Source organism: Nonomuraea sp. NPDC050786 (assembly GCF_040654115.1).
Lineage (GTDB): Bacteria > Actinomycetota > Actinomycetes > Streptosporangiales > Streptosporangiaceae > Nonomuraea.
In genome coordinates, this window is the sequence record NZ_JBFAHJ010000015.1 from 1 (window position 1) to 56,658 (window position 56,658).

Annotated in this window: 52 protein-coding genes; 27 read left to right on the forward strand and 25 right to left on the reverse strand. The window is 70.7% G+C overall.

Annotation, left to right across the window (positions count from 1 at the left end; all coding sequences use genetic code 11):
• The first annotated feature begins 259 nt into the window (after nt 1-259).
• The 3 genes from AB0H84_RS25860 to AB0H84_RS25870 all read left to right on the forward strand — a co-directional run bounded on the left by AB0H84_RS25860 (nt 260) and on the right by AB0H84_RS25870 (nt 2,773).
• Nucleotides 260-1,156 (forward strand): RNA polymerase sigma-70 factor, encoded by an 897-nt coding sequence (locus AB0H84_RS25860; protein WP_357609059.1) that lies wholly within the window; start codon nt 260-262, stop codon nt 1,154-1,156.
• Nucleotides 1,157-1,247: 91 nt separating this feature from the next.
• Entirely contained in the window at nt 1,248-2,474 is a 1,227-nt protein-coding gene (locus AB0H84_RS25865) for a cytochrome P450 (protein ID WP_357609061.1), read from the forward strand.
• Between the two features lie 107 nt (nt 2,475-2,581).
• Nucleotides 2,582-2,773, forward strand: a complete 192-nt coding sequence (locus AB0H84_RS25870; RefSeq protein ID WP_357609064.1) for a hypothetical protein — start codon at nt 2,582-2,584, stop codon at nt 2,771-2,773.
• 19 nt (nt 2,774-2,792) lie between these two features.
• Here the strand turns inward: AB0H84_RS25870 and AB0H84_RS25875 are convergent, their stop codons facing one another.
• A complete protein-coding gene (locus AB0H84_RS25875; protein ID WP_357609067.1) occupies nt 2,793-3,425 on the reverse strand; it encodes a TetR family transcriptional regulator in 633 nt (210 codons plus the stop codon).
• Nucleotides 3,426-3,513: 88 nt separating this feature from the next.
• Here AB0H84_RS25875 and AB0H84_RS25880 point away from each other — a divergent pair, with 88 nt between their 5' ends.
• Nucleotides 3,514-5,196: an FAD-dependent oxidoreductase gene (locus AB0H84_RS25880; protein WP_357609070.1), complete on the forward strand. Its 1,683-nt coding sequence runs from the start codon at nt 3,514-3,516 to the stop codon at nt 5,194-5,196.
• Nucleotides 5,197-5,314: 118 nt separating this feature from the next.
• On the opposite strand, the gene AB0H84_RS25885 is transcribed toward AB0H84_RS25880, so the two are convergent.
• Nucleotides 5,315-6,397: an NAD(P)-dependent alcohol dehydrogenase gene (locus tag AB0H84_RS25885; protein ID WP_357609073.1), complete on the reverse strand. Its 1,083-nt coding sequence runs from the start codon at nt 6,395-6,397 to the stop codon at nt 5,315-5,317.
• An 86-nt stretch (nt 6,398-6,483) separates the two neighbouring features.
• On the opposite strand from AB0H84_RS25885, the gene AB0H84_RS25890 reads away from it, so the two are divergent.
• The 3 genes from AB0H84_RS25890 to AB0H84_RS25900 all read left to right on the forward strand — a co-directional run bounded on the left by AB0H84_RS25890 (nt 6,484) and on the right by AB0H84_RS25900 (nt 10,194).
• Complete coding sequence (locus AB0H84_RS25890; protein ID WP_357609076.1) at nt 6,484-7,287, forward strand: helix-turn-helix transcriptional regulator; 804 nt, start codon at nt 6,484-6,486, stop codon at nt 7,285-7,287.
• A 213-nt stretch (nt 7,288-7,500) separates the two neighbouring features.
• Entirely contained in the window at nt 7,501-8,547 is a 1,047-nt protein-coding gene (locus AB0H84_RS25895; RefSeq protein WP_357609079.1) for a sulfite oxidase, read from the forward strand.
• A gap of 144 nt (nt 8,548-8,691) precedes the next feature.
• A complete protein-coding gene (locus AB0H84_RS25900; RefSeq protein ID WP_357609082.1) occupies nt 8,692-10,194 on the forward strand; it encodes a wax ester/triacylglycerol synthase family O-acyltransferase in 1,503 nt (500 codons plus the stop codon).
• Here the strand turns inward: AB0H84_RS25900 and AB0H84_RS25905 are convergent.
• Complete coding sequence (locus AB0H84_RS25905; RefSeq protein ID WP_344993462.1) at nt 10,132-10,689, reverse strand: TetR/AcrR family transcriptional regulator; 558 nt, start codon at nt 10,687-10,689, stop codon at nt 10,132-10,134. The two genes, AB0H84_RS25900 and AB0H84_RS25905, sit on opposite strands and share 63 nt — an antisense overlap.
• A 115-nt stretch (nt 10,690-10,804) precedes the next feature.
• Here AB0H84_RS25905 and AB0H84_RS25910 point away from each other — a divergent pair, with 115 nt between their 5' ends.
• Entirely contained in the window at nt 10,805-11,734 is a 930-nt protein-coding gene (locus AB0H84_RS25910) for an aldo/keto reductase (protein ID WP_357609085.1), read from the forward strand.
• Nucleotides 11,735-11,864: 130 nt separating this feature from the next.
• Here AB0H84_RS25910 and AB0H84_RS25915 read toward each other — a convergent pair whose 3' ends face one another.
• Entirely contained in the window at nt 11,865-12,875 is a 1,011-nt protein-coding gene (locus AB0H84_RS25915) for a polyprenyl synthetase family protein (protein ID WP_357609088.1), read from the reverse strand.
• Nucleotides 12,876-12,999: 124 nt separating this feature from the next.
• Between AB0H84_RS25915 and AB0H84_RS25920 the strand changes: the two genes are divergently transcribed.
• The 7 genes from AB0H84_RS25920 (at nt 13,000) to AB0H84_RS25950 (ending at nt 20,485) form a co-directional block, all read left to right on the forward strand.
• The gene (locus AB0H84_RS25920) at nt 13,000-14,346 is read left to right on the forward strand and encodes a cytochrome P450 (protein WP_357609091.1); all 1,347 of its coding nucleotides are present in this window, start codon (nt 13,000-13,002) and stop codon (nt 14,344-14,346) included.
• Nucleotides 14,343-15,182 carry a terpene synthase family protein gene (locus tag AB0H84_RS25925; RefSeq protein ID WP_357609094.1) on the forward strand — a complete coding sequence of 280 codons (840 nt, stop codon included), beginning with the start codon at nt 14,343-14,345 and terminating at the stop codon, nt 15,180-15,182. Before AB0H84_RS25920 ends, AB0H84_RS25925 begins: the two co-directional genes overlap by 4 nt.
• Nucleotides 15,179-16,663, forward strand: coding sequence for a prenyltransferase/squalene oxidase repeat-containing protein (locus AB0H84_RS25930; protein ID WP_357609096.1), 1,485 nt, complete (start codon nt 15,179-15,181; stop codon nt 16,661-16,663). Before AB0H84_RS25925 ends, AB0H84_RS25930 begins: the two co-directional genes overlap by 4 nt.
• Nucleotides 16,664-16,808: 145 nt before the next feature.
• On the forward strand, nt 16,809-19,127 hold the full coding sequence (locus tag AB0H84_RS25935; protein WP_357609099.1) for a nitrate- and nitrite sensing domain-containing protein: 2,319 nt from the start codon (nt 16,809-16,811) through the stop codon (nt 19,125-19,127).
• A complete protein-coding gene (locus AB0H84_RS25940) occupies nt 19,124-19,543 on the forward strand; it encodes a roadblock/LC7 domain-containing protein (protein ID WP_357609102.1) in 420 nt (139 codons plus the stop codon). The genes AB0H84_RS25935 and AB0H84_RS25940 overlap by 4 nt, the downstream gene beginning before the upstream one ends.
• 32 nt (nt 19,544-19,575) lie before the next feature.
• Nucleotides 19,576-19,917, forward strand: coding sequence for a DUF742 domain-containing protein (locus tag AB0H84_RS25945; protein WP_357609105.1), 342 nt, complete (start codon nt 19,576-19,578; stop codon nt 19,915-19,917).
• Entirely contained in the window at nt 19,898-20,485 is a 588-nt protein-coding gene (locus AB0H84_RS25950) for an ATP/GTP-binding protein (RefSeq protein ID WP_357609108.1), read from the forward strand. Before AB0H84_RS25945 ends, AB0H84_RS25950 begins: the two co-directional genes overlap by 20 nt.
• A 369-nt stretch (nt 20,486-20,854) precedes the next feature.
• On the opposite strand, the gene AB0H84_RS25955 is transcribed toward AB0H84_RS25950, so the two are convergent.
• The gene (locus AB0H84_RS25955) at nt 20,855-21,703 is read right to left on the reverse strand and encodes an LLM class flavin-dependent oxidoreductase (RefSeq protein ID WP_357609111.1); all 849 of its coding nucleotides are present in this window, start codon (nt 21,701-21,703) and stop codon (nt 20,855-20,857) included.
• A 74-nt stretch (nt 21,704-21,777) separates the two neighbouring features.
• Between AB0H84_RS25955 and AB0H84_RS25960 the strand changes: the two genes are divergently transcribed.
• Nucleotides 21,778-22,242 (forward strand): MarR family winged helix-turn-helix transcriptional regulator, encoded by a 465-nt coding sequence (locus AB0H84_RS25960; protein WP_357609114.1) that lies wholly within the window; start codon nt 21,778-21,780, stop codon nt 22,240-22,242.
• Nucleotides 22,243-22,389: 147 nt separating this feature from the next.
• Here the strand turns inward: AB0H84_RS25960 and AB0H84_RS25965 are convergent, their stop codons facing one another.
• Complete coding sequence (locus AB0H84_RS25965; RefSeq protein ID WP_357609116.1) at nt 22,390-23,091, reverse strand: TetR/AcrR family transcriptional regulator; 702 nt, start codon at nt 23,089-23,091, stop codon at nt 22,390-22,392.
• Nucleotides 23,092-23,193: 102 nt separating this feature from the next.
• Between AB0H84_RS25965 and AB0H84_RS25970 the strand changes: the two genes are divergently transcribed.
• Nucleotides 23,194-24,612: an MFS transporter gene (locus AB0H84_RS25970; protein WP_357609118.1), complete on the forward strand. Its 1,419-nt coding sequence runs from the start codon at nt 23,194-23,196 to the stop codon at nt 24,610-24,612.
• Nucleotides 24,609-24,956, forward strand: coding sequence for a nuclear transport factor 2 family protein (locus tag AB0H84_RS25975; protein WP_357609121.1), 348 nt, complete (start codon nt 24,609-24,611; stop codon nt 24,954-24,956). The genes AB0H84_RS25970 and AB0H84_RS25975 overlap by 4 nt, the downstream gene beginning before the upstream one ends.
• 9 nt (nt 24,957-24,965) lie before the next feature.
• On the opposite strand, the gene AB0H84_RS25980 is transcribed toward AB0H84_RS25975, so the two are convergent.
• Nucleotides 24,966-25,856, reverse strand: coding sequence for an NAD(P)-dependent oxidoreductase (locus tag AB0H84_RS25980; RefSeq protein ID WP_357609124.1), 891 nt, complete (start codon nt 25,854-25,856; stop codon nt 24,966-24,968).
• A gap of 57 nt (nt 25,857-25,913) precedes the next feature.
• On the opposite strand from AB0H84_RS25980, the gene AB0H84_RS25985 reads away from it, so the two are divergent.
• Nucleotides 25,914-28,091, forward strand: a complete 2,178-nt coding sequence (locus AB0H84_RS25985) for a beta-galactosidase (protein WP_357609127.1) — start codon at nt 25,914-25,916, stop codon at nt 28,089-28,091.
• Here the strand turns inward: AB0H84_RS25985 and AB0H84_RS25990 are convergent.
• The 6 genes from AB0H84_RS25990 to AB0H84_RS26015 all read right to left on the reverse strand — a co-directional run bounded on the left by AB0H84_RS25990 (nt 28,064) and on the right by AB0H84_RS26015 (nt 35,699).
• A complete protein-coding gene (locus tag AB0H84_RS25990; RefSeq protein WP_357609129.1) occupies nt 28,064-28,363 on the reverse strand; it encodes a hypothetical protein in 300 nt (99 codons plus the stop codon). The genes AB0H84_RS25985 and AB0H84_RS25990 overlap by 28 nt on opposite strands.
• Nucleotides 28,364-28,412: 49 nt before the next feature.
• Nucleotides 28,413-30,974 (reverse strand): glycoside hydrolase family 38 C-terminal domain-containing protein, encoded by a 2,562-nt coding sequence (locus tag AB0H84_RS25995; RefSeq protein ID WP_357609131.1) that lies wholly within the window; start codon nt 30,972-30,974, stop codon nt 28,413-28,415.
• Nucleotides 30,959-31,732, reverse strand: a complete 774-nt coding sequence (locus AB0H84_RS26000) for an SIS domain-containing protein (protein ID WP_357609133.1) — start codon at nt 31,730-31,732, stop codon at nt 30,959-30,961. Before AB0H84_RS26000 ends, AB0H84_RS25995 begins: the two co-directional genes overlap by 16 nt.
• Nucleotides 31,725-32,696, reverse strand: a complete 972-nt coding sequence (locus AB0H84_RS26005; protein WP_357609136.1) for an ROK family protein — start codon at nt 32,694-32,696, stop codon at nt 31,725-31,727. The genes AB0H84_RS26000 and AB0H84_RS26005 overlap by 8 nt, the downstream gene beginning before the upstream one ends.
• A 109-nt stretch (nt 32,697-32,805) precedes the next feature.
• Nucleotides 32,806-33,846 carry a LacI family DNA-binding transcriptional regulator gene (locus AB0H84_RS26010; RefSeq protein ID WP_357609139.1) on the reverse strand — a complete coding sequence of 347 codons (1,041 nt, stop codon included), beginning with the start codon at nt 33,844-33,846 and terminating at the stop codon, nt 32,806-32,808.
• The gene (locus tag AB0H84_RS26015) at nt 33,843-35,699 is read right to left on the reverse strand and encodes an MBL fold metallo-hydrolase (RefSeq protein WP_357609140.1); all 1,857 of its coding nucleotides are present in this window, start codon (nt 35,697-35,699) and stop codon (nt 33,843-33,845) included. Before AB0H84_RS26015 ends, AB0H84_RS26010 begins: the two co-directional genes overlap by 4 nt.
• Before the next feature lie 32 nt (nt 35,700-35,731).
• On the opposite strand from AB0H84_RS26015, the gene AB0H84_RS26020 reads away from it, so the two are divergent.
• Nucleotides 35,732-36,313 (forward strand): glycoside hydrolase family 20 zincin-like fold domain-containing protein, encoded by a 582-nt coding sequence (locus AB0H84_RS26020; protein WP_357609143.1) that lies wholly within the window; start codon nt 35,732-35,734, stop codon nt 36,311-36,313.
• A 19-nt stretch (nt 36,314-36,332) separates the two neighbouring features.
• On the opposite strand, the gene AB0H84_RS26025 is transcribed toward AB0H84_RS26020, so the two are convergent.
• From AB0H84_RS26025 to AB0H84_RS26050, 6 genes are all read right to left on the reverse strand, one after another.
• Nucleotides 36,333-38,036 carry a hypothetical protein gene (locus AB0H84_RS26025; RefSeq protein WP_357609146.1) on the reverse strand — a complete coding sequence of 568 codons (1,704 nt, stop codon included), beginning with the start codon at nt 38,034-38,036 and terminating at the stop codon, nt 36,333-36,335.
• 30 nt (nt 38,037-38,066) lie between these two features.
• Entirely contained in the window at nt 38,067-38,894 is an 828-nt protein-coding gene (locus AB0H84_RS26030) for a carbohydrate ABC transporter permease (RefSeq protein WP_357609149.1), read from the reverse strand.
• Complete coding sequence (locus AB0H84_RS26035) at nt 38,891-39,823, reverse strand: sugar ABC transporter permease (protein WP_357609152.1); 933 nt, start codon at nt 39,821-39,823, stop codon at nt 38,891-38,893. The genes AB0H84_RS26030 and AB0H84_RS26035 overlap by 4 nt, the downstream gene beginning before the upstream one ends.
• Nucleotide 39,824: 1 nt before the next feature.
• Entirely contained in the window at nt 39,825-41,216 is a 1,392-nt protein-coding gene (locus AB0H84_RS26040) for a hypothetical protein (RefSeq protein ID WP_357609154.1), read from the reverse strand.
• 317 nt (nt 41,217-41,533) lie between these two features.
• The gene (locus AB0H84_RS26045) at nt 41,534-43,153 is read right to left on the reverse strand and encodes a cation acetate symporter (protein ID WP_357609592.1); all 1,620 of its coding nucleotides are present in this window, start codon (nt 43,151-43,153) and stop codon (nt 41,534-41,536) included.
• Between the two features lie 17 nt (nt 43,154-43,170).
• A complete protein-coding gene (locus AB0H84_RS26050) occupies nt 43,171-43,500 on the reverse strand; it encodes a DUF485 domain-containing protein (RefSeq protein ID WP_357609157.1) in 330 nt (109 codons plus the stop codon).
• Nucleotides 43,501-44,399: 899 nt separating this feature from the next.
• Here AB0H84_RS26050 and iscB point away from each other — a divergent pair.
• Nucleotides 44,400-45,746, forward strand: a complete 1,347-nt coding sequence (gene iscB, locus AB0H84_RS26055; RefSeq protein WP_357609160.1) for an RNA-guided endonuclease IscB — start codon at nt 44,400-44,402, stop codon at nt 45,744-45,746.
• Here iscB and AB0H84_RS26060 read toward each other — a convergent pair.
• Genes AB0H84_RS26060 through AB0H84_RS26075 form a run of 4 tightly spaced genes read right to left on the reverse strand, consistent with a single transcriptional unit; the run spans nt 45,736 to nt 49,892 of the window.
• A complete protein-coding gene (locus AB0H84_RS26060) occupies nt 45,736-46,560 on the reverse strand; it encodes a carbohydrate ABC transporter permease (protein ID WP_357609163.1) in 825 nt (274 codons plus the stop codon). The genes iscB and AB0H84_RS26060 overlap by 11 nt on opposite strands.
• Nucleotides 46,557-47,441 (reverse strand): sugar ABC transporter permease, encoded by an 885-nt coding sequence (locus tag AB0H84_RS26065; protein WP_357609166.1) that lies wholly within the window; start codon nt 47,439-47,441, stop codon nt 46,557-46,559. The genes AB0H84_RS26060 and AB0H84_RS26065 overlap by 4 nt, the downstream gene beginning before the upstream one ends.
• Entirely contained in the window at nt 47,438-48,694 is a 1,257-nt protein-coding gene (locus tag AB0H84_RS26070) for a sugar ABC transporter substrate-binding protein (RefSeq protein ID WP_357609169.1), read from the reverse strand. Before AB0H84_RS26070 ends, AB0H84_RS26065 begins: the two co-directional genes overlap by 4 nt.
• A 34-nt stretch (nt 48,695-48,728) precedes the next feature.
• Nucleotides 48,729-49,892, reverse strand: a complete 1,164-nt coding sequence (locus AB0H84_RS26075; RefSeq protein ID WP_357609171.1) for a PLP-dependent aspartate aminotransferase family protein — start codon at nt 49,890-49,892, stop codon at nt 48,729-48,731.
• 11 nt (nt 49,893-49,903) lie between these two features.
• Here AB0H84_RS26075 and AB0H84_RS26080 point away from each other — a divergent pair, with 11 nt between their 5' ends.
• A complete protein-coding gene (locus tag AB0H84_RS26080) occupies nt 49,904-50,929 on the forward strand; it encodes a LacI family DNA-binding transcriptional regulator (protein WP_357609174.1) in 1,026 nt (341 codons plus the stop codon).
• Nucleotides 50,930-50,947: 18 nt separating this feature from the next.
• Here AB0H84_RS26080 and AB0H84_RS26085 read toward each other — a convergent pair whose 3' ends face one another.
• Nucleotides 50,948-51,523 carry a TetR/AcrR family transcriptional regulator gene (locus AB0H84_RS26085; RefSeq protein WP_357609177.1) on the reverse strand — a complete coding sequence of 192 codons (576 nt, stop codon included), beginning with the start codon at nt 51,521-51,523 and terminating at the stop codon, nt 50,948-50,950.
• Entirely contained in the window at nt 51,524-53,029 is a 1,506-nt protein-coding gene (locus AB0H84_RS26090) for an MFS transporter (RefSeq protein ID WP_357609180.1), read from the reverse strand.
• 53 nt (nt 53,030-53,082) lie between these two features.
• Between AB0H84_RS26090 and AB0H84_RS26095 the strand changes: the two genes are divergently transcribed.
• Genes AB0H84_RS26095 through AB0H84_RS26115 form a run of 5 tightly spaced genes read left to right on the forward strand, consistent with a single transcriptional unit; the run spans nt 53,083 to nt 56,599 of the window.
• Entirely contained in the window at nt 53,083-53,790 is a 708-nt protein-coding gene (locus AB0H84_RS26095; RefSeq protein WP_357609183.1) for a DUF1838 family protein, read from the forward strand.
• Nucleotides 53,787-54,191, forward strand: a complete 405-nt coding sequence (locus AB0H84_RS26100; protein WP_357609186.1) for an HIT family protein — start codon at nt 53,787-53,789, stop codon at nt 54,189-54,191. The genes AB0H84_RS26095 and AB0H84_RS26100 overlap by 4 nt, the downstream gene beginning before the upstream one ends.
• Nucleotides 54,192-54,206: 15 nt before the next feature.
• Nucleotides 54,207-55,385: a histidine kinase gene (locus AB0H84_RS26105; protein WP_344993354.1), complete on the forward strand. Its 1,179-nt coding sequence runs from the start codon at nt 54,207-54,209 to the stop codon at nt 55,383-55,385.
• 33 nt (nt 55,386-55,418) lie between these two features.
• Complete coding sequence (locus AB0H84_RS26110; protein ID WP_357609188.1) at nt 55,419-56,171, forward strand: LytTR family DNA-binding domain-containing protein; 753 nt, start codon at nt 55,419-55,421, stop codon at nt 56,169-56,171.
• Entirely contained in the window at nt 56,171-56,599 is a 429-nt protein-coding gene (locus AB0H84_RS26115; RefSeq protein WP_357609190.1) for a hypothetical protein, read from the forward strand. The genes AB0H84_RS26110 and AB0H84_RS26115 overlap by 1 nt, the downstream gene beginning before the upstream one ends.
• The last annotated feature ends 59 nt before the right edge of the window (nt 56,600-56,658 follow it).

Here is a 56,658-nt window from a genome sequence, read left to right on the forward strand (position 1 = left end):
CGGATCCTGTTCGGCCTGGGCTTCTACCCGATGCTCCAGCAGGCGTACGCCGACCGGCTCAAGACCTGGGCCGACTGGCAGGACCTCTCGGCGGAAGCTCAGGGCAACCTCGATCAAGACGTTCGGTAACCCCGGTCCGCGCTTTCCGGCCCCTGGGCCGAAGTGCCTTTGATGCCGACCTCAAGCAGGGTGCCAGGTGAGCGCAGGCTTGAATGCCCTCGGCAACCAGGGCCGGCCACGAAAGAGAAGAAACCGAGATATGAGCGACCACGCCACCAACCCGGCGACCGAGACCTTCCTCGCCCACCGCAACCTGCTCTTCACCGTCGCGTACGAGATGCTCGGATCGGCGGCCGACGCCGAGGATGTCCTCCAGGAGACCTGGCTGCGATGGGTCAAGGCCGACGTGGAGCAGGTGCACGACCAGCGCGCCTACCTGATCCGGATCACCACCCGGCAGTCGCTCAACCGCTTGCGCAGCGTGAAGCTTCGCAGGGAGGCCTATGTCGGCCCCTGGCTGCCTGAGCCGCTGCTCACCGCGCCGGACGTGGCCGAGGATGTCGAGCTCGCCGAGAGCGTCTCGATGGCGTTGATGCTCGTCCTCGAGACGCTGTCGCCGACCGAGCGCGCCGTCTTCGTGCTCCACGAGGCCTTCGGCGTCGGCTACGACGAGATCGCGGCCGCCGTCGGCAAGAGCCCGGCGGCCGTCCGCCAGATCGCGTACCGCGCCCGCCGGCACGTCGATGCCCGTCGCCCTCGCGAGGCGGTCTCCGCCGACGAGATCCGGGCGGCTCTGGAGTCGTTCCGGCGCGCGCTCGAAGCCGGGGACCTACAGGGCCTGCTTGACGTGCTCGCCCCCGAGGTCGTCCTGGTGAGCGACGGCGGCGGCGTCAAGCAGGCCGCGCCTCGGCCGATCATCAGCGCCGACAAGGTGGCCCGCTTCATCGTCGGCGGCATCGGCAAGGCCGAGGTCACGCTCACCGGCCATCCCACCGCGGTCAACGGCAACCCGGCGCTCATCGTCCGCGTGGGCGACGAGATCGACGGCGTCATCGCGATCCGGGTCGAGGACGCCCGCATCACCGGGCTCTACTACGTCCGCAACCCGCAGAAGCTGACCCGCATCGGATCCGAGACCCCGCTCACCCTCAGATGAATGCCGGTGCCCGGTCAGCCGCCGCCGACCGGGCACCGCCTCGGCTTCACCCCCGAAGAGCCCCGAACCAACCTTTACTGGGAGGTCGTCCATGACGAAGAGCGTTGCCGGCGAACTCGCCGACCTGAAGCTGCCGGTCGAGCGGGGCTGCCCGTTCGCCCCGCCCGCCGCCTACGAGCGGCTGCGCGAGCGGGCGCCGATCAGCCGGGTCCGCCTGACCAGCGGCGGCGAAGCCTGGTGGGTGTCCGGGCATGAGGAGGGCCGTGCCGTCCTAGCGGACCGCCGTTTCTCCTCCGACCGGCGCAAGGACGGCTTCCCGCTCTTCAACGTCGATGCGGCGACCCTGCGGCAGCTCCGCAGCCAGCCGCCGCTGATGATCGGCATGGACGGCGCGGAGCACGCCGCGACCCGGCGTCCGGTGATCGGCGAGTTCACCGTGAGGCGGCTGGCCGCGCTGCGCCCGCGGATCCAGCAGATCGTCGACCACTTCATCGACGACCTGCTCGCCACCGACCGCCACCCCGTCGACCTGGTGCAGGCACTGTCCCTGCCGGTGCCGTCCCTGGTGATCAGCGAACTGCTCGGCGTCCCCTACACCGACCACGACTTCTTCCAGAGCCGCACCGCCGTGGCGGTACGCCGGACCTCGACGCCGGAGGACCGCCAGCGGGCCTTCGCCGAACTCCGCGCCTACATCGACGACCTGATCACCCGCAAGGAGTCCGAACCCGGCGACGACCTGTTCAGCCGGCAGATCGCCCGGCAGCGCCAGGAAGGCGCCCTCGACCACGAGGGCCTGGTGAGCCTGGCCTTCCTGCTGCTGACCGCCGGACACGAGACCACGGCGAACATGATCTCGCTCGGCGTGGTCGGGCTGCTCACCCATCCGGAGCAACTGGCCCTCATCACGGCCGACCCGGGCAGAACGCCCATGGCCGTGGAGGAACTGCTGCGCTACTTCACCATCGCCGACGCGGTCACCGCCCGGGTCGCCACCGAGGACGTCCAGATCGGCGAGGCGAGCATCAAGGCCGGCGAAGGCGTCATCGTCTCGATGCTGTCGGCCAACTGGGACCCGGCGGCGTTCAAGGACCCGGCCGAACTGGACGTCGAGCGCGGGGCCCGCCACCACCTCGCCTTCGGCTTCGGCCCGCACCAGTGCCTCGGCCAGAACCTGGCCCGGATGGAGCTGCAGATCGTCTTCGACACGCTGTTCCGCCGCATCCCCACCCTGCGGCTCGCCGTACCGGCCGACGACCTGCCGTTCAAGAACGACGCCGTCATCTACGGCGTTCACGAACTCCCGGTCACCTGGTGAGCGGAATGTGACGAGGATCAGAGCCGCCATCGGCGCCCGCGCCGATGGCGGCTCTGTCCGGCGCGTCCCGGCCGGGTCGGCCGGGTCGGCCGTCGCTCGGTGATCCGGTGCGCCTGGAGCTCGGTGATCCGGTGCGCCTGGAGCCGATGCGGCCCAACCCGGTCGATCCCCGAGGCGACCAGCGCGAACGACGGCATCATCCGCGCGATCACCCGCATCCTGGCCCCACCGCCGTGATCCGGCACAACGACACGACCGGCCGGCTCATCGCCCGCTCACTCACCGCCTACGGCCACTGACCCCGCAACACCCCTTGAATCAATCCGGGTCGAGTCCGAGGAGACGGGCGACGAGGGCGACCTGTTCGGCGTAGTGGCGGAGGAAGTCGGGCGAGCGGGGATCGACCCGGCACACGCCTTCGATGACGTGCGGAATCGAGGTGGTCGCCATCGCGGCGGCCATGAACATGACCATCAGGCAGGCCGGGTCCACTTCGGCAGGCAGACGGCCGGCCGCCTGCACGTCACTGATCTGGTCGACGGCCCTCTGCAGCCGCTCCGAACGGGGCGCGTGATCAGGGTCGCTCTCCGGACCGGCGTACTCCAGGCCGCCCCACGCCATCAGCCGGACCCCGTCCGGGTTGCTCAGCGCCTCCAGCGCGTACCGGCGGATCTGCTCGGGCAGCGGCGTGTCCGGCGTCACGAGCTCGCTCTCCCGCTGCCGCCACTCCTGCGACAGGGCCTGGTAGAGGCCCTCCTTGCCGTCGAAGTAGTACGAGATCAGCTGCTGGTTGACGCCCGCCCGGGCCGCGATGGCGGCGATCCGGCCGCCCGCGTACCCGTGCGCGGCGAACTCGGCCGCCGCCGCGTCCAGGATGAGCTTGCGGGTGCGCTCGGCGTCACGCTGCCGCTCCTGCGGCTTGGGTGACCGGCGCGGCTTCGACGTGGGCACGAGGCGATCATACAGCCATCTGACAGTCCCACCTGGCAAGATGCGCTAATCAAGTAAATGGTTGACACAGATAAGCGGACTGTTGATTATGAGGTTGCGCGACTACGACGACAGAGAGGCCGAGACGATGACCGGACCGTACGACCACAAGACCGCCGTCCTCATCGTGGGCGGAGGCATCACGGGCCTGTCCGCGGCGCTCTTCCTCGCGCGGTGGGGAGTCCGCTCGGTGCTGGTCGAGCGGCACCCGTCGACGGCGATCATGCCGCAGGCGCGGGCGTTCAACCCGCGGTCGATGGAGATCTACCGTGCCCTCGGCCTGGAGGAGGAGATCCTCCGGCACCAGTCGATCCTGGTCGACATGCCGGAGATGATCGGCGCGGACACGCTGACCGGCGAGGAGCGCTTCCGCGTCGACATGCTCGCCCAGGTCCGGCCGGGCGGCATCAGCCCGGCCGACTGGGCGTTGATCGACCAGGACGAGTTGGAGCGCGTCGTACGTCCGCACGCCGAGCGCGCCGGCGTGGACGTGCGCTTCGGCACCGAGCTGGTCTCCTTCGACGCCGACACCGAAGGTGTGACGGCCGTCGTGCGCGAGCTCGGCAGCGGGACCGAGTCCCGCGTCCGCGCCGGCTACCTCATCGCCGCGGACGGCAACCGCGCGGGCATCCGCGACCGGCTCGGCATCGGCGCGGACGGCCCCGGGGTCCTGGGCCATGCCGCGCACTTCATCTTCGACGCCGACCTCGACGACGCGCTGCGGGGACGCAGGTTCTCGCTCGCCTACTTCGACCAGCCGACGACGGGCACGGTCCTGGCGCCGTTGGGGCAGGTCGGGCGGTGGATGCTCGGGGTGCCGTGCCGGCCGCGGCAAGGCGAGAGCGTCGAGGACTTCTCCGAGCGGCGCTGCATCGAGCTGGTCCGCCGCGCGGTCGGCATCGCGGACCTCGATGTCACGTTGGTGCCGCCGGTGCCCGGCTGGAGCCGGAAGGTGATGGACGTCAGGATCGGCGCGTGGGTGACCCGGCGGTACCGGGCCGGCCGGGTGTTCTTCGCCGGCGACGCGGCCCACGTCTTTCCCCCGACGGGGTCCTTCGGCGCGAGCACCGGCATCGCGGACGCGCACAACCTGGCCTGGAAGCTCGCCGCCGTGCTCCACGGGCAGGCCGGACCGGCGCTGCTCGACACGTACGAGGCCGAGCGCCGCCCGGTCGCGCGCACCACGATGGAGACCGCGCTGCGCATCCTCGACGCCCGCCACCACGCCGAGGGCGAGGAGGCCACCAGGATCGACGAGGTGAGCATGGCTTTCGGTTACCGGTACCGCTCCACGGCCGTGCGCCCCGAGCCGGCCACTCCCGAGGACCCGGTGGAGGACCCGCGCACCCCCAGCGGCCGCCCCGGCCTGCGCGCACCCCATGTGTGGCTGGACCGCGCCGGGACGAAGGTGTCCACGTTGGACCTGTTCACCGGCGCCTTCACCCTGCTGGCCGGCGCCGAGGGCGCGGAGTGGGCCGAAGCGGCCAAGGCAGTGGCGGCCGCGCTCGACCTCGACCTCGACCTCCACCGCATCGGGGCGGCCGGGCTGCACGACCCGGACAAGCGATTCCCGGACGCCTACGGCATCACCGGCGCCGGGGCCGTCCTGGTCCGGCCGGACGGGTTCGTCGGCTGGCGCGCCCGCGAGCTCCTCCAGCAGCCGGAGCAGGAACTGCTGCGGGCGTTGACCCGGCTGCTCGGCCGGGACGCCGGTGCCGTCAGCCGTGGTTGACCCGGCTGCTCGGCCGGGACGCCGGTGCCGTCAGCCGTGGTTGACCCGGCTGCTCGGCCGGGACGCCGGTGCCGTCAGCCGTGGTTGACCCGGCTGCTCGGCCGGGATGCCGGCGCCGTCAGTCGTGAGTGATGACCACCTTGCCGAAGCCGCCGCCCGACTCCACGTAGCGGAAGGCGTCGAGAACGTCATCGAACGGGAACACCCGATCAAGCACCGGACGCAGCCGATGTGCCTCCATGGCGCGGGTCAGCTCGACGAAGTGCGTCCGGCTGCCCGTGGCGATGCGATGCAGCGCCGCACCCGCGCCGAACAGGATCGCCGGGTCGACGGGCCGGGCTCCGTCGGCGCCGGAGAGCCAGCGGCCCACGAAGGACACCTCGCCGCTGAGCGAAACGGACTTCAGCGACTGCTCCAGCGGCCCCGTCGAGTCGACGACGCGATCGACGCCCACGCCGCCGGTGAGGGCACGGACCGTCTCCCACCACTCCGGGACCTCCCGATAGTTGATCACATCATCCGCCCCGAGGGCCTTCAACCGGTCGGCCTTGGCGGCGCTGGACGTGGTCACGATCACCCGGGCGCCGGCCAGCTTGGCGAACTGCAGCACGAACAGCGACACGCCTCCCGACCCCAGGGTCAGCACGCTGTCGCCGGGGTGGAGCGCGCTGCCGATGGTCAGGGAGTTCCAGGCGGTCACCGCCGCCAGCGGCAGCGCCGCGGCCTCCTCGTACGACAGGTGCTCCGGCACGGGCACGACGCCGTCCTCGCCCAGCACGGCGTACTCCGTCAACATGCCGTCGACCATCGTCCCGAGCTGCGCGGCGTTCTCCGCTCTGAACGGACCGTCATGCCAGTGCGGAAAGACGGTGGCCGCCACCCGGTCGCCCGGCCGCACCCGGGTGACGTCCTCGCCGACGGCCACGACCTCCCCCGCTCCTTCACAGCCGGGCACCACGCCGGGCCTGATCGGCAGCGGATAGTTTCCGGCCAGCACCATCAGGTCACGGAAGCCGAGCGAGTTCGCGCGGACCCGCACGACGACCTGCCCGCGCCCCGGTACGGGCTCGTCGTGCTCCTGGACCCTCAGCCCGGCGAGGCCATGCCCCGGTTCAAAGTGATAGCTCTTCATCGAACAGCCTTTCATCGTCTCGTGATCATGCGGCGTCGGCGGGCCGGTCAGGCCCGCCACTCGTTCCACCACGAGATCGTGCGCGGTGGCCGTGGCGTCCGGCAATTCCCTCGAGGGAATCGCCGGGACGGCGGTGGACCCGATAGAACGGTCAGGTGAGCAGCAGCACGATCGAACGGAGCGGCGTCGGCGCCGAGCTGAGCCGCTGGCGCCGGGCGCGCCGGCTCAGCCAGCTCGAGCTGGCCACGCTGGCCGGCACGACCCAGCGTCATCTGAGCTTCATCGAGAGCGGTCGTTCCCAGCCGGGGCGGGCGGTGGTGATCCGGCTGGCCGAGTCGCTCGGCCTGACGCTGCGGGAGCGGAACGACCTGCTCGCGGCGGCCGGGTTCGCGCCGATGTTCACCGAGTCGGACCTGGACGAAGCCGCGCTACGCCCGGTCCGGGACGCCCTTGAGCAGATCCTGCTCGGGCATATGCCGTATCCGGCGCTGGTCATCGCGCCCTACGGGCGGGTGGTGGCGGCCAACGACGCCGTCGAGGTGTTCACGGAGGGCGCCTCACCCGAGCTGCTCGCACCGCCGGTCAACATGCTGCGGCTCATGCTCCATCCGGACGGCATGGGAGGCAGGGTGCGGAACCTGGACGAGTGGGGCCGCCACGTGATCGAGAACCTTCGTGCCAGGGCGCGGCGGAGCCCCGATCCGCGCCTGGACGCTTTCGTCGCCGAGCTGGCCGGATACGTCCCGCAGGCCCCGATCGGCCCGGGGCATCTCGGCTTCTCCGTGCCGATGCGGCTGGCGTCGGCGGACGGCGAGCTGCGCCTGATCACCACGCTGACCTCGTTCGCCACTGCGACCGACATCACGCTCGCCGAACTGCACCTGGAGGCGTTCCTGCCCGCCGATCAGGCGACCTCCGACCTCCTCCGGATCCGGGCCGAGCGACGCCACGCGAGCTGATCGGCGGTGGCCGGCTGCTGGGCTCGGGGCGCGGGCCCCGAGCTGGGGCCGGCGGGCCGGTTCCCGGTTCCCTCGGGCGGGTAAGGCCCGGGATGGCGAAATGGAACGTTCCCGTACTGGCCGGACAGAGTTCGGCAACGCGGGGCGCGCCGGGACAGCGTGAGGAGATTAAATGGTTTCCAGGTAGGAAATAGGTCGTACGAGGTGACTGCCATGAACCACATGACGGCGACGATCGTGAAGCCGCTGCCCGACCACCTGTTCAGGGTGCATGGCCCGAACGTGGAGATGCGATGGGAGGCCATGTCAGGAGAGGGGTACCACACCCCGATCGACCGGTTCTTCGTGCGCAACCACACCTTCACCCCCATCATCGACGTCACCACGTGGCGGCTGCGGGTGCACGGGGCGGGCGTTCGAGCTCCGCGGGAGTTCGGCTACGAGCAGCTGCGCGCCATGCCGGCGCGGACGTTCGACGTGGCGATCGAGTGCGCCGGCAACGGGCGGCGGTTCTACGGCACGCAGCAGAACGACCCCGCCCCGGGCACGCAGTGGGGACTGGGCGCGATCGGGGTCGCGCGCTGGCGCGGGGTGCCGTTGAAGTTCCTGCTCAAGGAGGTCGGGCTGCTGCCCGGAGCGGTCGACGTCCTGGCCACGGGGCTCGACGCGCCGTTCGAGGAGTACGGGCACGTACGCAGGCCGCTGCCGATCGACAAGGCCATGGACGACGTCCTGGTGGCGTACGAGATGAACGGCGAGCCGCTGCCCCCCGATCACGGATTTCCGGTGCGGCTGGTGGTGCCGGGATGGGTGGGAATCGCGTCCATCAAATGGCTCGGCGATATTGAAGTTTCACCCACGGAGCTGCGCACGCCGTGGAACACGGTCTTTTACCCGGGCGTCACGGTCCAGCCGGTGAAGAGCGCGTTCGAACTCGCGTGGAATGCGCGGCTCCCCCTCACCGGCCCGCACATCCTGCGCGGACGTTCCTGGTCCGGGCACGGCAGGATCGTCCGGGTGGAGGTCAGCTTCGACGGCGGGCTCAGCTGGCGCCAGGCGGACCATCACGGGCAGCACCTGGTCAGCGCCTGGCTGCCCTGGCACATTTCCTGGGCGCCCCGCCGTACGGGGCCCCAGGTGCTGATGGCGCGGGCCACCGACGAGACGGGCGCCACGCAGCCGCTGATCACCCCGCGCCACCCGTACGGCTACGCGTTCGACGCCGTCGTGCGCCACCCCATTGAGGTGGTCAATGGATAGATAACTCTCACCGATCCCGACTGAGCTGCTAATTCACTGAATGCCGGCACGGCGTACCTGAATTCATCTGAAAGACTCTCGCGGAAACCTACCGGAAATTCCCGCGTGTGATCCTGCACACACATCACGGGAAAAGGAGAGCAGATGCGCCAGCTCACCGCACTCGACGCCCAGTTTCTCAATGTCGAGACCGCGACCACCGCGGCACACGTGGCCGGGCTGGCGATTCTCGACCCGGCCGACGGGGCGGTCAACCGGGACGCCCTGGCGCGGCTCCTGCTCGCGCGCCTCCACCTGTCGCCCGCGCTCAGCCTCCGGCTGGCCGAGGTGCCGCTCGGGCTGGACCACCCGTACTGGGCGGCCGACCCGGACTTCGACATCGACAACCACCTCTTCGAGCTGACGTTGCCCGCTCCCGGGGACGACTGGCAGCTGGCCGAGGCGGTGGCGGAGATCCACGCGCGACGCCTGGACCGGGCGCATCCGCTGTGGGAGATGCACCTGATCGGCGGGCTGACGGACGGGAAGGTCGCCGTCTACACGAAGGTGCACCACGCCGCCATCGACGGCGTCTCGGGCGCGGAGACCCTCGCCACCCTGCTCGACCTCGCGCCCGGCGGCCTCCACGACGGCCCCGCGGCGACCCGAGGCGTCAGCACGGCGGTTCCCGCACCCCGGCAGGACGTGCCCGGACTGGTCGAGATGCTGGCAGGAGCGGCCGTGCGAACGGCGACCCACCCCGTACGGGCCGTCCAGTCGGTCGTCAGGGCGGCCGAGGACCTGGACGCCATCCCGCTGGCGGCGGGCCTGCCCGGCGCCAGGCTCATCGCCAAGGCCGCGCGGCTGGTCGCCGGTGACCGGCACGACCGCCCGGAGCTGCCCAGCCTCACCGTCCCCCGGACCCCGTTCAACGGCCCGATCAGCGCCCGCCGCCGCCTCTCGTTCGGCTCGCTCTCGCTCAAGGACGTCAAGAAGGTCGCCAAGGCCAACGGCATGAGCGTCAACGACGTCGTCATGACCCTGTGCACCTCGGCCCTGCGCTCGTGGCTGCGGGAGCGCGACGCGCTGCCGGAGGAGCCGCTGATCGTCGCCGTCCCCGTGGCGGTCCGTACGGCCGGGGCCAAGGACCTCGTCGGCAACCAGATCTCCGCCATGGTCGCCCCCATGCCCACGAACGTCGCCGACCCCCGGGAGCGCCTGCGGGCCGTCGGCGCCGCCATGAACACGGCCAAGCGGCGTTTCGCGCTGGCCCCGGCGACGTGGCTGAGCGAGCTCTGCTCGGTGCTGCCCGCCCCGCTGACCAGCCTGGCCACGCCGGCGCTCTTCCGGCTGGCGGGGACGGCGTTCCCGCCGATCAACCTCATCGTCAGCAACGTGCCGGGCCCGCAGTTCCCGCTGTATCTGTGCGGCGGCAGAGTGCTGTCCTACTATCCGCTGTCCGTGCTGACGGACATGAGCGGCGGCCTGAACATCACCTGCTTCTCCTACGACGGCATGCTCGACTTCGGCCTCGTGGCCTGCCCCGAGCGGATGGACGACGTGTGGGGGCTGCTCGGCCACCTGCGGACGGCGCTCGACGAGCTGCTAGACGAGCGAGTGGGCGATGAGTTCCGCGACGGCGTCCGGATCGATCTGGTGGCCGGTTAGCTGGCAGAGGTTCTCCTGGTAGAGCAGGACGGCGGCGAACGTGGCCGCGGCCACCTCCAGCCTGGCCGCGTCGCCGCGCGCCCCCGGCAGCGCCAGCTCCAGCGCGAACCTGGCACGCCTGATCAGCTCGCCGTTGAGCCGCCCGAGCCGCTCCTTGACCGAGCCGTGGGTGTCGGCCTCCCTGAACAGGATGCGCCGCATCGCGGGTGAGGCCCGCAGCGGGAGGCCGCGCGCCAGCCTGGACAGCGTCCGCGCCGGGTCGCCGGGCACCGCGTCGACCTCGCGCCCCTCCTCGACCAGCGTGCGTTCGTCGACGAGGGCGACCAGCACGTCGATCTTGCGGGGGAAGTAGTGGAAGATCAGCCCTTTGGGCACTTTCGCGAGCCGGGCGATGACCGCGGTAGGGGTGGCCTCGTAGCCGCCGCCCGCGAACAACTCCTCGGCCGCGTCCAGGATGCGCGTACGCGCGTCACCGATCACCACAGCTCGCACCATAGCGCCACCTGCGACTTCACCGCCATCCCGGGGAAGCGAGACCCTCGTGTCGGGTCCGGAAACCGAGTCAGGGGGTGCCATCGGCGCGCTCGGAGCGGGTGCCGATAATGGCGTAATGAGATCAATAGGTACGACGGACCTGTCCGTTTTCCCGATATCGCTCGGCACAAATGTCTTCGGGTGGACCGCCGACAAGGAGGCGGCGTTCGCGGTCCTGGACGCGTACGTCGAGGGCGGCGGCAACTTCATCGACACCGCCGACGTCTACCCGTACTGGGTGACCGGTGAGTCCACCTCCGAGATGATCATCGGCGAGTGGCTGCACACCCGCCGCAACCGCGACTCGATCGTGCTCGCCACCAAGGTCGGCATGCTGGAGGGGCTGCGGGGGCTGGCCCCGGCGACCATCCGGACCGCGGTGGAGGACTCGCTGCGCCGGCTGCGTACCGACTGCATCGACCTCTACTGGGCGCACGTGGACGACCACGACACGCCGCTGGTGGAGTCGCTGGCGACGTTCGACGCCCTGGTCCGCGAGGGCAAGATCCGGCACGTCGGGGCGTCCAACTACGGCGCGGACCGGCTGGCGCAGGCGCTCAGGACCTCCGACGAGGAGGGGCTGACCCGGTATGTGGCCCTGCAGCAGCAGTACAACCTGGTCGAGCGGGATTACGAGGGCGAGCTGCGGGACGTGGTGGCCCGGGAGGGCCTGTCCAGCACGCCGTACTTCGGCCTGGCCCGCGGCTTCCTGACCGGCAAGTACGCGCCCGGCGTGACGGTCGACAGCCCCCGGGCCGAGGGAGCGGCCGAGTACCTGCAGAAGGAGCACGGGCGCCGGGCCCTGGACGCGCTGACCAAGGTGGCGGCCGAGCGCTCGGTCTCTCCGGCCACGGTGGCGCTGGCCTGGCTCGCCGCCCAGCCCACGGTCGCGGCGCCGATCGCCAGCGCCCGGAACGTGAGCCAGCTCGAGCCCCTGCTGGCGGCCGCGGAGCTGACGTTGAGCGAGGAGGAGCTGACCCTCCTGGACGAGGCCTCCCGCGTCTGACGCGTAGGCCCCGCCGGTGACGCGTGTGCGCCGTCCCGCCGCGCCGGTCCACTGACGCGTGTGCGCCGTCCCGCCGCGCCCGGTCCACGCGGGCCGGCGGGCGGGACGCGTACAGGGTCAGTGCGCCCGGTCAGTGAGCGCGGTTCACCAGCGAGGCGCAGAGGGCGCGCAGGTCCGTGGCGCCCGGCAGGCATTCGTCCATGACCTCCAGCGCCGCGGCGAGGCGCCGGTCGGCCTGGGCCTGGGCGACGGCCCGCCCGCCGGCCTGCTCCACCAGGCGGGCGGCGTGGCGGAGCGAGTCCTCGTCCGAGACCCCGGCCGACAGGAGCGCGGAGAGCTCGCGGGCGGCGGGGTGGCCGCCGGCGAGGGCGGCGAGGACGGGGAAGGTCTTCTTGTCGCGCCGCAGGTCGGAGTAGACAGGCTTGCCCGTGATGTGAGGGTCGCCCCAGATGCCCAGCATGTCGTCGGCGATCTGGAAGGCCACCCCCAGGTCCAGCCCCATCTCCCACATGCGGCCGGCGAGCTCGGGCGCGCCGCCCAGACAGACCCCCGCGGCCGCGGCGGCCCCGAGCAGGCCGCCGGTCTTGCCCGCGGCCATCGCCGTGTACTCGGCGGTGGTGACCGCGTTGGGCCCGTGCCAGGGCCGGTTCTCGAAGGCCATGTCGGCGGTCTGCCCGTTGACGAGCTCGACCAGCGCCGCCGACAGGTACTTCATCGCCTCGGGGGACCCGGAGAGCCGGTTGACGGCCAGGGCCAGGAGCGCGTCACCGGCCAGGAGCGCCGGACCCACGCCGTACGCCTTCCAGAGGGTCTCACGGTGCCGGCGCCGCTCGTCATGATCGATGATGTCGTCGTGCACCAGTGAGAAAGCATGCACCAGCTCCACCGCCACCGCTCCTGGGAGCGCCGACTCGGCGGTGCCGCCGACGGCCTCGGCACTGAGCATGGCGATGGCGGGCCGCACGCCCTTGCCGCCGTCCCCGCTGTGCGGCCGGCCGTCCGCATCGGACCAGCCCAGAGCGAACGCGGCCATCCCAGCGCCCCACGGGTGGAGCGCCGAAACCGCCTCGCGCAGAGCCGGCTCGAACAGGGCCCGGCAACGCGCCACGGCCCCGCTGCCCAAGGGACGGCTCAGATTCACTCGGTGCTCCTACCCCGCTACGATCTTGAATCTACATGCACAAGCATGTGATACTCCACCCAGCAATTGACATTTGTCAGGAAATGTCCGTCGCATAATACGGGCATCATGGAGGTCAGCCGCGGTGTCGTGGTCCGACGCGTCATCGCGTCAAGCCAGAGCCCTTCCCTTCCTTCGGTCGCTGGCCCGGCATGCGCGTACCCCCATACGTGCTTTCGAGGAGGCGAGCGACCGTGCGCGCGGCACGCTCGTCCGGCTCAACATGGGGCCGTTCCGGCCGTACCTCGTCACCCACCCGGACCACGTCCAGCACATACTGAAGGGCAACCAGCCCAACTACGTCCGAGCCGGCATGTTCTGGGACCCGCTGGCCCCGCTCCTCGGTCAGGGCATCCTGTCAGAGGGCGAAGGGTGGGCGGCGAGCAGGAAGATCCTTCAGCCGGTGTTCAGCGCGAGGTACGTCAACTCACTCACCTCGCGCATGGCAGAGATCATCACCGGGCTCATCGACGCCACCGTGGTGCCGGGCCGCCGCTTCGACGTCTCCGAAGTCATCTCGACCCTCATCCACCCCACGATCGTGCGGCTGTTCCTGGGCGCGACGATCTCCGACGCGGACATCAACCGGCTGGCCCCCGCCTACGACACGGGCGTGACGGCCAGGTCGATCAGGCTGTTGCTCCCGTCCGTGCCCGAACGCTTCCCGCTCCTCGGCGACCGGGCGTTCAAACGGGCGATCAGGACCATCGACGAGGTCGTCTACCCCCGTATCCACTACGCCAAGGCGCGCGGCGACGAGGAAGCCGACCTGGTCTCCAGGCTGGTCAGCGCCCGCCGCGGCGAGGCGGACGCGGACAGGCTGATCAGGGATGACATGGTAGCCATCCACGGGGCCGCCACTGAGACCTCCGTCACCGCGCTCACCTGGGTCTGGCCGGTGCTGGACGCGCACCCGGAGATCGCCGCGAAGGTGTACGAGGAGGTGGAGCGGGTGGTCGGGCGCGGGCCTGTCACGATCGCGCACCTGCCGGAGCTGACCTACCTGAAGATGTTCGTGGACGAACTGGTACGCCTCTACCCGCCCGGCTGGATCCTGCCCCGGACCGCGGCGGGAGCCGACCACATCGCCGGGATCGAGATCCCGGCGGGGTCCACGATGGTGCTCAGCCCGTACCTGACGCACCGGCTGCCGGAGTTCTGGGATCGGCCGCTGGAGTTCGATCCGGAGCGGTTCGCACCAGGCAACGACCGGGTGCGGCACCGGTACGCGTACTTCCCGTTCGCGGCGGGGCCGCACGTCTGCCTGGGACCCCACCTGTTCATGATGGAAGCGCTGCTGCTGATCGCCGGGATCCTGTGCAAGTACCGTCCGGTGCTGCACACGACCGGGCCGATCACCCCCCGGCTGGCCTCGACGCTGCGGCCCCCCAAAGCGCTGTCGATGACGCTCGTTCCGGCGGGGCGCGGGTGACCGGCCTCAGCGTCTCCGCGGGGCTCGGCAGGACCAGCGCGCTGGCGGTCCAGTGCGCCCGCCGCCTCGCCGCTCACGCCGCCGAGCACCCGGGGGCCTTCCCCGCCGAACCGTTCGACGCCGGCTTCTTCCACTCGCTGGGACTGGTCGGCGCGTTCGGCTCCCCCTGGGCCACGGCGGAAGAGCTGTGGGCGGTCAACCGCGCCGCGCTGTGGGTGTTCGCGGTGGACCTGCAGATAGACCACGTCGCCACGGCACGCGACGAGGTGGCCGCGCTGGTCGAGGAGTGCCTGGCGGTGGCGGACGGGGAGGCGCCGCGCAGCCCGCTCGCCCGGATGCTCGCCACGCTCCGCGACGACCTGGGGAGCGATCCTCGCTGGCGCGGCCAGCTCGAGCGCATGCTGACCGCCATGCGCAAGGAGTGGGACTGGCGCGAGTCGAGGGCCACGCCTTCCCTGGAGGAGTATCTCGCCAACGCCGACAGCTGCGGCTCCTCGTTCGTCAACCTCTCGCACTGGCTCTACACCGGCGACGCGTGGACGCTGGGCAACCTCGGCCTGGTACGCGAGGCGAGCGACGAAGTGCAGCGCTACCTGAGGCTCCTGAACGACCTGGCCACCTACGACAGGGAGGCCCGCTGGGGCGATGCCAACGCCCTGACATTCGGCGCCGGGCGCACCGAGGTGACGCGGCGCATGGCGCGGCACGCGCGTACGGCAGCCGAGCTGATCGCCCCGATCCGCGAGGCCAGCCCGAGGACCGCGCTCTATCTGGAGCGCCAGATCGGCTTCAACACCGGCTTCTACGGCGTATCGGACTACTGGGGAGAGCTGTGAACATCGCCCACGAGGCGGACGCGCTGGTGGCCACGTTGATGGCCACTCCATGGGGTCAGGTATCCGCGTCGATCTACGAGACAGGACGGCTGGTGACGCTGGCTCCGTGGCTGGCCGGGCATCGCGAGCGCATCGACTATCTCGTGCGCACTCAGCGACCGGACGGGGCGTGGGGCGCGCCGGGTGGCTACAGCCTGGTGCCGACACTGAGCGCCACGGAGGCCCTGCTCACCGTCGGGGCCGCGGAATCCGCCGGCAAGGGACTGGCCGCACTGCGCCGGCAGTTGCCGAACGTGACGGACCTGCCTGACATGCCGGCCGTCGATCTGATCGTCCCGGCGCTGATCGCCCTCATCAACGCCCACGGCGTAGGCGAGCCGCTCCCTCTGCCGACCGGCCTGGACTCCTCCCGCGTCGAACGCGTCCGGCGCGTGGTGTCGTCCGGTGCCCAGCTGCCGGAGAAGCTGCTGCACGCGCTGGAGGTGGCGGGCCTGGCGTCGAGCGGCACGCTCTCCGTACGGCCGACGGCGATCGGCACGGTCGGCGCCTCGCCGGCCGCGACCGCCGCCTGGCTCGGAAGCGGCGCCCCCCGCGACGCCGACTCGGCCAGGAGACATCTGGAGGCGGTCGTCACCAGGTACGGGGGGCCGGTCCCGGTCGGGCTGCCCATCACCGTGTTCGAACGTGGCTGGGTGCTGAGCTGGCTGGCCCGGGCGGACGTGTCCGTCGAGGTGCCGCCGGAAATGGTGGCCGATCTCAGGGCCTCGATCGGTCCCAGCGGCACGCCGGCGGGGCCAGGCCTGCCCGTGGACGCCGACACGACATCCGTCGCGCTGCACGCGCTGGCGCTGCACGGTATGGCGCGCGATCCGGAGAGCCTGCTGACGTTCGACGCCGGCACCCATTTCTGCACCTGGCAGGGGGAGGACGGCTTCTCCGTCAGCGTGAACGCGCACGTGCTGGACGCGTTCGGCGCGTACGCGGCCACGCGGCCCGAGCGGGCGAACGCGTACGCGGAGGTGCGGGAGAGACTGGCGCTCCTGCTGGTCGAGCGGCAGCGGCCGGACGGGAGCTGGGACGACCGTTGGCACGCCTCACCGTATTACGCCACACTGAGTTGCGTGCTGTCGCTCAGCGAATACGGCGGCCCCGGCCTCGCCCCGACGGTTTCCAGAGCTCGCGAGTGGGTGCTGTCCACCCAGCGCCCCGACGGGTCGTGGGGCCGCTGGGAAGGCACGCCTGAGGAGACCGCGTACGCGATTCAGGCATTGCTCCTGCCCGAGGTGGTACGCGGCGACAAGGTCCAGGAGCGGTACAGGCGGGCCGCGGCCTGCGGCTTCCAGTATTTACAGAAGGCGGGCGAAATGTCGGATTATCCGCCCCTCTGGCATGACAAAGACCTTTACACTCCGATAGCGGTCGTGCGAGCGGCTATCCTGGCGGCTCGGCATGTCTATGCGAAGCTCGCCATAGCACGCTAGATGCGGATGTAATATCCATCACGGGATTTCCCGCCTTGAGCGATGTTTGCGGCATTGCTAAGGTATCCCGGTGCCGAATCCAAGAAATGCCGCCATACGCGTTGACATCCGGCTTAACGTAACCCCTGACCTGGACGGCTAGATTATGCGTGTGCGCAACTTCGGCGTACGGACAAAGGTGACAGCCCTCCTGGTGTCGCTGGTCGCGCTGTGGGGATTCGCCGCCTGGGTCACCTTGCGTGAAGGTGTGAATCTCATCGGCGCCACGACCGTCGACAGTGGCGCGGTGCAGCCCAGTGAGCGCCTGCTCGCCGAACTGCAGCGCGAGCGGCGCCTCGCCGTGGTGGCCTTGGGTACCGGGGAGCGCACACCCGACAAGCTCATGCGCGACCAGCGCGCCAGGACCGACGTGGCGCGCAAGGAGCTCGCTGAGTCGGCGACCAGCACCAGCGTCCGGTTCGCGGCCGACGCCCCTCTGACGCGCCGCATCGACGAAGCGTTGCGGACCGCCGACGGGATCGTCGCGGCCAGGAAGGCGATTGACGCCGGGCGTGTCGACCGTGCCCGGGCGGCCGACTCCTACAACCAGATCGTCGACTCGCTCTACCGCATGTTCGACTCGGTAGCCGCGCTGGACGACAAGGAGATCGCCAGGGACGCTCGCACCATGCTCGCGATCAGCCGGGCCAGCGAGTTCCTGGCCCGCGCGGATGCGCTCGTCGCCGGCGCGCTGGCCAAGGGCGACTTCACGCCATCCGAGCACGCCGAGTTCGTGCGGCTGTCGGGTTTCTCCCGCTTCTCGCTCGAGCAGGCCGCGGCCCAGCTTCCGGCCGAGGACGCGGCGGCGTACAACGCCTGGGCGAAGAGCCGTGTCGTGACCCAGCTGCGTGCTCTGGAAGATCGACTCGCCGAGCAGACCGACGGCCTGCCGCCGGCCGTGTCCAGCACGGAGTGGCGCGCGGCGAACGAGCCGGCCCGTGCCTCGCTGGAGAAGCTCATCTCGGACGGCGGTGACCGCCTCGTCGACCGGGCCGCCCCCGGCGCCATCGGCGTCATCGCCCGCCTCGTGCTGGCCGGAGGTCTCGGCCTGATCGCGGTCGTCGCCTCGATCATCCTGTCCATCACCACGGCCCGCGACCTGCTCGCCCAGCTCAAGAAGCTGCGCGACGCCGCCCACGAGCTCTCCGACGACCGGCTGCCCGGCGTCGTCGAGCGCATCGGCCGCGGCGAGGAGGTCGACCTGGCCAAGGAGGTCCCCGACCTGGACTTCGGTGACGACGAGATCGGCCAGGTGGGCCAGGCGTTCAACACCGTGCAGCGCACCGCGATCAGCGTCGCGGCCGAGCAGGCCGAGCTGCGCCGCAGCATCCGCGACATCCTGCTCAGCCTGGCCCGCAGGACGCAGGGCCTGGTCCACCGGCAGCTCACCGTGCTCGACGTGATGGAGCGCCGCGAGACCGACCCCGAGGAGCTGAAGGAGCTCTTCCGGCTCGACCACCTCGCCATCCGCATGCGGCGCAACGCCGAGAACCTCATCGTCCTGTCCGGCTCGACCCCCGCCCGTACGTGGCGCCGCTCGGTCCCCATGGTCGACGTCGTCCGCGGCGCCCTGGCCGAGGTCGAGGACTACACCCGCGTCACGCTGATGCCGATGGGCGACGTCGTGCTCGTCGGCCGCGCGGTCGGTGACGTCATCCACCTGCTCGCCGAGCTGATCGAGAACGCCGTGTCGTTCTCGCCGCCCTACACGAACGTGCAGGTCAGCGGCCAGCTCGTGGCCAACGGGTACGTGATCGAGATCGAGGACCGCGGCCTGGGCATGAAGCCCGAGGACCTGGAGGCCAACAACGCGCGCATCGCGGACCCGCCCGAGTTCCGCATCACCGGCGCCGCCCGGCTGGGCCTCTACGTGGTCAGCCAGCTCGCCAAGCGCCACGAGATCCAGGTGGTGCTCAAGGCGTCGCCGTACGGCGGGACGACGGTCGTGGTGCTGCTGCCGCAGGAGCTCGTACAGCTCGACCCCACGCCCGAGTCGCAGGACGGCGGGCCGCGCGAGCGCCTGCCGCGCAGGACGACGGCCGTGGCCACCGCGATCCGGCCGGTCACCGCGGAGAACGTGCGCACGCTCAAGCCCGCCCGCCAGGCGCCCGCCCCCGAGCCGCCCGCCCCCGCCTCCGCACCTTTGCTCACCCCTGTGGAACCAGAACCGGAAACGCCAGCCGAACCGGAGCAGAAGTCTGTGACCGAGTTCACGTCGAACGGGCTGCCCCTGCGGGTGCCCCAGGCCAATCTGGCGCCAGCGCTGCGGGACGAGACGCCCACGCAGCCCGACTACGAGGAGGACGATGACGAGCGCTCGCCGGAGGAGATCCGCGCGATGATGGGATCTCTGCAGTCAGGCACGCGTCTTGGCCGCAGCGAAGCCGCCAAGATGCTCGACGAGCAGTCGAGAGGTGAGGCATGACCCCCTCGTCCGGCACCGATCTCAACTGGCTGCTCGACGACCTCGTGGGCCGGATCAAGGAGGCCGAGCACGCCATCGTGCTCTCCTCCGACGGCCTGCTGATGGCCTCGTCCGCCGGGTTGCAGCGGACCGACGGCGAGCACCTGTCCGCCGTCGCCTCCGGCCTGCAGAGCCTGGCCAAGGGCGTCTCGGACCACATCTCCGGCGGCACCGTGCGGCAGACGGTCGTGGAGTGGAAGCACCAGTTCCTCATCGTGACCACGGCGGGCGAGCGGGCCTGCCTGGCCGTCCTGTGCGCGCAGAACGCCGACATCGGGCTGATCGCGTACGAGATGGCGATGATGGTGGCCCGGGTCGGCCAGTACCTCACCTCGGGTGCCCGCAACGCCGAGGCCGTCGCCGGGGGCGACCGGTGAGAGGCACGGACGGACCGACGGACGAGCACTGGGTGGATCCGGAGATCATCCGGCCCTACGTGGTCACCCGTGGTCGTACGCAGCCCGTGCACGGCCGGTTCGACCTGATATCCATGGCCCTCGCGGTGGGCCCGCCCCCCGGCCCCGACGCCGGGCTGGACCCGGAGCATCTGCGGATCCTCCAGCTCTGCCGCGAACCCAAGTCCGTCGCCGAGATCGCCGCGTATCTCGATCTGCCCGCCGGCACGATCCGGGTGCTGCTCGGCGACCTCTTCGACCGCGAACTCGTCTCTGCGCAGGAACCACAATCCGAGGTGGACATGCATGACATGAAGATGTACAGGGCGGTGCTCGATGGTCTTCGGTCGCTCTGAGCGTCCGCGCCTGCCGACGGCGATCAAGATCCTGATCGCGGGCGGCTTCGGCGCGGGCAAGACGACGATGGTGGGCGCGGTCTCCGAGACCCGGCCGCTGCGCACCGAGGAGGTCCTGACCGACCGCGGGATCGGCGTGGACGACCTCACCTCGGTGGAGGCCAAGCGCACCACCACCGTGGCGATGGACTTCGGCCGGATCACGCTGGGCAACGACTACGTCCTGTACCTGTTCGGCACCCCAGGGCAGGAGCGGTTCTGGTTCGTCTGGGACGAGCTGGCCGAGGGGTCGCTGGGAGCCGTCATCCTGGCGGACACCCGGCGGCTGGCCGACTGCTTCCCCTCGGTGGACTATTTCGAGCGGCGGGGCACGCCGTTCGTAGTGGCGGTCAACTGTTTCGAGGGGGCGCCCACGTTCGAGCTGGACGAGGTACGGCTGGCGCTGCAGCTGAGCCCGTCGACGCCCATCATCATGTGTGACGCCCGGAAGCGGGACTCAAGCCGCGAAGTCCTGATCACCTTGGTCAAACACTCGGCCCGCCTCCGCGCCGAACCAGTCGGAAGTTAAGGGGCGCGGGGGGCGGAAAACACGGCCTGCCACGGGGGGCGCTTTGCGCAACGGAGTTCCGGAGAGCGCCTCCCAGGGGGCTCACGCCCCCCTTCGCCCCCCGGAAACCCCGCTCGCTACGCTCGCCGATCCCCACCCGTTCCCTGGTTAGCGCGTGGGCCTGCTGGAGCCCGTTCTCATCCACCGCTGGCTCAGGAGCCAGGAAGATCGCGTCTCCAGCCCTTCGTCCGCCGGAACGCCCAAGCACGGCCAGCAGCGACGAGCCATCGGGCAGATCAGGCACCGTCAGACAGGCGTCGTAATCGGGGCGCCGAGGGCTCATCAGCCGCTGGTTGAACAGCGGGAACAGCCGTCGCCGTCGCGTGAGTGTCACGAGGACGAGATGGCCGTGGCGCGGAGAGCCGGGAGGATCTCCATGGCCAGGCGTTCACACTGTTCGCGGGGGTTCGGACCTGCGGGCATGAAGTTGATCGACGTGAAGCCCAGACGCACGAAGCCGGCGAGCCGGTCGGTGATCTCCTGCGGCGAGCCCGCCACCACAGCGCCCCCGTCCGCGCGCCCCCCGATGCGGAACGGGACGTTGTACACGCACTCCACCGCACGCCCGTGGGACAGAACCCGCTCCCGCATCGCGGCCGCCTGCTCCGGCGGGGCGAAGCCGAGGGACGGAATCCAGCCGTCGGCCAGCCGGCCCGTCGCGTCCAGGGCGCGCCTGCCGTACGTGCCGAGCCAGATCGGGATCGGGCCAGCGGGCTTGGGCTCCATGGCGGCCTCGTACGTGTGGTAGCGGGTGCCCTCGTACGTGAAGCGAGGCTCCGACCACAGCCCGCGGATGATGTCGATCGCCTCCACCATGCCGTCGACCTTCTCCCGCGCCGTGGGCACCCCCAGCCCGAACGCCCGGAACTCCTCATCCGAGTAACCGCCCCCGAGCCCCAGGATCAGCCGGCCGCCGGAGAACCTGTGCAGGGTCTCGGCCATCTTGGCCACCATGGCGGGCGGGCGGTACGGCACCCCGAGCACCCGCGTGGCCACCCTGATGCGCGAGGTGGCGGCGGCGACCCAGGTCAGCATCGTCCACACCTCGTACGACGGCTCGCTCCCGCAAGGGTGATCCGAGGCCGAGACGAAGTCGAAGCCCAGCTCCTCGGCCGCCCGCGCGTCCCCCACCGGATCGGCCCCCGGCGCGGCCGAGGTCGAGATACCCAGCCCGAACATGCTTCTCTCCCATCGACTTGTTTACATGTAAACCTAAGACCCGGTTGGTTACACGTCAACTAAACTCGGGCGGCATGGAGCCGCGCTGGTTGGACGATGCCGAGTTCAGGGCCTGGATCGGGTACCGCAGGATGCGACTGCTCCTGGACGCCGAGGTCAGCCGGGACCTCATGCGCGACTCGGGCCTGTCGGCCCCCGACTACGACGTCCTGTCCGCGCTGACCTCCGCCGAGGATCATCGGTGGCGGCTCACCAAGCTGGCCGATCGCATGCTCTGGTCGAAGAGCCGCCTGTCACGGCACATCTCCCGGATGGAGCAGCGGGGGCTGGTCCGGCGGGAGGAGTTCGAGGGCGACGCCCGGGGGGCGATGATCGTGCTGACGGAGGGCGGCCTGCGCGCCATCCAGGAGGCCGCGCCCGCACACGTGGAGTCCGTCCGCCGCCACTTCATCGACCTGCTCTCCCCCGAGCAGATCCAGACGTTGGGGACGATCGCCGAGACGGTGCTCACGCACCTGGATCCCGCGAAGGGATCGTGAGGAGCGGCCCCCTCTCCGGCCGCATCATGGAGTGGTGAACCATCTGGACACCTTGCTCGCCGCGGCCGACGACTGTCCCGTGCGGGGCAGCGTGGTGCCGCCTGTCCGCGACGGGAAAGGTGAGGTCCTCAGACAGGGCGGGGATCTTCAGGCGGGTGGCGTCAAGCCGAGGGACGCGATCAGGGCCCGCATCTCGTCCCGGTAGATCGCGGCAGGTTCGTGGGTGAGCGTGCGCAGGTGGCCGTAGATCTCCAGGGCGACCAGGCCGTGCATGCGGCCCCACACCCGGATCGTGAGCGCCACCGCGTCCGGCGGCAGGCCGGGGAAGGCGGCCTGGATGTCCTCCGCCAGGACCGGATCGAAGTCCGGCCAGCCGTACTCGCCCTTGTCCGGCCCGCCCCAGGCAGCCGCGACCAGGCCGGTGAGCCCTCGGCAGGCCCGCTGCTCCGCCTCCTTCGCCGGGCCGTCCGCCGGGGGCTGGTAGCCGGGGACCGCGTCGCCGTAGATCAGGCGGAAACCCTCCGGGTTGGCCAGGGCCCACTCCCGTACGCTCTCGCCCCAGGCCAGGATGCGGCCGCCGGGGTCGTCGGCGGACACGGCGTCGCGGGCCGCCTCCGCGGCCTCCACGAGGGCCGTGTAGAGGTCGGCGATGAGCGTGGTCACCAGGTCGTCGCGGGTGGCGTAGTAGCTGTAGATCGCGCCGGCGGTCATGCCCATCTCGCGGGCGATGGCGCGTAGCGAGATGGCGTCGGGGCCGCCGGCGGCCATGAGTTTGAGCGCGATCGCCTTGATCTCCGCCGTGGTCTCCGCACGCAGCCTGTCGCGTCTGCTCATCGTCTGATCGCCCACCCTTGACAGTCTACAGAGTTGGACTACTGTTCTGCGTGCATACATTGAACGGCGTGTAGAAATCATTCGCCGTATAGATATCTCTCGCGGAGGAGACCTCTCGTGACTCTTGCCGACTCTCGTGCGCCGACCGACAGAGGCCGTTCCGGGCTCAGGCTGGCGCTCCTGGCGTTCACCCAGCTCATCGTGGCTCTGGACTACAACATCGTTTACGTGGCGCTCCCCGACCTCGGAACGGCCTTGGGGTTCAGCCCGCGATCCGTCCAGTGGGTGGTGAGCGCGTACGCCATCGGCCTCGGCGGGCTGCTGCTGCTCGGCGGCCGGGCCGTGGACAGGCTGGGCGCGCGGCGCATGTTCGTTCTCGGCCTCTCGCTGTATGCCGCGGCCTCGCTGGCGGGCGGCCTGGCGACGGAGTCCGCGACGTTGATCGTGGCCCGCGCGGTCCAGGGCGCCGGCGGGGCGCTGCTCGCCCCGGCCACGCTCGCGTTGATCTACCGCGGGTTCGCGGAAGGGGCCGCGCGCAACCGGGCCCTGGGCGCCTGGGGAATGGCGGGAAGCGCGGGACTGGCCGCCGGATCGCTGCTGGGCGGCGTGCTGACCAACTACCTGGGCTGGGAGTGGGTGTTCTTCGTGAACGTCCCGCTGGCCATCGGCGCCGCCGCCGCGGCGCCCCGGCTGCTCGACCCCGACTCCCGAGGCGCGTCCAGGCCGGGCGGGTTCGACGTGCCGGGGGCGCTGCTGTCCACGGCGGGCTCGACGCTGCTCGTGTTCGGCCTGGCGAGCGGGCCGGAGGCGGGATGGGGATCGGTACGCGGTGCCGGGGCGCTGGTCGCCGGCGCGGCGCTGCTGGCCTTGCTGCTGCTGGTCGAGTCGCGTACCCGGGATCCGCTGATCCCGCCGCGGCTGCTGCGCCGCCGTGGCCCGGCCACGACGATGGCGGTGATCGCCGTGTTCCAGGGCACGCTGGGCGGCGGTTACTACGTGCTCACCTCGTACCTGCAGCCGGTCCTCGGCTACAGCGCTCTGGCGGCGGGCCTGACGTTCCTGCCGCTCACCCTCGTCTGCATGGCGGCCGCGCTGAAGGCCGCGCCGCTGCTGCTCGGCAGGTGGGGAGTCCGTACGACACTCAGCGCCGGGATGATCGGCGCCGGAGCCGGGATCGGCGTGCTGACCGCCGGCATGCACATCGGCGGCGGCTTCTGGACCCTGCTGCCCGGCAGCGTCATCTGGGGGCTGTTCGGCGGCGTGGCGTTCGTCGCGCTGTTCGCCTCGGCCGGCGCCGGGGTGGCGCCCGAGCAGCAGGGCGTGGCCTCCGGGCTGGCCAGCACGGCCAAGGAGGTCGGCGGCGCGATCGGGCTGGCCGTCTTCGTCGCCGTCGCCACCGCAGGCCAGGCCACTGGCACGGCCGCCGAGACGCTCGGCGGGCTGCAGACGGCCGGTTGGGCGGCCGCTGCCGTCACCGCCGCGGGCGGCCTCATCGCCCTCGTACTCGAACCGACCAAGGAAGGAACCATCTCATGATCAACGACCTCATCGGCAAGTACCTCGACATCTGGAACGAGCGGGACGCCGCCGCCCGTGACGCACTCATCAAGGCCGTGCTGACCGACGACTCGGTCTACTCCGACCCCGACTACGCCGGGCTGCGGGGCCATGCCGAGCTGTCCGAGGCGATCGGACGGGCTCAGGAGAACTTCGGCGACCTGGTGTTCAGCCTCGGCACGCTGATCGGCGCCCACCACGACACGGCGCTGTTCACCTGGCGGCTGGGCGCGCCCGGCTCGGACACGCCCGTGGCCACCGGCTACGACGTCGTGGAGTTCGAGGGCGACCGCATCCACCGCGTGGTCGGCTTCTTCGCGTAGCGGAGGAGTTCAGGCCGTGACGGCGAGCCAGCCCTCCCGGGCGCTGGGGTAGCGCGGGGCCCAGCCGGTGGCCGCGCGGAAGCGGGCGTTGCTGACCCGGAGGGAGCGCGTGAGAGACGTGAGCCGGTCACCGAGGAGCGCGGCCGCCCGGCCGGGGCCGCGCAGCCACATGCGGGCCCCGGCGGCGCGGGCGAGCGCGTCGGCGTACTCGCGCTTGGTCAGCGGCTCGTCGTCCACCACGTTGTACGTGCCCGCCTCAGCCTCGAGCGCCGCGACGACCGCGGTGGCGGCGTCGGCCACGTGGATGGAGGACAGGAAGCCGTCCGGGCGGCCGAGCACCATGCCGACGTGCCGGCGGGCCTGGGCGAACAGCTGCTCGCTGTGCGCGGCGCCCGGCCCGTAGAACCAGCCGAACCGCAGGATCACCCCGCACGGCGAGCGGCGGGCGCTCGACTCGGCGGCGAAGTTCCCCCGGGCCATCGGGAAGTCGTCCACGGGCGCGTCCTCGTCGATCCAGCGCGCGCCCTGGTCGCGGTAGAGCAGGCAGACCGACTCCTGCACCATCCGCCCGACCCCGGCGGCGCGCGCGGCGTCCACGACCGCCGCCGACCCTTCCGCCCGTACGCGGTGATTGTCGCGCTGTGCCCGCCTGCTCATGAACTTCGACATCGGCGGGATCGCGGTCGCCAGGTTGACCACCGCGTCGTGCCCCGCGAACGCCGACGCCAGCTCCTCCCGGTCGAACAGCGACACCATCGCGGGGGTCGCGCCCCGGCCCTCCAGCGCCGACGCCTTCTCCGGCGTGCGGGCGAGCGCGGTGACCTCATGACCTGCGGCGAGCAGCGCCGGGACCGTGGGACGACCGACCGCCCCGGTGCCGCCTGTGACGAATACCCTCATCCTGCGAGGCTACGACCCGCTCCCTCCGCCCTCCCGAACGGTGTGGACAATGGTCGGATGCTCGTACGACACACCCCCTGGGACCGGCCGGAGACCCGGCCCGCCATGGCCGGCACCGAGGACCCCCGGCCCGGACTGGCCCTCACCGACCGCTCCCTCTGGCGCGAGGGCCGCCGGTGGATCCCCGTGACGGGCGAGCTGCACTACAGCCGGGTGCGGCGCGAGCGCTGGCAGGACGCCCTGCGCCTGGTGCGGGCGGGCGGGGTGGACGTCGTGTCCACGTACGTCTTCTGGATCCACCACCAGGAGCGCGAGGAGCGGGAGCCGGTGTTCGACGGCGGGCTGGACGTGGCCGCGTTCGTCCGCCTCTGCCAGGACACGGGCCTCGAGGTGATCGTGCGCGTCGGCCCCTGGTGCCACGGCGAGGCCCGCAACGGCGGCCTGCCCGACTGGGTTCCCCCGGCCCGCCGCGACGACCCGGCGTACCTGGAGAGGGTGCGGGCCTGGTTCGGCCACCTGGGGAGGGAGCTCGGCCCGCTGTGCGGCCCCGACGGGCCGATCATCGGCATCCAGCTGGAGAACGAGCTGTACGACCAGCCGGGCCACGTCCTCACCCTGAAGCGGATCGCCCGTGAGTCCGGCCTGCACGCCCCGCTGTGGACGGCCACCGCCTGGGGCAGCGCCGACCTGCCCGTCGGCGAGGTCTTCCCGCTGTACGGCGGCTACGCCGACGGCTTCTGGGTGGACACGGCCGACGGCTGGGACGACACCTTCCGCGCCCACTTCCGCTTCTCCCACCAGTGGGACGATCCGGGCATCGGCAAGGACCTGGCCGGCGACCGCGAGTGCGGCGTCAAGCATCCGGACTTCCCGGCGGCGACGTGCGAGCTGGGCGGCGGCATGGCCACCGCGTACCACCGCCGCCCCCTGCTCCAGGGGGCGGACATCGCCGCGCTGGCGCTGACCAAGCTGGGCAGCGGCTCGGCCTGGCAGGGCTACTACATGTACGCCGGAGGCGCCAACCCGCGCCCGGGCCTGCAGGAGTCGCACGCCACCGGCTACCCCAACGACCTGCCGGAGTACGACTACGACTTCCACGCCCCCATCGGGGCCCACCTGCAGACCCGCGACAGCTACCACCTGCTGCGCAACCAGCATGCCTTCCTGGCCGCGTTCGGCGACCGCCTGGCCGCCATGAACGCCGCCATCCCCGCCCAGGACCCCCTGCGGTGGTCCCTGCGCTCGGACGGGCGCGGCGGGTTCGTCTTCGTCAACAACCACCAGCCGTACGAGCCGCTGCCCGCGCACCGGGACGTGCGCTTCGACGTCGAGCTCGGCGAGGCCCGCGTCCGCTTCCCGCACCGCCCGGTGGACATCCCGAGCGGCGCGTTCTTCTGCTGGCCGGTCAACCTCGACGTCCGCGGGGTCACGATCAACTGGGCGACCCTCGGCCTGCTGACCCTCGTCGAGGACGACGTCCTGGTCCTGACGAGGACGGACGGGATCCCGGCCCACCTCTCCCTGCCGGCGGGCACCTCCGTCACCGGCCATCCGGTCCTGGACCGGGACGGCGAGGCGATCCTGGAGGACCTGCCGGCGAGCCGCGAGCTCCTCACCGTCGAGACGCCGGACGGGGCCCGGCTGCGCCTGCTGGTCCTCGACGCGGCCGACGCCCGCCGGGCCTGGACGCCCGGCGGCCGGCTCGTCCTCTCCGACGCCGACATCGTCGAGGCCGGCGGCGTGCTGACCGCCCTCACCACCGGCCCCGCCACCATCGAGATCCTCACGGACGGCGCGTTCGAACGCCACCACCTCGGCCATCCGGCGGCCCCCGCCCCGGTGAAGATCGTGCGGACGGCCGAGGCCACGCCGCCCCCCGCCCGGCCGGTCACCGTCCCGGACCGCGCCTCGGCGCCCGATCCGGAGACGCTGGCCGCCCACGCGGCCCGCTACACGATCACCGTGCCGCCGGGCGGCGAGCGCACGCTGCTCCGCCTCGACCTGGTCGGCGACGTGGCGGTGGCCAGGGCCGGCGACCGCACGCAGGACCTGTACTGGAACGGCGGCCCCTGGGACATCGACATCTCGGGCGGCATCGAGACGGTCGAGGTCATGATCTATCCGCTCGCGCCGGACACGCCGGTCTGGCTGCCCGACGCCGCGAGAGGGGCCGAAGGCGCCCGCATCCTGGACGCCACCGTGATCGACTACCGCGCCGCGCCCCTCCACCGGTAGGCGTCACTGCCGGCCGGACAGAGCCCGCGCGAGCGTTGAAGGTCGCCGTCGGCGGCGCGGCGGGCCAGGTCAAGCCGGCGCGCCGCGCCCGTGCCCTCCCCCGTCCGCTCGGCCGCCGCCACGTACCCGGACTCCGCCAGGGCCGCCACCCAGGTCAGGCCCGAGGCACCCGACCAGGACAGGACCTCGCCGGTGGCGGCGTGGTGCAGGGTGCCGAGGGTGCCGTCGGGCCGGTCGGCGCCGGCTCGAAACGGGGGAACACACGCTCGCACGCCCGCGGCCGGTTCTCGCCGTAGAAGAGGCCGGGGAGCACGCCCGGGATCACCATGCCTCAACCGTGCACGCGCCCTTGCGGACGCTGAGCTCGACCAGGTCCGTCTCCACGGCGGAGAGCGGATCGTCGAGCGGGATCCGGAACGTGCGGATCTGCCCCGGCCCGAAGTCGGCCGTGAGCCTGATCCGGGCCATCGGGATGTCGAAAGTCGCCGGCCCGGACCGGCCCGTGCTCTCGACGGCCCTGACCACCAGGTCGCGCGGCGCGTCCTCGTGCAGCTTGACCGCGGTCACCATGACCTGGCCGCCGCCGTCGTCCAGGTAGCCGCGCGCCGCGGGGAGCGGGCCGTCGTGGAAGCTCTCCAGCATCGCGCGTACCGGGGAGCCGAGCAGCGCGGCGCGGCGGGTGAGCCCGGCGGCGCGCCAGTCGCCCGCGTGCGGCACCAGCAGGTACGTGAACCGCTGCACCCCCTGGTCCTGGTAGGAGTAGTAGCCGTCCGGATCGAGCAGGCGCGGGTCGTGCCAGGCGTAGACCGGGCTGCGCACCGCGGTGATGCCGATGCTGTGGCCGCGGCCCGGGGACGGCGGGGAGACGTCGTAGCCGTGCTTGGCGTTGTTCACGACGGCCAGCCCGGCGCCCGCGCCGGAGAGATCCACCCACGACTGCGCGGGCTCTTCCGCGCCGTCGATCGGCCTGGTCAGGTGGCCGAAGGGGATCTCGTACGTGGCCACCGGGCTCTCCAGCGCGACCGGGAAGCGCAGCTTCATCAGGTGCGCCTGCTCGCGCCAGTCGAGCTCGACGCGTACCTCCACCGCGTCGTCCCCGACGCCCAGGATGAACTCCTCGGCCATCGTGGAGCGGCCCCACTCGCGCTCGACGCGGATGCGGGCCCGCAGCGGGCCGCTCTCGCGCAGGTCCACGCGGGTCGTGGTCATCGCCTCGCCCGGCCAGTCGTAGGACACGACGCGGTGTCCCCACGTGTCGGTCGGGTCCTCGCAGATCTGCGTGTGCTCGCCCGCCGCCCCGGCCACCAGGTCCACGCCGGTGCGCTTGTCGAGCAGGGCGGCCAGCCAGCCCGTCGCCGGGTCGATCTCCAGGCGGAGCACGTCGTTCTCGAGGTGGTGCTCGGAGGCGGTCAGGCCGCTCGTGTACGGCGTCTCGCCCTGGCGGAGACGGTAGAGGCGGTAGCCCAGGGCGGGCAGCTCCGCCTGGAACACGGTGGCGCCGCGTCCCTTGTCGTCCGTGGTGGCGACCGACTGGGTGCGCTGGCAGGGCACGTCCCGGCCGTCGGCGTCCACGACGCGCACGCCGGTGGGCGCGAGGCCGTACTGCATCTCGACCCGGGTCGAGACCGGCCACGGGTGCGGGTTGAAGACGACCACCGGCTGCGTGCCGTCCTCCTGCGGGATGGCGATGTCGCGGGCGATCACGTTGTGCGCCCTGGTGATGATCCGCTTCGAGATCGCGACCGCCTCGCCGAGCTGGTCGCGGGCGTCGTCGTAGGCCGGCTCGATGGCCGAGCCGGGCAGCACGTCGTGGAACTGGTTGAACAGCACCTGCTTCCAGGCCCGCCCCAGCTCCTCCCGTACGTCGTGGCCCGCGACGGCGGCCCAGCGCTCGGCCGACAGCACGGCCGCCTGCGCCCTGCGCTGCCACTGCTTGATGCCCGAGTGCGAGGAGTAGCAGCCGGCGGCGTGGTGCTGCAGGTCGTCGCGCCACACCGGCAGCTCGGCCAGGCCCTGCTCGCCGAGGCGCTTGGCCACCTCGTCGAAGTAGCGGCGCGGCGAGGACATCGTCAGCTCGCCGAACGTGCCCATCCTGTCGTAGCGGTGGATGGACTCGATGTTCGCCTTGGTGGGGCCGCCCCCGTGGTTGCCCACGCCGTAGAAGATCATCAGGTCGCCGAGCGAGCGGTCGAGCTGGCCGAGCGCCTTCTCGGTCTGGCCCGCGACCTCGCCGGGCGGGCTGCAGTACTCGAACGGGATCCGGTAGGCCAGCACGCGGCTGCCGTCGCGGCTCTCCCACCAGAACAACGTGCCGGGCAGCTCGCTCTCGTGCGGTCCGGGACGCAGGAAGCAGTAGGAGTCCATGCCCTGCCCGCGCAGGATCGCGGGGAGCATGGCGTTGTGGCCGAACGGGTCGGCGTTCATGCCGACCGTGGCGGTGACCCCGAACTTCTCCTTCAGGTAGCGCTGGCCGTACAGGCCCTGGCGGGCGAACGACTCCCCCGACGGCATGTTGCAGTCGGGCTCGACCCACCAGCCGCCGACGTTGACCCACCTCCCCTCGGCGGCCCTCTCGCGGATCCTGGCGAACAGCTCGGGGTCCGACTCCTCGACCCACGACAGCAGGACGACCTGGTCGCAGGTGAAGACGAAATCGGGGTACTCGTCCATGCGGTGGATCGCCGACCAGAACGTCGCCCGCGCCTCCTGGTAGCCCTCCTGCCACGGCCACAGCCACACCGGGTCGAGGTGCGCGTTCCCGATCATGTGCAGGGTGCGGCCGGGGGTGGCCACCGGCCTCGGCGCCCTCGGAAGCCCGCGCGGCTGGCCACCGGAGGGGGCGTTCGACAAGGGGGCCCGCCGGCCCTTCATGCGGCCGCCCATGCGTCGACCTTCTCGCTGATCATGTGCAGCATCAGTGTGTGGATCTCCTGGATGCGCGGGGTCTCGGAAGAAGGGGCTAGGAGGAGGCGGTCGGCGAACCTCGCCGCGGCGCCGCCGTCGCCGCCGCCGAAGAGTACCGTCACCGCGCCATTGGTCTGCGCGGCTTCCAGGGCGCTGACGACGTTCGGGGAGTTGCCGCTGGTGGTGAAGGCGGCCACGACGTCGCCCGGGCGGGCCAGGGCCCTGACCTGCCTGGCGAAGACGTCCTCGTAGGAGTAGTCGTTGGCGATGCACGTCATGACCGTGGCGTCGGTCGTGAGCGTCACGGCGGGGAGCGGGCGGCGGTCGCGCTTGTAGTGGCCGACCAGCTCGCCGGTGAGGTGCTGCGCGTCGGCCGCGCTGCCGCCGTTGCCGAGGGTGTAGAGGGTGCCGCCGCGGGTGAACGCATCGATGAGCAGGTCGGCGGCGGACTCCACGGCGGGCAGCAGCGCCGCCACGTTCCGCGCGGCACTGACGTGCGCCTCGACGTGCCGGGCCAGCACGGAGGTCAGCCCCTCCTCCGCAACCACCGCCTCCGCGATCAGCGCCTTCGGAAGCGCCGCTGGGACCACCGTCTCCAGAGGCGACGCGTCCGGGGCAGTGCCCGCGAGGGACGTGCGCCCGTTCGGGACGGATGCCTGTCCAGCCCGGAGGGAGGGGTGCCGAGAGGTGGGGAGCCCGTCCGGCGAGGACGCGGGCAACGGGATCGGGTCAGGCATGGGGCTTCCCTGAGGCAAGAAGGTCGTGGGCCACGGCGCCGGCGCCCACGACGCCGACTCCCGCGCCGAGCCCGGAGAGCTCGATGCGGGCGGTGCGGGCGGCGGGGGGCATGGCGTCACGGGCGACGGCGGCGCGGACGGGGTCGAGGAGCCGGGCGCCGGAACGGGTCACGCCGCCACCGAGGACGACGAGCTCCGGCTCGAACGCGTTCACCAGATCCGTGATCGCGCTGCCGAGTGCCCATGTGGTCTCGTTCCACACCTCGGTCGCGAGGGCGTCACCCGCCTCGGCGGCGTGGAAGACGTCCTCGGCCGTCGGGAGCTCGATCGCGGACAGGGACGAGGGGCGACCGGCGGCGACGGCCTCGCGGGCGCGCTCGGCGATGGCGGTGCCGGACGCGTACGCCTCCAGGCAGCCCAGGCGGCCGCACGAGCACCTGCGCCCGCCCGGCCGGACCATGACGTGCCCCAGCTCGCCGCCGTTGCCGGCCGCGCCCCGGTGCAGGCGGCCGCCGATGACGGACCCGCCGCCGACCCCCGTCGAGATGGTGAGGTAGAGCATCGTGGCGGTGCCGCGGCCCGCGCCGTACCGGAACTCGCCGAGGGCGGCGGCCGTGGCATCGTTCTCAAGCGCGGACGGCACGCCGAACTCCTGCGCCGCCATCGGGCCCACCGGGACGTCGATCCAGCCCGGCAGGTGCGGCGGGCATTCGAGCACGCCGGTCGTGGTGTCCAGCGGCCCTCCGCAGGAGATGCCGACGGCCGCCACGTCGGGCAGCCCGGCCTCCGCGACGGACTTCCTGCCCAGGTCGAACAGCCTGGCCAGGACCGGCAGCGGCCCTTCCTCCCTGCGGGTGGGGGTGACCTGCCAGCCGTGGATCCGCCCGTCGCCGGTGACCACGCCGGCGGCGAGCTTGGTGCCGCCGATGTCCAGCGACAGAACGGGGGGAAGATCGTGCTCCATGGGGCCTCCGACCGGAACGAGCGCCGCGCAAAGGGGTTGTGACATCGTTCCCACATGGGATCCTAGGGCGCGCTTTCCCCACGGGTCAACGCGCCGGATGGAAGAAAAGTCAGACCACGGGAGGCGGCGCGGTGGACTCGCGGGCAACGAGCCGCACGCCCAGCACGGTCGTGACCGAGTCGGCGTCCGGCGTCTCGATCCGCTCGTCCAGCCTGCGCACGGCGGTCGCGCCCAGGTTGAACGTGTCCTGGGCGACGGCGCTGACCTGGGGCGAGACCATGCTCATCCACGGCGCGTCGTCGAAGGCCACGAGACTGATCTCCTCGGGCGCCCGCAGCCCCAGCTCGCCGATCGCCCGCCAGACGCCCTCGGCGAGCACGTTGTTGGCGGCGAAGACGGCCGTGGGCCGGTTGGGCCCGGAGAGCATGTCGAGCGCCCTGCGCCGCGAGTCGGCGACGTCCCAGCCCGACGCCACCACCAGATCGGGATCGACCTTGATGTCGGCCGCGCCGAGCGCCTCCAGGTAGCCGTGGTACCGCTCGTAGCCGGTGGTCCAGTCGGTCTCGTCGATGAACAGCGCGATCCTGCGATGGCCCAGCTCGACCAGGTGGGCCGTCGCGGTGCGGGCGCCGACGCGGTTGCCGACCACGACGCCGTCGGTCGAGCCCGCCGCGAACTGCCGGTCCACCTCGACGACCGGGATGCCGTGGGAGCTGAGGTAGGTGGACACGGCCGGGGAGTTGGGCGTCACGATCACCCCTGCCACCCTGAGCGCGACGAGCGCCTCGGCGGCCTCGCTCTCCGTCTCGGCCGACAGGCTCGTGTCCGTGAGCACCATCGTGTAGCCGCGCTCGCGGGCCTCACTGCTGGCCCCCGCGGCCAGCTCCGCGTAGAACGGGTTGCGCAGGTCGCTCACCAGGACGCCGACCGACCTGCTCACCTGCTGTTTGAGCGTGCGGGCCATCACGTCGGGCACGTAGCCGAGCTCGGCCGCGGCGCGCAGCACGCGCTCGCGTACGTCGCTGGCGGCGTATCCGCGCCCGGTCAGGGCCCGCGAGACGGTGGAGCGCGAGACTCCGGCGGCCTCCGCCACATCCTTGATCGTGGGCCGCCTGGAACGGCTGAGGGGGCCGCGCCGCTCTGTGGTCATCGAATCCCTTCCCCGACCACGTCGACCAGCGCCTCCGCGTGCTGCCCGAGGCGCAGATCGCCGATGGTCAAGTCGACTGCGAGGCGAACGCGGCGTCGCGGCACGACGTCCGCGCCTAGACGGAGATGTACCTGCTCCATACCCCCTCCAGGGAGCCTTAGCGTCACAGGCCCCTGCTCGCGGCGCCAGCCCGGCGGGACGACCGCCTCGATGGTGGCCACGGCCTTGTCCGGCCACGGGTTGCGTACGGTGACCGTCAGCGTGAGCTCGCCGCCTGCCGGGACGCTCGCGTAGTAGGGGGTCAGGCGGCACAGCACCCCGTCGGCCCCGAGGTCGAGGCGGTCGAGCGGGAGCAGGTCGTGGTGGAGGGCGACGAGTTCCTCGCCGCGCTCGGTCATCATGTGCAGGTAGTCGTCGTCCACCCAGCGGGGCCGCCAGTGGCCGCTGACCATCAGGTCGGGGCGCAGGCGGCGGTAGAGAGCGGCGCTCTTGCGGTAGTCCTCGATCTGGAACCGGTTCTTGTACTGAAAATTCAGGATCTCCTGGCGTGCCGACTCACTGGCGCCCGGGATGCCCATCCCGTCCTGCTGGTCGCCGGTGACGAGCACCCGGTGCCCGTCCACCTGGAACTCGTACGCCGCCGCGAACAACGTGTGCCCCGGCAGGTCGTGCACGGTGATCTCGTACTCGCGCCAGCGCACCGTCTCCCCCAGGCCGAGCACCCGGTCGGCGGGGATGGGCTCGAACCACTGGCAGGGCAGGTCGTGGTGGAGCGGCGCGGCCAGGACGGGGGCGATGTGAGAAGGCGCCCAGATCTCGGTGCCCTCGACGTCGCGCAGCAGCGGCATGCCGGCCACATGGTCGTCGTGGTAGTGGGTGGGCAGGGCGACCTCGACGCTCGTGACGCCGTAGTGCTCGCGCAGCGCGGGCATGGAGGCCAGCCAGGGGCGGCGGGCCGCACGGGAGGTGTTGTGCACGAGGCCGGTGGACATGTCGTACCCGAAGTCGAACACCATGGCCGCGCCCGACTCCGACAGCAGCACATAGCTGTGGGACTGGCTGCTCCGGTTCATGAGCAGGTGGGGGGTCACCTGGATGAAGGGGTTGGCCAGGAGTCCCCTGACGTCCCAGGGGTGGGGGCGGCGGAAGTCGACGTAGCGCTGCATGGCGGTGGAGAGCCGCTCGAGCGCGTCCTGGGGGTCGGTCATCGGCTCGCCGTGCGAGGGCAGCAGCACGGCGGGCTCCTCCCGCCACAGCAGCTCGGAGCTCAGGATGACCATGGCGGGGCCCTCGTTCTCGGTGTACGACCACTGGGTGGCGGCCAGCGACCACACCTTTCCAGGGGCGTAGATCAGATCACCGGTGAACGCGACCTGCCCGACAATGTACGTCACCGAGCCGGGGGTGTGCCCTGGGGTGGGCAGGACCCGTACCTCTATCCCGCCGTAGTCGGCCGTCCGGTATTCGGGCACGACGCCGTCGACCGGCACGGGGTCGAGCAGCGAGAACCGGTCGTCGCGCAGGTCGTAGTCGTTGCTGATCTGCCGGCCCGCCCACATCTCGTCGACCCGCTCGAACAGCTCCCGCTCGACGGGCGGCACGTGCACCCGAACACCGGCCGCCACCGCCCTGTGCAGTCCTTGGGCCTGGTCGCGGTGGTGGTGCGTCATCAGGACGTCGGTGAGGCGGTCGAGGCCGAGCTCGTCGAGGAGGTCCAGCGCGCGGCCCGAACCGAAGTCGACGGCGATCCCCGTGCGCTCCGCTCCTCCGGCAGGGGCGGCGATGACGTAGACGTTGCAGGTGTCCGCGATGCGGAACACTCCGGGGACCACTTCGGTCACATCCTGGCTCACGAGGCGCGATTCTATCCGGTATCGTTCCCACAATGGATGCCCTGGACTGGATCGTTCCCGTTCCGAAGAAGGCCGCCATCGGCCGGTCGCATGTCGATCTGACCAGGTGCCGGATCCAGGGCACTCCCGCCGCGACCACCGCCCTGACCGCCCTGCGCACCGCCCTCACCCCGGCCCCCGGGCCCCTGGTCGTCGAGGTGCGGATCGACGCGGACGCCGAGCTGCCCGCCGAGGGATACGCGCCGACCGCCGGCGAGACCGGCGTGGTGATCGTCGGAGCGGACCCCGCGGGCGCGTTCTACGGGGCGCAGCAGCTTGGAGGGCGCGGCTCGGGCGCTCGAGCGTGCCGAGGCGCACGAGGCGAACGTGCTGCGCCGCGTCATCCCGCCGTTCGTCCGGGCGGTGCTGGACCGCCCCGCCACCGGCAGCCCCGCCACCAGCAGTGCCGCCATCGGCAACCCCGCCACCGGCAGCGCGACCACCAGCGGCACGGCCTGACACAAGCGTGCCCGCTCCGGCCAGGTCTGGATAATCACCTCGGCGACGCGCGGCTCCGGCCCCGCGTGGTGGCCCGGCGCCACGCGGCGCACACGCCCGCCGACGTCGCCCCGTAGACGGCCGCCTCGGCCTGCCTCACCACCCCCACCAGTTCGCCACGAGGTCGAGGTCGCCGCCGGTGATCGGCTCGCCGGAGTTGTCGATGGACTCGACGTAGTACAGGGCGGGCACGCCGAGCGCGGGCTGCGCCTCGGCGTACGCGAGCCAGTCCGCCCTGCTCGGCATCGGCCACTGGTCGGTGTCGATCAGGTGTCCCGGCATGGCGCGGGCGGCCACCGCGTGGCGGAAGCGGAGCTGGTCGACGGCGGGGACGGGGGCGCCGTGGGGGTCGAACTCGAGCACGTCGTTGAGCCGGACCATGTCGGTGACGTCGCCGAAGGCCGGGTGCGGGGTGTGCGTGACCATGAGGGCGTCGGGTTTGACGCTCTTGGCGGCCTCGTACATGGTCTTCAGCAGCTCGTGCAGGAGGGAGAGCCCCCAGGTGGTCCCGTACGACTTCAGGTGCGACCCGCTGGGGAACCACTGCGTGAAGTCGACCTTGAACCCGTCGGCCCCGAGGTCGCCGAGGAGCCTGTCCATGATCGTACGGATCCTGCGCCGGTAGGCCGGGTTCGAGGGGTCGGCGGCCACGGGACGGCCGCCCGCGTCCGTCACGCACTCCTCGGCGGGCAGCCCGTCGGGCGCCCAGGCCCGCCACCACAGCAGCACGCGCTGCCCGCGCGCGTGCCTGGCGGCGATCCACTCTCCCAGCGCGGGCCACTTCGCCGGATCGGGCGCCGGGTCGCCGTACGTGAGCTGCCACCGGTCGTCGATCACGATGGTCCCCGGCACGATGCCGTGCCCCTCCAGCCTGGACAGCCATTCGTCGTAGAGCTCCTGCCGGGCCAGTTCGGTCGGCGAGACGCCGTCGGCCCTGGCGCACTGCGCGCCCCAGCCGCAGAAGATCGGCCTGCTCCACCAGTCATGCCGCTCGCCGGCGGGCGCGGCCAGGCCGTGCGCGGCCAGGTCCTCCCGGTGGTGCGAGATCGCCTCCCACGGGGACGACGCGGCCCGGAACACGACGGCCGGTGACCGCCAGGTCCCGCTCACCAGGGTGTGGCACTCGTAGTCGAAGCGGAGCAGCACGCCGCCGTCCAGCGGCTCGTAGCCGAGCTCGGTGAAGGTCAGGTCCTCGATGCCCGCGCGTACCGAGGCCCCCAGCCAGGGACCGCCGGGCACGGCGGTCGCGCCGTCCGGCTCCTGCCTGCAGAAGGCCAGCACCAGCGGCGGCGGCGAGAAGACCGCGTGGAGGCGGCCCGGCGAGGCGTCGCCGATCACGGTGAGCGCGAGCGGCACCGACACCGGCCGCACCACCTGCACCGGGTGGGTGGGCGTGGGGTTGAAGACGCCGCGCGCGTGCAGCCCCGTCCGGAACGTGCCGGCTGCCCGGGTGTTGAGCACGGCCCGCCCGCCGAGCAGCGTCACGTCGCCGATCAGGCCGTGGCCCTCGACGCGCACCTCCACCGCGATCGTCTCGGGCGTGCAGGTCAGCCTGACCGTCTTCGCCTCCCACCCGGTCGAACGCTGGGGGAAGTCGAAGATCACCTCGCCTGCGCGCTCGGCGAGCACGGGCGGCAGCGTCTCGTACGTCTCGTCGCGCCCGCCCGCGGTGTTGACCGAGGCGATCAGGCTGAGCGTCATCCAGCCTTCCAGCTCGGCGCTGGGGTCGGTACGGGAGACCGTCAGCCGGTAGGAGCCGGCGTCCAGGTAGTACGCCTGGTCGGTGGTGGTGATCCGCATGCTCTTAGCCGAAGTTCCGGTGGAGGTGGTTCATCCCTTGCTCCCTGTGGTCGCGATGCCCCTGATGAAGTGCTTCTGGCCGAGGAAGAACAGGATGATCACCGGGATCGTGGTGATCACGCTGGCGGTCATGACGATCTCCCAGTGCCACTGGCCGCCGAACCCGAACTGGTCGAGCAGCGCCTTCAGCCCGCGCGGCACGGTGAACGTGGCGGAGTCGCGCAGATAGATCAGCGGCCGCATCAGGTCCGTCCAGGCCGCCTGGAACTCGAAGAGCAGCGTCACCACGACCGCGGGCCGGCACAGCGGCAGCGCGATCCTGGTGAAGATCTTCCAGTTGTTCGCCCCGTCGATCTTGGCCGCCTCGAACGGCTCCCGCGGCAGCCCCATGAAGAACTGGCGCAGCAGGAAGATGTAGAAGGCGCTGCCGAACAGGTTCTGGGCCCACAGCGGGGTGAGGGTGCCGACCATGCCGAGCGAGTTCCAGATGAGGAACACCGGGATCATGGTGACCACGCCCGGCAGCATCATCGTGGCCAGCAGCAGGCCGAAGAGCGCTCCCCTGCCGGGGAAGCGGAAGTAGGCGAACCCCCACGCCACCATCGCGCTGGTGATCGTGACGGTCACCGCCGCCAGCACCGTGACCAGCAGGGTGTTGACCATCCAGAGCGCGAGCGGCGCCTCCTGCCACACCTTGACGTAGTTGTCGAGGATGAACGTCTCGGGGATCAGCCGGTGGTCGAACACCTCGCTGCGCGGCTTGAAGGAGGCGCTCAGCAGCCAGACGAAGGGGTAGATGAAGGCGACGGTGAACACGCCGAGCGTGGCCCACGTCAGGATCTGCCTGGCCCGTCTCACTGCTGCCCCCCTTCGTAGTGGACGTACCGCCTGGTCACCAGGATCTGGATGCCGGTGATCGCCATGATCACGATGAACAGCAGCCAGGCGAGGGCCGAGGCGTAACCCATGTGCAGGAATTCGAACGCCTGCTGGAACAGGTAGATCGCGTAGAAGAGGGCCGCGTCGTTGCTGTAGGTGGTGTTGCCGGAGCCGAAGAAGGCGGTGTAGGCCTCGGTGAACGACTGCAGGGCGGCGATGCTGTCCACGATGAACAGGAAGAACAGCGTCGGGCTGATCATCGGCACGGTGATGCGCAACGTGCGCCGCCACCAGCCGGCCCCGTCCACGAGCGCGGAGTCGTACAGCTCCTGGGGGACGCCGCGGAGCGCGGCCAGGATGATGACGATCGAGGAGCCGACGGTCCACAGGCTCATCAGCACCAGGCCGGGCTTGACCCAGTCGGGGTCGGTGGTCCAGGCGGGCCCGTCGATGCCGAAGACGCCGAGGAAGCTGTTGATCAGGCCGTTCTGGCCGTTGAACAGCATCAGCAGCAGGATGCCGATCGCGACCGGCGGCGTCATCCTGGGCAGGAAGAAGGCCGTGCGGAAGAAGCCGGTGGCCTTCGTGGCGCCGTTGAGCAGCAGCGCCAGGGCGAGCGAGACGACGAGGTGGAGCGGGACCGACATCACGGTGAACAGGGCCGTGTTCCGGAGCGCGAGCCCGACCTTCGGGTCCTCGAAGAGCTGCTTGTAGTTGTCGAAGCCGACGAACGACGGGTCGTTGATGACGTCGTAGTCGGTCAGGGACAGGTAGGCGCTGTTGATGACGGGCCACGCCGTGAAGATCAGGAACCCGATGATCCAGGGACTGATGAAGAGCAGGGCCGCCCGGGTGTCCTTCCAACGCATGGTGCGCCAGAAGGACACGGTGGAGTGGGAACGGGACATCTCAGTTCGTACGCTTCGTCCAGCCGGCCCACGCCTTGTCCAGAGCGGCCTGGGCGTCCCGCTGCGCCTTGTCGAGCGCCGGCTGCGGCTTGTCCTGGCCGTTGAGCACCCGGTTCACCGCGTCCTGCCAGGCCGTCTTGAACTCCTTGTCGGCCGGGTTGGCGGGGAGGCTGAAGGTGTGCTTGTTGGCCTCGTAGAACGCCTTCACACCGGCGTCCCAGACGGGGCCGCCCGAGGTGAGCATCTTCTCGATCTCCGCGTCGGCCTGGACGTTGCCGGTCAGGACGCCAGTGAACGGCTTGCCCTCCGCCTTGCGCTTGTCCAGCCGCGCCTGGGCCGCGGCCTTCCAGGTGTCGACGAGCGTCATGGTCTTGGCGAAGCGGCAGGCGGCCGCGGCGTTCTTCGACCCCTTCGGGATCGCCCACGAGGAGCCCGAGGAGTAGGCCAGCGGCTGGCCCTGCGGGGTGCGGAAGGTGTCGAAGACCAGGGGGGCCTTGGGTGAGACGTCGTTGAGGACGTTGACGTACCACTGCTCCATGGGCATGGCGCCCAGCTCGTTCTTGGCGAACTGGTTGCCCTTGCCGAAGAAGTCGGCGGAGTCGCGCAGGGCCTTGACCTTGGCGAAGCCGCCCTGCGCGTCATAGATGCCGACCGCGAACTCCAGCGCCTTGACCACCTGCGGGCTGTTGAACTGCGCCGTCTTGCCGTCGGCCGACAGCAGGTCGGCGCCGTTGGCCTTGGCCCACAGCGGCAGGAACTCCGGCAGCTTGCTGTCGTAGCCGATCACCTGGAGCTTGCCGCCCGGCGCCTTGTACAGCTTCTCGGCCGCGGCGGAGATCTTGTCCCAGTTGGAGCCGTTGACGTCGTCGATGGTCAGCCCGGCCTGCTTGAGCAGGTCGCCGTTGGCCATGGTGATCTGCACCTGGTTGAACTCGGGGATGGCCCAGACCTCGTCGCCGAACGTCACCTGGCTGAGCGCTTCCTTGCCGTACATCGAGGTGTCGATCTGCTCGCCCTTGACGCACGAGGTCAGCGGGATGATGGCGCCGCGGGAGGCGAACGTGCCGATCTCGTCGCGGTTGGCGTAGATGATGTCCGGCGGGTCGCCCGCCGCCACCGAGGACAGGAACTGCTGGATGTCGAGATCCCCTTCGATCAGCTTGACGTCCGCACCCCCGAGCGCCTTCTTGGCCAGATCGACGCGGGTCGTCCCGATCTCGTCTGTCGCACCGAAGCCCATGACGGAGATGGTGCCCTGGAACGTGGCGCCGGAGTTGAACTGACCCGCCGATGGGGTGGCCGACGCCCCTCCGCCGGTGCCCTTGGCGCATGAGGTGAGTGCCAGTGCCAGTGACACCGACAGGAGGGACCAGCGGACGAGTGGGGTTCGCATAGGGGGATTCGCCTCCGGGCAAGCGTGCTGATGACGGCCACAGACGGCAGACCGGTGTGGCAACGTTCACACATCTGAGAACGTACCCATACCGCTGAAACCCCGTCAACCACTGGCTTCACAGCGTTTCAGTGTCGTTGATCTCGGCCGGACGAAGTGGGAAAGCACCTCTTTCCCAGATTCCCGTCCCACACACGCGCCGCGGCGCCCCAGCGGAGAAGGACGGGCGCAGGCAAAGGGCCCGGTCTCGAGACCGGGCCCTTTGGGGGGGACAGGCGCCTTCGGAGGGGAGGGAGGCGCCTTTCGGGGAGCGGACGTCAGTGCTGGGTGGCCTTCTCGGCGCCGACGCCGGTGAGGGAGCGGACCTCCATCTCGGCGTACTTCCCGGCGTTGTACTCCTTGCTGAGGATCGTGCCGAGCCACCCGCACAGGAAGCCGATCGGGATCGAGACGATGCCCGGGTTGCTCAGCGGGAACCAGTGGAAGTCCACGCCGTGGATCAGCGCCGTCACCGCGGCCCCCGCCGGGGGCGCCGGCGCGGAGACGACGGGCGAGAAGATGACCAGGATCAGGGCGGACCCGAGGCCGCCGTAGATGGCCGAGACGGCGCCCGTCGTGTTGAACCGCCTCCAGAACAGGCTGTAGAGGATCGCGGGCAGGTTGCCGGAGGCCGCGACGGCGAAGGCCAGGGAGACCAGGAAGGCGACGTTCTGCCCCTGGGCCAGGATGCCCAGGCCGATCGCGATGGCGCCGATCACCAGGGCGGAGACGCGGGCCACCACGACCTCCTGGCGCTCGGTGGCCTGGCCGCGCTTGAAGACGTGCGCGTACAGGTCGTGGGAGAAGCTGGAGGAGGAGGCCAGCGTGAGGCCCGCCACCACGGCGAGGATCGTGGCGAAGGCGACGGCGCCGATGAGGGCCAGCAGGATCGTGCCGCCGACCGAGCCGAAGATCTCCTGGCCGATCTTCTCGGCCAGCATCGGGGCGGCCGTGTTGCCCGCCTTGTCACCCTTGACGATCGCCTCCTTGCCGACCAGGGCCGCCGCGCCGAAGCCGAGGACCAGGGTCAGCAGGTAGAACACGCCGATGAGGCCGATGCCCCACAGGACCGACTTGCGGGCGTCCTTGGCGGTGGGGACGGTGTAGAAGCGGATGAGGATGTGCGGCAGGCCCGCGGTGCCGAGCACGAGGGCGAGGCCCAGGCTGATGAGGTCGATCTTGCCCATCAGGCCCTGGGCGTCGGTGCCGTACTTCAGGCCGGGGATGAGGAAGTTGCCGGGGTTCGCCTTGGGGCCGCTGGTGGTGGCGGCCTGGCCGAGCAGCGACGACAGGTTGAAGCCGTACTTGCCCAGCACCAGCACCGTCACGAGCGCGGCGCCGCTCATGAGCAGCACCGCCTTGACGATCTGCACCCAGGTGGTGCCCTTCATGCCGCCGAAGACGACGTACACGATCATCAGCGCGCCCACGCCGACGATCGTCCACGCCTTGCCCGCCTCGCTGGTGATGCCGAGCAGCAGGCCGACCAGCGCGCCCGCGCCCACCATCTGGGCCAGCAGGTAGAAGATGCTGACCACGATCGTGGACACGCCGGCCGCCGTGCGCACCGGGCGCGGGCTCATCCGGAACGCCAGCACGTCGGCCATGGTGAACTTGCCGGAGTTCCGCATCAGCTCGGCCACCAGCAGCAGCGCGACCAGCCAGGCGACCAGGAACCCGATCGAGTACAGGAACCCGTCGTAGCCGGAGAGCGCGATGATGCCCGCGATGCCGAGGAAGGACGCGGCCGACATGTAGTCGCCGCCGATGGCCAGGCCGTTCTGCACGCCGGTGAACGACCGGCCGCCGGCGTAGTAGTCGGCGGCCGTCTTGGTCTGGCGGCTCGCCCAGAACGTGATCGCCAGCGTCGCGGCGACGAAGGTGAGGAAGAGGATCATCCCCAGGGTCGTGGAGCTCACTTGGTCTTCTCCTCAACCTCGTGGCGGAGCTTGTCGGCGATCGGGTCGAGCTTCTTCTCGGCGTGCCTCGCGTACGCCCACGCGATGAGGAACGTGGAGACGAACTGGAGCAACCCGAAGACGAGGCCGACGTTGATCTCGCCGATGAGCTTGATCCCCATGAAGCCGCGCGCCCAGCCGGACAGCACCACGTAGAGCAGGTACCACACGAGGAACGCCACGGTCATGGGGAACGTCCAGGCGCGGAAGCGCCGTTTCAATTCCTGGAAATCACTGCTCTCCTGCATTTGTTCGTATACCGAAGCGTCATGTTCTCTGGTCGTCATGGGAGACCTCCACTGTGATGCGGATCACGCTCAACGTAAGAGCGCAACCTACCTGTCGTGGAGGCCCGTGGTGGGGCTGTTCGGCGAGCCGCTGGGGTCCGGCGCTTAGTTGGGGATGGCCTGCGGTGAAAGGTCTGTTGCGTGCGATGAGCGGTAGCCCATCCCCTTTCACCGCGTTACGGCAGGCGCTTCCCGCGCTTGTCGCGGACCTCGAACGGCCGTCGATGCCGCGCCCGAGCCGCAACGGCTCTATGTCGCTCAAATGTTCTACAGAGCTCTCCACTTTCGGTAGTCTTGTGATCACTCTCTGTAGAGATTGGAGGAGGTCCGGGTCATGCAGAAGGTGTACTGGTCAGCTTTCGATCCCATCACCGTGTGGTGCGCCGCCGGTGCTGCTGCCGGCCAGCGAAGGCGCTTGCGCACACCCTGAACGACGCCAGGCGCACGCCCCTCGCCACGACTCGACCGTGCGGCGATCGGCAGGCGCGCTCAGGGTCAACCAATCCGACGACCGGGGCCATGGGAGCCCCAGTCGATGTCGTACTGCGTGGTCAAGCGCTCTCGACTCTAAACCGTCGAGCCTTGCCCAACGGCGGCGGCTTTGCGCCGTAGCCAAGGACGGGGCCAGCTTGACCAGACCAAGTCACCACTAAAGGGAGGTGAACCAGGTGGCTACGTTGGCCACACGCCTGCAGATCGACTCCGGGGTGCTTCTCCAGCCCCGGACCCTCGAATCGGCGCCAGCAGACAACCCCGGAGCAGGGACGAAACGGGACGCCGACGCCCTCAACGGGCAGCGGAGTGGCCGACATGGTCGAGGAGAGACCCGCACGACCTCACCTGGCCGTACGGGCGTCACCCCTGTGGGGGGAGCACGCGGTCGTGAGACCGCACCCAAGGTGTTCGTCCTCGCCAAGGACGGCAGCCCTCTGGACCCATGCCATCCCGCGCGGGCCCGCAAGCTTCTGGCCAGCGGTCGGGCACGAGTACATAGGCACACGCCATTCGTGATTCGCCTGACTGATCGCAGCACAGCGCAATCCGAGGTGCAAGGCGTCGAGGTAGGGATCGACCCGGGCAGTAAGCATACGGGGATCGCGATCTTCCGTAATGCCGGAGGGAACCGGACCGGGCTGTATAGTCTCCAGCTTGAGCACCGAGGTGCACTCATTCGCGACAGGCTGGCACAGCGTGCCGCATACCGTCGTCGGCGTCGCGGCACGAACCTGCGCTATCGTCCGCCGCGGTTTTCTAACCGGGCACGGCCTAACGGCTGGCTGCCGCCCAGTTTGCGGCATCGAGTGGACACCACCGTGTCATGGGTGCGGCGTCTGTCGTTATGGGCTCCTTTGAAAGCGGTCCACGTGGAGAGGGTCGCCTTCGACGTTCATTCCCTATCCGCCGGCCGCCCGTTGGAGGGCGTTGAGTACCAACAGGGCACCCTCGCCGGCTACGAGGTGCGCGAGTACCTGCTGGCCAAGTGGGGCCGCCGTTGTGCTTACTGCGGCATCACGGGTGTGCCGTTGAATATTGACCACGTCCAGCCGCGCAGCCGGGGTGGCTCAGATCGGATTATCAATCTGACGCTTGCGTGCGTGCCGTGCAACCAGGCGAAAAACGCACAGCCAGCCGAAGAGTTCCTGCGCCAACGGCCAAAGATCCTGGCCAGGATGCGGGCACAGGCCAAGGCCCCGCTCCGCGACGCCGCAGCAGCCAATACGATCGGCTGGTCGCTATGGCGGGTCCTGGCTGCGAGCGGGCTGCCGGTTCACGTCTCCTCTGGCGGGAGGACGAAGTGGAACCGGTCACGGACTGAGACACCCAAGTCGCACACCTTGGACGCGTTGCACGTCGGCCGCCTCGACACGGTAGACGCCTGGCCTACTTGGGTACTGATTGCCGCCTGCGCCGGGCGGGGCACGCATAGCCGAACTCGTCCAGACCGGTATGGCTTTCCCCGACTACGACTGCCCAGAGTCAAGCAGGTGCACGGCTTTCAGACCGGTGACCTGGTCCGTGCGGTGGTGCCGGCCGGGAAGAAGGCTGGCACCCATACCGGTAGGGTCGCCGTCCGATCGACCGGAAGCTTCAACATCACTACCGCTACCGGCACCGTCCAGGGCATCCATCATCGTTATGTCCGTCTCCTACAACGCGCAGACGGCTATGCCTATACCCGAAAGGAGGAGCGCGTTTCCTCTGCCGATGTGGCCGGATGCTCTCCATTGGATGCGGTCAGCCCTTAACCGCCCCTGCTGTGAGGCCCTCGACGATGTAGCGGCGGATAGCGGCGAAGAGGACGAGCGTGGGCAGCACAGACACCACCGTGGCAGCGGCCATGGACCCCCAATCTATGTCGTACTGAGTGATAAAGGAGTTCATGGCCACCGGGATGGTCTTGGAGTCCTCGCTGTCGATGAACGTGATCGCCAGGAAGAGCTCGTTCCAGCACTGGACGAAGGCGAAGATGAACGTGGCCGCGATGCCCGGCAGCATGACCGGGATCACCACCCGGACCATGGCCACCAGCCGCGAGGCCCCGTCCACCTGCGCGGCCTCCTCCAGCGCGACCGGCACCCGCTCGTAGAAGCCGCGCATGATGATCGTGGCGAACGGCACCAGCATGGCCACGTACACGAGCATGAGCCCGGCCAGCCGGTTGAGCAGGTCGAGGTCGGACATCAGCAGGTAGAGCGGGCCGAGCGCGATGAAGAGCGGGATCATCTGGGTGACCAGGTACGCCAGCATCAGCGCGCCCCTGCCGGGGAAGGCGAAGCGGGCCAGCGTGTAGCCGCCCAGCACGCCGATCGCGGTCACCGCGGCGGCCGCGACGAGGGAGACGAGCAGGCTGTTCAGCAGGTACACGCCGAAGTCGGCGAAGGAGAACAGGTCCGCGTAGTGCTCGAACGTCACCTTGCCCGGCCAGTACTTGAGCGGCATCGAGAAGATCTCGGGCTTGGGCTTGAGCGAGGTGACGACGATCCAGTAGAGGGGGAACAGGGTGATCAGCAGCCAGACGCCCAGCACGACGACCTTGGCGGCGGTTGCGACTCGTCTCATCGGGCTTTCTCGAATCTCGTCGCGTTGAGGTAGAAGACGCTGAAGGAGAGCAGCAGGCCGAGGATGAGCAGGCCGACCGCGCCGCCGCGGCCGTAGTCGCCGCCGATGACCTGCTGGATGAGGAAGGTCGTGATGATGTCGGTGCTGCCGGCCGGGCCGCCGCCGGTCATCGAGTAGATGAGGTCGGGGAAGTTCAGGATCCAGATGATGCGCAGCAGCACGATCAGGGCGAGCGTGGGCCGGATGTGCGGCAGCGTGACATGCCAGAACTGCCGCAGCCGCGAGGCGCCGTCCACCGACGCCGCCTCGTACAGTTCCTTGGGCACCGACTGCAGCGCGGCCATGATCATGATGGCGAAGAACGTGACGCCGTACCAGATGTTCGCCACGATCACCGACGCCATCGCCCAGCCCGGGGTGGCCAGGAAGCCGATGCGCTGGTCGATGATGCCCGTCTTCAGCAGCAGGTCGTTGAGCACGCCGAACTGGCCGTTGAACATCCACCGCCACAGCAGCCCGATCAGGAATCCCGACATGGCCCAGGGGAAGAAGACCCACGCCTGGTAGAGGCCCCTGCCGCGGAAGTGCCGCCGCAGCAGCAGCGCCAGCCCGAAGCCGAGGAAGAACTGGAAGAACAGCGACACGACCACCCACGTGCCGGTGTTCCGCAGCGCCGTCCAGAAGCGGTCCTCCCCTAAGACGGCCCTGAAGTTCTCCAGGCCGACGAAGGGCGTGGAGGTGATGTCGAACAGGTTGTACCGCTGGAAGGCGATCACCGCGCCGCGGAGCACCGGGTAGTACGTGAAGACGGTCACGAACACCACGCCCGGCAGCAGGCACAGCGCGATGAACCTGGCCCGGCGGAGGCTGAAGGTTCTCATGAGACCTTCTTGGCCTGGTCCGTCCAGAAGGCGTCCCACGACTTGAGCACGTCGGCCACGGTCTTCTTGCCGGTGATCAGGGCCTGGACGTCACGGTCGGAGTCGACGAGGAACTGGCTCCAGCCCGGGTAGTCGACCGGCCTGATCGTGATCACCTGCTTGGGGTCCTGCTGGGCCTGCAGGTACGCCTTCCACGCGCCCTGCGAGAACTGCGGGTCGTTCTGCGCCTGCTTGGAGATGGGGATCAGGGAGTTGCCCTTGGCGAAGGCGATGCTCTGCTTGGCCTCCGACAGGAACTGCACCAGCTTGACCGCCTCCTTCGGGTGCTTGGTGAACGACGTGGCGCCCCACCCGGCGTAGCCGACGGGCTGGAAGGCGTACCCGGACGGGCCCTTGGGGATGGGGGCCGTCGACCAGGCCGTGACGCCGCTCTCCTGGACCGTCTTGATCACTTCGGGGTCCTGGATGAGCATGCCGGTGACGCCCGAGGTGAAGCCCTGGACCATCTCGGGATAGCCCCAGGAGACGGAGTCGGGCGGGGACGCCTCCTTGAAGATCTTGACGTAGAGGTCCAGGGCCTGGGCGGCCTCGGGGGTGGAGAAGATCGTGCGCTTGTCCTTGAGATAGAACGATTTTTCGGGATTCAGGGCTTCGCCGTTGTACGCGCTGATCATCTGGACCGCGTAGTCCGCGCCGCCCTTGCCACCCCTGAACGAGTAGCCGTACCGGTTGCCCGAGGTCAGCTTCTTGCCGGCCTCGTAGAGCTCCTGCCACGTGGTCGGCGGCTGGGCCATGCCCCAATCCGTACGGTAGAAGAGCGTGCGCTCGTAGAAGCCGTACGGGATCAGGTAGGCCTTGCCCCCGATCTCGACCGCCTTCTTCTGGGCCAGCTCGGTCAGGTCCGACCAGCCGGGCCACTCCGTGGTGGGCAGCTCGGCCAGCCAGCCGTTGTTGGAGAAGGACTTGGCCGTGTGGTCGCGGACTTCCAGCACGTCCAGGTCCTTCTTGGTCTGCAGGATCTGGGTGATCTTCTGGTCGGCGCTGTCCAGGGGCGGCGAGACCAGCTCGACCTTGATGCCGGGATTCGCCTTCTCGAAGTCGTCGAGCAGGGACTTGATGAGCTTGGTCCGCTCGGGACTGGTCAAGCTCTCGATCATGCGGAGCCGTACCTCCCCCGAGGACGACGAGCCGGAGCCGCATCCGGCGAGCACCAGGGTGGCGGCGACGGCGGCCGCCAGGAAGGGCTTGGTCATGACGAGCCTCCCGCGTTTAGACAGCGCTGTCAGGTCACGCTAGGCGACCGACCCCCTCCAGCGCTAGACCGAGGTCCTTGATCAACGTGTCCGCGGGTTCCAGGCCGACCGAGAGGCGGACGAGGCCGACCGGGATGCCCATGGTGGCCCGTACGCTCTCCTCGGTGGAGAGGGCGGGCGCGTTCACCAGGCTCTCGAAGCCTCCCCAGGACACGCCAATCCTGAAATGTCGCAATTTATTGAGGAAACTGCCGACTTCTTCGCGCGACTCCGTGTCGAGGACGAGGCTGAACAGGCTGGAGAATCCCGTCATCTGGCGCAACGCCGTCGCATGCCCGGGATGGGACGGCAGCCCGGGATGGTGCACCGCCCGCACGGCCGGATGCCCGCTCAGGAACTCCGCCACGGCCAGCCCCCGCTCCTGGTGCGCCGCCATCCGCACCGGCAGCGTCCGCAGGCCCTTGATCACCTTGGCCGCGTCGTGCGGCGACATGGCGGACCCGTACAGCTGGTACTCGGTCAGCGCCAGCGGCCTGATCAGCCGGGACGGGCCGATCACCACGCCGCCGACCAGGTCGCTGTGCCCGCCGATGTACTTCGACAGCGAGTGCACGACCAGATCGACGCCCAGAGTGAGCGGCTTCTGGAACAGGGGCGTGGACCAGGTGTTGTCCATGACCGTCACCAGCCCGCGCTCCCGCGCCCACGCCGTCACTTCCGCGATGTCCACCACGGCGTAGGCCATGTAGGAGGGCGATTCGAAGTAGAGTAGGCGCGTATTGGGCCTGATAGCGCTGTCACACCCCGCGAGGTCGCCGACGTGCGTATGCGTGACACCGAATTTCTCCAGGTACCGCAGGAACTGTGTGGTGGGCCCGTACACCGCGCCCAGCACCAGGACGTGGTCCCCGGCCTGCACGAGCGAGGAGATGGTGGCCGCGATGGCCCCCATGCCCGACCCGAAGCACTTCGCCCGCTCGCCCCGCTCGAGCGCGGCGAGCTTACGCTGGGCGAGATCGACCGTCGGGTTGGTCCCCCGCCAGTAGACGTACCGCTCGTCCTCGTTCCTGATGGCCTCGCCGAGCTCCTCCGCCGTCGCGAAGGTGAACAGCGAGTTCTCGAACACCGGCGGGTTGACCGCGCCCATCACCCAGGGCTCGTCCTCACCCAGCCGGCCACAGATCCATTCGTCATCCATGGGGGCAGACTATGACAGCCGCGAGGGAGCGCCGGGAGGGCGGGGAGCGCGGGGGCAAGCCGACCATGGCCGACGTGGCCCGTCACGCCGGCGTGAGCCTCAAGACCGTCTCCCGGGTCGTCAACCAGGAGCCGCACGTCAGACCCTCGCTGCAGGAGCGGGTGCAGGCGGCGATCAGCGCGCTCGGCTACCGCCGCAACGAGGCCGCCGCCCGCCTGGCCAGGGGCGCGACCATGCTGACGCTGGGCCTGGTGATGGAGAACATCTCCAACGAGTTCTACTCGCGCCTGGCCGCCGCCGTCGAGTCCGCCGCGGCCGAGCACGAGGCGCTGGTGGTGTTCGGCTCGTACGAGGAGAGCGCCGCCAAGGAGCGCATGCTCATCGAGTCCATGTACGCGCGCGGCGTGGACTCCCTGATCGTCGTCCCCTCGGCGGCCGACCACGCCTGGCTGGCCGAACACGCCTCGCTCACCACGGTGTTCGTGGACCGGGTCCCCCCGGGGCTGGAGTCGGCGGACGTGGTCCTGCTGGACGACGTCCGCGGCGGCCGGACCGCGACCGAGCACCTGCTGGCGCGCGGCCACCGCCGGATCGCGCTGATCTCGGACGACGAGGGGGTCAGCTCGGTGCACGACCGCGCGACCGGCTACCGCGCGGCGCTGCGCGCGGCGGAGGTGCCGGCCCTCGACACGCTGGTGGTACGCGGCGTCTTCGACCCGTGGCGGGTCTCGCAGGAGGTCACCCGCCTCCTGGACCTCGCCGACCCGCCGACGGCCTTCTTCGCCACCAACAACCGCGCCGCCATCGGCATCCTCCAGGCGCTGCGCGAGCGTCCCGAGCGGCCCGCGTACGTGGGCTTCGACGACTTCGCCCTGGCGGACGTCTTCAACCCGGGGGTGACGGTGGTCCGCTACGACACCACCCGCCTGGCCCGCAGCGCGGTGGACCTGCTCCTGAACCCGTCACCGTCGCCGCGCCGGGTGAAGGTCCCGGTGGAACTGGTGGCCCGGGGCTCCGGGGAGCTGCCACCCGGCTGACTGCCGCCGGCTCGGGTTTCAGGTGAGCACGGCGCGGCACAGGACCGTGAGGGTGGTCTCCGTGACGACCGTGGGGTCCGCCCCCATGGCGAGCCGGCGCTGCGCCTCGCCCAGGATGCTCCACCCCAGGTGCGCCACCAGGTCCGGATGCGGGGACCCGGCGTCGGCCAGGATGGCGCGGAGGGGGGCGATCAACGTCTCGTGGAGCTGGTCGAGCCGGTCCTGGCACTCCCTGGGCAGCTCGACGGAGGAGACCGCGCGCAGCAGCGCGTAGTCGGGGTGTGTGACGAACGACAGCGTCACCTCTCCGAAGGCCCGCACCCGCTCCCCTGCCCCCTCGGCCTCGGAAGTGGCCTCCTCCAGGCGGGCGGCCCAGCGCGGGATGGCGTCCTCGACGAGCTGGGCCAGGATGTCGGCGGTCGAGGAGAAGTAGCGGTAGACGCTGGAGCGGGCCAGCCCCACGCGGGCCCCGACGGCCGCCGGCGTGAGCCCGGCCGGGCCCTCCGCGACCAGGATCTCCATCGCGGCCGCCAGCAGGGCCGCGTGCTGGCTGGCCCGGTGGTCGGCCACCGTGGCCGCGCTGATCCTGGGCACTCACTCCTCCTCGCGTCGCCTTCCCCCAGTATCGGGCAGCAGCAGGGTCGCCCCGACGCCGCCGAGCAGCACGAGCCCCGTGACGATCGTGACCCGGCGGGTGGCCTCGGCGGAGGCGGCCACGGCCGCGGCGTGCCGGGCCGGGTCCCTGATCGCCGCGACGGCCGCCCCGCCGCTGTCGCGTACGGCGCGCCGCAGCTCGGGCGAATCGGGCAGGTGGCGGGCCATCGCCTGGTCGAGCCCGGTCAGCAGGACCGCGCCGAGCACCGCGATGCCGATGGCCGCGCCGAGCTGGCGGATCGTGCTCTGCAGCCCGGAGGCCACACCGGACTGGCGGGCGGGTACGTCGGCCAGCATGACGTTCGGGAGCTGGGCCGAGGCGAACCCGACGCCGACCCCGTACACGACGAGCCAGGGCACCAGCGTCCACGGCCCGAGGGAGGGTGAGACGGCCAGGCCGATGGCGACGGCGGCGACCGCCTCCAGCCCGAGTCCCAGCCGGACGATGATGCGCGGCGCCAGCGGCAGCTTGGGCACGACGCCGCCCGCCAGGAACGTGCCGCCCGCCAGCGCGGCCACGATCAGTCCCGTCCGGAAGGCGGTGAACCCCATGGCCGCCTGCAGGAACAGCGGCAGCACCAGGATCAGGCCGAACTCGCCGAGCGTGATGATCATCGCGGCCATGCCGCCGTACCGGAAGGAGGGGATGGCGAGCAGGGAGAGGTCCAGGATCACCGGGCGGCCCGCGCGTGCCCTGGCCCGTTCGACCAGGACGAACGCGGCGAGCGCGAACGCGGCCACCGGGAACGCCGCCAGGATCGGGCCGGACCAGCCGTACCGCTGGCCCTCGATCAGCCCGAACACCAGCGACGACGTGCCCGCCACCGACAGCAGCCCGCCGGGGAGGTCCGGGCCGCCCGCGTGCGGGTCCTTCGACTCGGGCACCCGTACCGCGCCGAGCAGGACCAGCAGGCCGATCGGGAGGTTCACCCAGAACGCCCAGCGCCAGCCGAAGTCGGTCACCAGCCAGCCGCCGAGCAGCGGGCCGAGCGCGGCCATGCCGCCGATGATCGATCCCCAGACGGCGAACGCGACGGTCCTGCGCGGCCCCGTGTAGAGGAAGTTGATGATGGCGAGCGTCATCGGCACCACCATGGAGGCGCCGATCCCCTGGATCACCCGCGCGCCGATCAGCATCGCGCCGGTGCCCGCCGCGGCGGCCAGCATGCTGGCGGCCAGGAACACCACCAGCCCGAGCGCGAACATCCCCCGCCTCCCGCGCACGTCGCCGGTGCGGCCGAGCGGGATGAGCAGGGCGGCGAACGCGAGCGAGTAGATCGAGTTCACCCATTCGACGTCCGTCGCGGACAATCCGAGGTCGCCCATGATCGCGGGGACGGCCACGTTCACGATCGTCGCGTCGATGATGATCATCGACATGCCGACGCCCAGCACGAACAGCGGGAGCCAGCTCTGCCGGCGGATCCCGTCACTTAGCAACGCCATGTCGCCAAAGATAGCAACACCATGTCGCAAAGCGACGGGCTACTGTGGGGATCATGGATTTCATCCGGGTGCGCGCGTCCTCCGACGGCGCGGAGACGATCTCCTACTGGACCGGCGACGTGTACGGCTGGCAGGACGACGGCGGGCCGCACCACCTGTTCGGGTTCGAGGGGCTCAACGTGGCCAGGGCGGTCGAGACCGACGACGGCTGGCAGCTGCTGACCAGGGAGGCCGCCCTCTACCTCGACCCCAGGAGCAGGCAGGTGCTCGACTCCTGGGACAACCCGTTCACGGAGCGGACGGTCGAGGTGCAGCACGTCTTCAACGACCCGGTCAACCAGCGGCTGGGCGCCTACCCGGTGCCCACGACCCGCCTGGGCGACCAGGTGGTCCACAACGTGGACATCCGGCTGGCCTACCCGTCACCGCTGAAGGTCGCCGACTATCCCGAGCACTCGGCGAGCGACACCTACCGGGCGCTGGAGCTCTTCCAGTTCTTCACCTCGGCCAAGGACCTGGACTCCGGCGTGCCGGACGTGCCGTGCGTGTTCTCGTGGTGCCGGGTGTCGCCGTGGCTGCCGTGGATGGCGATGGGGCAGCGCGGGGGCGGGCTGGTCTACCACTGCAGGGGCGCCAAGGTGGCCGAGGTGCCGGAGCGGCTGCGCGAGCGGGTGGGCGAGCGGTTCCTGCACGCCCCTTCCGAGTGGTCGGCGCCCAACGTGACGAGCTGGACGGCCTTCGCGGCCAGGGCCAAGCCGTGAGCACCGACCTGTTCTGCGAGATCATCGCGGGTGAGCGACCGGCCACCATGGTCCACTCCGACGAGGTGGCGGTCTCGTTCCTGGACGCCCGGCCGGTCTTCAAGGGGCACGTGCTGGTCGTGCCCAGGATCCACGTGGAGACGCTCACCGACCTGGCCGACGTGGGGCCGTTCTTCGAGCGGGTGCAGGCCATGGCCAGGGCGGTGGAGCAGGGCCTGCAGGTCGCCGGCACGTTCGTGGCCATGAACAACCGCGTCAGCCAGAGCGTGCCCCACCTGCACGTGCACGTCGTCCCGCGCAACAGGAAGGACGGGCTGCGCGGCTTCTTCTGGCCGCGGACCACGTACGACTCCGCCGAGGAGGCCGCCTCGTACGCCGATCTGATAGCGAAGGCCCTCTGAGCTAAGCTCCGCTGCGTGGAGTACGTGGTCGGCGTCGCCGTGGTGGCGGTGCTCGTCGGCGTGCCCGCGATCGTGCTCTGGCGCGTCATGCGGGGCCGCCGCGAGCTGGGCACCAGCCCGGCGGAGCGGGCCGCGTTCGAGACCCTGCACACCGCCTCGCTGGCCGGGCCGCCGCTGCGGGCCGGGCTGACCGCCGACGGCGCCGAGCGCGCCTCGCGGCACCTGCGCGCGCTGCTCGGCTGCGCCGCCCTCGCCATCACCGACGGCGAACGGCTGCTCGTGTACGACGGCGACGGCGACCACCACGCCGACCAGGCGTTCGAGCACGCGGCGGCCACCTTGAAGGACGGCCGCACCCAGGTGCTGACCATCGACTGCGAGCTGCTCGAATGCCCGATCCGACACGCCGTCGTCGTGCCGCTCACCACCGACGACCGGGTGGTCGGCGCCCTCGCCGCCTACGGGCAGACCGCCTCCGCCGGCCTGGTCAGGGCCGCGCAGGAGGTGGCCGGCTGGGTGGACTCGCAGCTGGAGCTGGCCGAGCTGGACCGTTCGCGCACCCTGCTCATGGAGGCCGAGGTGCGGGCGCTGCGCGCGCAGATCTCGCCGCACTTCATCTACAACTCCCTCACCACGATCGCCTCCTTCGTCCGCACCGATCCGGAGCGGGCCAGGGAGCTGCTGCTGGAGTTCGCGGACTTCACCCGCTACTCCTTCCGCAGGCACGGCGAGTTCACCACGCTCGCCGAGGAGCTGCGCTCGATCGACCGCTACCTGATCCTCGAGCGGGCCAGGTTCGGCGACCAGCTCCAGGTGACGCTGCGCATCGCGCCCGAGGTGCTGCCGGTCGCGGTGCCGTTCCTGTGCCTGCAGCCGCTGGTCGAGAACGCCGTCAGGCACGGACTGGAGAGCCGCAACGGCGTCGGCCGCATCACGATCATCGCCGAGGACGCGGGCGCCGAGTGCCGCATCAGCGTCGAGGACGACGGGCTCGGCATGGACCCCGATCGGCTGCGCCGCATTCTCGCGGGTGACATCCCCGCGTCGGGCGGCGTGGGGCTGGCGAACGTGGACGAACGGCTCCGCCAGGTGTACGGCGACGAGTACGGACTCGTCGTCGAGACCGCCCAGGGAGCGGGCACGAAGGTCAACGTCAGGTTGCCGAAATATCACCCAGGCGTCTCTGCCCGTTGACCTTGATCTTTGTTGTCGGTTTTATCACTTCTTATGGCACAACTACGGGTCCTCGCGGTCGACGACGAACTGCCTGCCCTCGAAGACCTGTCGTACCTGCTGCGTGCCGATCCCCGCATCGGCGAGGTGGCCACCGCCAGGGACGGCGCGGCGGCGCTGCGGCTGCTCGACCGCGCCATCGCCGACGGCCGCCCGATCGATGCGGTCTTCCTCGACATCCGCATGCGCGGGCTCGACGGGGTGGTGCTCGGGCGGCTGCTGTCGCAGTTCGCCAATCCACCTCGGGTGGTGTTCGTGACGGCGTACGAGGAGCACGCCGTGGATGCGTTCGAGATCAAGGCCGAGGACTACCTGCTCAAGCCCGTACGGCCGGAGCGGCTGGCGGAGGCGATCAGACGGGTGGCGGTCTCCGCCGACGTGCCCGCCGAGGGCGGCGAGACGGACACTATCCCGGTCGAGCTGGGCGGGGTGACGCGGTTCGTCTCCAGCGCCGACGTGATCTACGTGGAGGCGCACGGGGACTACGCGCGGCTGCACACGGCGACGGGCAGCCATCTGGTCCGGATCCCGCTGGCCACCCTGGAGGAGCGGTGGGCCTCGGCCGGGTTCGTCCGCGTGCACCGCAGCCATCTGGTGGCGGTCAAGCACATCGAGGAGTTGCACATCGACTCGGGCAAGTGCACGGTGCGGGTCGGCGACACGGAGCTGCCGGTCAGCCGCCGCCACACGCGCGAGCTGCGGGACCTGCTGGTCCGCCGGGCCAGGAAGGCGAGGTCGGCGCCGTGATGAGCTCCGAGCCGCGGCCCGCGCGCCGGGCGCCCCTACCCAAGGCCGACGCCTCCCGGCGGGAGAGCACCCGCAGGGTGGCCGTGACGAGCCCGCGCACGGCCGCCGCCCGCCGCCCCCGCTACCCGGCCACCAGGGAGATCGACGAGCAGACCCGGCTGGGCGAGGTCTACATGCGCTCGTTCCTGCGCACCCAGTTCAGGCTGGCGCTGTTCGTCTGCACGGTGCTGGGCTGCGTGGTCGGCGGGCTGCCGCTGCTGTTCCTGCTCATCCCCCAGCTGCGCTCGGTGCACCTGCTCGGCATCCCGCTGCCGTGGGCGGTGCTCGGCGGGCTCATCTACCCCGCCTTCGTCATCGGCGCCTGGCTGTACGTGCGCCAGGCCGAGCGGAACGAACGCCACTTCGCCGAGCTGGTCGAACGCCAATGAGCGAGCGTGGCGAGCGAATCATCGAACGCGCCCTCTTCAGGCTCATGCGAGCGGCGGAG

Bases quoted from the DNA above. Each gene is read 5' to 3' on its own strand.
- AB0H84_RS25860 (WP_357609059.1), top strand. From the start codon at position 260: ATGAGCGACCACGCCACCAACCCGGCGACCGAGACCTTCCTCGCCCAC.
- AB0H84_RS25865 (WP_357609061.1), top strand. From the start codon at position 1,248: ATGACGAAGAGCGTTGCCGGCGAACTCGCCGACCTGAAGCTGCCGGTC.
- AB0H84_RS25880 (WP_357609070.1), top strand. From the start codon at position 3,514: ATGAGGTTGCGCGACTACGACGACAGAGAGGCCGAGACGATGACCGGA.
- AB0H84_RS25895 (WP_357609079.1), top strand. From the start codon at position 7,501: ATGAACCACATGACGGCGACGATCGTGAAGCCGCTGCCCGACCACCTG.
- AB0H84_RS25900 (WP_357609082.1), top strand. From the start codon at position 8,692: ATGCGCCAGCTCACCGCACTCGACGCCCAGTTTCTCAATGTCGAGACC.
- AB0H84_RS25905 (WP_344993462.1), bottom strand. From the start codon at position 10,689: ATGGTGCGAGCTGTGGTGATCGGTGACGCGCGTACGCGCATCCTGGAC.
- AB0H84_RS25910 (WP_357609085.1), top strand. From the start codon at position 10,805: ATGAGATCAATAGGTACGACGGACCTGTCCGTTTTCCCGATATCGCTC.
- AB0H84_RS25935 (WP_357609099.1), top strand. From the start codon at position 16,809: ATGCGTGTGCGCAACTTCGGCGTACGGACAAAGGTGACAGCCCTCCTG.
- AB0H84_RS25940 (WP_357609102.1), top strand. From the start codon at position 19,124: ATGACCCCCTCGTCCGGCACCGATCTCAACTGGCTGCTCGACGACCTC.
- AB0H84_RS25950 (WP_357609108.1), top strand. From the start codon at position 19,898: ATGGTCTTCGGTCGCTCTGAGCGTCCGCGCCTGCCGACGGCGATCAAG.
- AB0H84_RS25955 (WP_357609111.1), bottom strand. From the start codon at position 21,703: ATGTTCGGGCTGGGTATCTCGACCTCGGCCGCGCCGGGGGCCGATCCG.
- AB0H84_RS25960 (WP_357609114.1), top strand. From the start codon at position 21,778: ATGGAGCCGCGCTGGTTGGACGATGCCGAGTTCAGGGCCTGGATCGGG.
- AB0H84_RS25975 (WP_357609121.1), top strand. From the start codon at position 24,609: ATGATCAACGACCTCATCGGCAAGTACCTCGACATCTGGAACGAGCGG.
- AB0H84_RS25980 (WP_357609124.1), bottom strand. From the start codon at position 25,856: ATGAGGGTATTCGTCACAGGCGGCACCGGGGCGGTCGGTCGTCCCACG.
- AB0H84_RS25985 (WP_357609127.1), top strand. From the start codon at position 25,914: ATGCTCGTACGACACACCCCCTGGGACCGGCCGGAGACCCGGCCCGCC.
- AB0H84_RS25995 (WP_357609131.1), bottom strand. From the start codon at position 30,974: ATGGGCGGCCGCATGAAGGGCCGGCGGGCCCCCTTGTCGAACGCCCCC.
- AB0H84_RS26000 (WP_357609133.1), bottom strand. From the start codon at position 31,732: ATGCCTGACCCGATCCCGTTGCCCGCGTCCTCGCCGGACGGGCTCCCC.
- AB0H84_RS26005 (WP_357609136.1), bottom strand. From the start codon at position 32,696: ATGGAGCACGATCTTCCCCCCGTTCTGTCGCTGGACATCGGCGGCACC.
- AB0H84_RS26010 (WP_357609139.1), bottom strand. From the start codon at position 33,846: ATGACCACAGAGCGGCGCGGCCCCCTCAGCCGTTCCAGGCGGCCCACG.
- AB0H84_RS26020 (WP_357609143.1), top strand. From the start codon at position 35,732: ATGGATGCCCTGGACTGGATCGTTCCCGTTCCGAAGAAGGCCGCCATC.
- AB0H84_RS26025 (WP_357609146.1), bottom strand. From the start codon at position 38,036: ATGCGGATCACCACCACCGACCAGGCGTACTACCTGGACGCCGGCTCC.
- AB0H84_RS26035 (WP_357609152.1), bottom strand. From the start codon at position 39,823: ATGTCCCGTTCCCACTCCACCGTGTCCTTCTGGCGCACCATGCGTTGG.
- AB0H84_RS26040 (WP_357609154.1), bottom strand. From the start codon at position 41,216: ATGCGAACCCCACTCGTCCGCTGGTCCCTCCTGTCGGTGTCACTGGCA.
- AB0H84_RS26045 (WP_357609592.1), bottom strand. From the start codon at position 43,153: ATGATCCTCTTCCTCACCTTCGTCGCCGCGACGCTGGCGATCACGTTC.
- AB0H84_RS26050 (WP_357609157.1), bottom strand. From the start codon at position 43,500: ATGACGACCAGAGAACATGACGCTTCGGTATACGAACAAATGCAGGAG.
- AB0H84_RS26060 (WP_357609163.1), bottom strand. From the start codon at position 46,560: ATGAGACGAGTCGCAACCGCCGCCAAGGTCGTCGTGCTGGGCGTCTGG.
- AB0H84_RS26065 (WP_357609166.1), bottom strand. From the start codon at position 47,441: ATGAGAACCTTCAGCCTCCGCCGGGCCAGGTTCATCGCGCTGTGCCTG.
- AB0H84_RS26070 (WP_357609169.1), bottom strand. From the start codon at position 48,694: ATGACCAAGCCCTTCCTGGCGGCCGCCGTCGCCGCCACCCTGGTGCTC.
- AB0H84_RS26075 (WP_357609171.1), bottom strand. From the start codon at position 49,892: ATGGATGACGAATGGATCTGTGGCCGGCTGGGTGAGGACGAGCCCTGG.
- AB0H84_RS26080 (WP_357609174.1), top strand. From the start codon at position 49,904: ATGACAGCCGCGAGGGAGCGCCGGGAGGGCGGGGAGCGCGGGGGCAAG.
- AB0H84_RS26090 (WP_357609180.1), bottom strand. From the start codon at position 53,029: ATGGCGTTGCTAAGTGACGGGATCCGCCGGCAGAGCTGGCTCCCGCTG.
- AB0H84_RS26095 (WP_357609183.1), top strand. From the start codon at position 53,083: ATGGATTTCATCCGGGTGCGCGCGTCCTCCGACGGCGCGGAGACGATC.
- AB0H84_RS26110 (WP_357609188.1), top strand. From the start codon at position 55,419: ATGGCACAACTACGGGTCCTCGCGGTCGACGACGAACTGCCTGCCCTC.
- AB0H84_RS26115 (WP_357609190.1), top strand. From the start codon at position 56,171: ATGAGCTCCGAGCCGCGGCCCGCGCGCCGGGCGCCCCTACCCAAGGCC.